Origin of the sequence: Solihabitans fulvus, assembly GCF_008386585.1 — a bacterium.
In the GTDB taxonomy this organism is placed as follows: Bacteria; Actinomycetota; Actinomycetes; order Mycobacteriales; family Pseudonocardiaceae; genus Solihabitans; species Solihabitans fulvus.
Genome location: NZ_VUOB01000029.1, coordinates 56,450 through 114,120, shown reverse-complemented (window position 1 = coordinate 114,120; position 57,671 = coordinate 56,450). Strand labels below are relative to the sequence as shown.

Annotated in this window: 48 protein-coding genes and 2 tRNA genes (2 of these 50 running past the window's edge); 26 read left to right on the top strand and 24 right to left on the bottom strand. The window is 69.1% G+C overall.

All coding sequences use genetic code 11. The annotated features are described in order from the left end of the window. Positions 1-1,350: the 5' portion of a helicase HerA-like domain-containing protein gene (locus F0L68_RS17810; protein ID WP_149850708.1), read on the bottom strand. The gene continues 195 nt to the left of window position 1, outside the view; 1,350 of the gene's 1,545 nt are visible here — the first part of the coding sequence; its start codon is at positions 1,348-1,350; its stop codon lies beyond the left edge, outside the window. A gap of 143 nt (positions 1,351-1,493) precedes the next feature. Here F0L68_RS17810 and orn point away from each other — a divergent pair, with 143 nt between their 5' ends. Further along, positions 1,494-2,105, top strand: a complete 612-nt coding sequence (gene orn / locus F0L68_RS17805; RefSeq protein WP_149850707.1) for an oligoribonuclease — start codon at positions 1,494-1,496, stop codon at positions 2,103-2,105. 71 nt (positions 2,106-2,176) lie between these two features. Beyond that, positions 2,177-2,252: transfer RNA gene (locus F0L68_RS17800), tRNA-His, on the top strand. 79 nt (positions 2,253-2,331) lie between these two features. On the opposite strand, the gene phoU is transcribed toward F0L68_RS17800, so the two are convergent. The 3 genes from phoU to F0L68_RS17785 all read right to left on the bottom strand — a co-directional run bounded on the left by phoU (position 2,332) and on the right by F0L68_RS17785 (position 5,143). Further along, positions 2,332-2,982 (bottom strand): phosphate signaling complex protein PhoU, encoded by a 651-nt coding sequence (gene phoU / locus F0L68_RS17795; RefSeq protein ID WP_149850706.1) that lies wholly within the window; start codon positions 2,980-2,982, stop codon positions 2,332-2,334. 40 nt (positions 2,983-3,022) lie between these two features. Next, positions 3,023-4,273 (bottom strand): cytochrome P450 family protein, encoded by a 1,251-nt coding sequence (locus F0L68_RS17790; protein ID WP_188316642.1) that lies wholly within the window; start codon positions 4,271-4,273, stop codon positions 3,023-3,025. A gap of 84 nt (positions 4,274-4,357) precedes the next feature. Then, the gene (locus F0L68_RS17785; protein ID WP_188316641.1) at positions 4,358-5,143 is read right to left on the bottom strand and encodes an SAM-dependent methyltransferase; all 786 of its coding nucleotides are present in this window, start codon (positions 5,141-5,143) and stop codon (positions 4,358-4,360) included. 308 nt (positions 5,144-5,451) lie between these two features. Here F0L68_RS17785 and F0L68_RS17780 point away from each other — a divergent pair, with 308 nt between their 5' ends. After that, positions 5,452-6,477, top strand: a complete 1,026-nt coding sequence (locus F0L68_RS17780) for an alpha/beta fold hydrolase (protein ID WP_223198884.1) — start codon at positions 5,452-5,454, stop codon at positions 6,475-6,477. 137 nt (positions 6,478-6,614) lie between these two features. Here F0L68_RS17780 and F0L68_RS17775 read toward each other — a convergent pair whose 3' ends face one another. Both F0L68_RS17775 and F0L68_RS17770 read right to left on the bottom strand, forming a co-directional pair. Next, positions 6,615-7,790 carry a low temperature requirement protein A gene (locus F0L68_RS17775; RefSeq protein WP_223198883.1) on the bottom strand — a complete coding sequence of 392 codons (1,176 nt, stop codon included), beginning with the start codon at positions 7,788-7,790 and terminating at the stop codon, positions 6,615-6,617. 116 nt (positions 7,791-7,906) lie between these two features. Continuing rightward, on the bottom strand, positions 7,907-8,860 hold the full coding sequence (locus F0L68_RS17770; RefSeq protein WP_149850760.1) for a helix-turn-helix transcriptional regulator: 954 nt from the start codon (positions 8,858-8,860) through the stop codon (positions 7,907-7,909). A 63-nt stretch (positions 8,861-8,923) separates the two neighbouring features. Between F0L68_RS17770 and F0L68_RS17765 the strand changes: the two genes are divergently transcribed. Next, positions 8,924-10,033, top strand: a complete 1,110-nt coding sequence (locus F0L68_RS17765; protein WP_149850702.1) for a winged helix DNA-binding domain-containing protein — start codon at positions 8,924-8,926, stop codon at positions 10,031-10,033. 5 nt (positions 10,034-10,038) lie between these two features. Here the strand turns inward: F0L68_RS17765 and F0L68_RS17760 are convergent, their stop codons facing one another. After that, complete coding sequence (locus F0L68_RS17760; RefSeq protein ID WP_149850701.1) at positions 10,039-11,109, bottom strand: phospholipase D-like domain-containing protein; 1,071 nt, start codon at positions 11,107-11,109, stop codon at positions 10,039-10,041. 67 nt (positions 11,110-11,176) lie between these two features. Next, complete coding sequence (locus F0L68_RS17755; RefSeq protein ID WP_149850700.1) at positions 11,177-12,376, bottom strand: L,D-transpeptidase; 1,200 nt, start codon at positions 12,374-12,376, stop codon at positions 11,177-11,179. Positions 12,377-12,634: 258 nt separating this feature from the next. On the opposite strand from F0L68_RS17755, the gene F0L68_RS17750 reads away from it, so the two are divergent. Together F0L68_RS17750 and F0L68_RS17745 are read left to right on the top strand one after the other, a co-directional pair. Continuing rightward, positions 12,635-12,707: transfer RNA gene (locus tag F0L68_RS17750), tRNA-Lys, on the top strand. A 411-nt stretch (positions 12,708-13,118) separates the two neighbouring features. Then, entirely contained in the window at positions 13,119-13,661 is a 543-nt protein-coding gene (locus F0L68_RS17745) for a nucleotide exchange factor GrpE (protein WP_188316640.1), read from the top strand. On the opposite strand, the gene F0L68_RS42425 is transcribed toward F0L68_RS17745, so the two are convergent. From F0L68_RS42425 to F0L68_RS17715, 7 genes are all read right to left on the bottom strand, one after another. Further along, entirely contained in the window at positions 13,662-13,802 is a 141-nt protein-coding gene (locus F0L68_RS42425) for a hypothetical protein (RefSeq protein ID WP_188316639.1), read from the bottom strand. Beyond that, positions 13,799-15,472: a TRAFAC clade GTPase domain-containing protein gene (locus F0L68_RS17740; protein ID WP_149850698.1), complete on the bottom strand. Its 1,674-nt coding sequence runs from the start codon at positions 15,470-15,472 to the stop codon at positions 13,799-13,801. The genes F0L68_RS42425 and F0L68_RS17740 overlap by 4 nt, the downstream gene beginning before the upstream one ends. 4 nt (positions 15,473-15,476) lie before the next feature. Then, complete coding sequence (locus F0L68_RS17735) at positions 15,477-17,789, bottom strand: GTPase-associated protein 1-related protein (RefSeq protein WP_149850697.1); 2,313 nt, start codon at positions 17,787-17,789, stop codon at positions 15,477-15,479. Between the two features lie 76 nt (positions 17,790-17,865). Beyond that, a complete protein-coding gene (locus F0L68_RS17730; protein ID WP_149850696.1) occupies positions 17,866-18,987 on the bottom strand; it encodes a TRAFAC clade GTPase domain-containing protein in 1,122 nt (373 codons plus the stop codon). 22 nt (positions 18,988-19,009) lie between these two features. Beyond that, positions 19,010-21,619: a SaeA-related protein gene (locus F0L68_RS17725; protein WP_149850695.1), complete on the bottom strand. Its 2,610-nt coding sequence runs from the start codon at positions 21,617-21,619 to the stop codon at positions 19,010-19,012. A gap of 4 nt (positions 21,620-21,623) precedes the next feature. Continuing rightward, complete coding sequence (locus F0L68_RS17720) at positions 21,624-23,210, bottom strand: Hsp70 family protein (protein WP_188316638.1); 1,587 nt, start codon at positions 23,208-23,210, stop codon at positions 21,624-21,626. Between the two features lie 51 nt (positions 23,211-23,261). After that, positions 23,262-24,353 carry a vWA domain-containing protein gene (locus F0L68_RS17715; RefSeq protein WP_149850693.1) on the bottom strand — a complete coding sequence of 364 codons (1,092 nt, stop codon included), beginning with the start codon at positions 24,351-24,353 and terminating at the stop codon, positions 23,262-23,264. A 378-nt stretch (positions 24,354-24,731) separates the two neighbouring features. Here F0L68_RS17715 and F0L68_RS17710 point away from each other — a divergent pair, with 378 nt between their 5' ends. Further along, entirely contained in the window at positions 24,732-26,072 is a 1,341-nt protein-coding gene (locus tag F0L68_RS17710; protein ID WP_497856799.1) for an NsdA family TPR-like regulatory protein, read from the top strand. Between the two features lie 307 nt (positions 26,073-26,379). Here the strand turns inward: F0L68_RS17710 and F0L68_RS17705 are convergent, their stop codons facing one another. After that, entirely contained in the window at positions 26,380-27,342 is a 963-nt protein-coding gene (locus F0L68_RS17705) for a hypothetical protein (protein WP_149850691.1), read from the bottom strand. A 456-nt stretch (positions 27,343-27,798) separates the two neighbouring features. On the opposite strand from F0L68_RS17705, the gene F0L68_RS17700 reads away from it, so the two are divergent. From F0L68_RS17700 to F0L68_RS17665, 9 genes are all read left to right on the top strand, one after another. Continuing rightward, entirely contained in the window at positions 27,799-28,275 is a 477-nt protein-coding gene (locus F0L68_RS17700; RefSeq protein WP_149850690.1) for a hypothetical protein, read from the top strand. A gap of 101 nt (positions 28,276-28,376) precedes the next feature. Further along, a complete protein-coding gene (locus F0L68_RS17695) occupies positions 28,377-29,591 on the top strand; it encodes a hypothetical protein (RefSeq protein WP_149850689.1) in 1,215 nt (404 codons plus the stop codon). Beyond that, positions 29,588-30,751: an OmpA family protein gene (locus F0L68_RS17690; protein WP_149850688.1), complete on the top strand. Its 1,164-nt coding sequence runs from the start codon at positions 29,588-29,590 to the stop codon at positions 30,749-30,751. Before F0L68_RS17695 ends, F0L68_RS17690 begins: the two co-directional genes overlap by 4 nt. After that, positions 30,751-33,534 carry an ATP-binding cassette domain-containing protein gene (locus F0L68_RS17685; protein ID WP_149850687.1) on the top strand — a complete coding sequence of 928 codons (2,784 nt, stop codon included), beginning with the start codon at positions 30,751-30,753 and terminating at the stop codon, positions 33,532-33,534. The genes F0L68_RS17690 and F0L68_RS17685 overlap by 1 nt, the downstream gene beginning before the upstream one ends. 117 nt (positions 33,535-33,651) lie before the next feature. Further along, positions 33,652-34,242 (top strand): NUDIX domain-containing protein, encoded by a 591-nt coding sequence (locus tag F0L68_RS17680; RefSeq protein WP_149850686.1) that lies wholly within the window; start codon positions 33,652-33,654, stop codon positions 34,240-34,242. A gap of 183 nt (positions 34,243-34,425) precedes the next feature. Continuing rightward, a complete protein-coding gene (locus tag F0L68_RS17675; protein WP_149850685.1) occupies positions 34,426-34,977 on the top strand; it encodes a DUF4230 domain-containing protein in 552 nt (183 codons plus the stop codon). Between the two features lie 3 nt (positions 34,978-34,980). Then, a complete protein-coding gene (locus F0L68_RS17670; RefSeq protein WP_149850684.1) occupies positions 34,981-36,423 on the top strand; it encodes a toll/interleukin-1 receptor domain-containing protein in 1,443 nt (480 codons plus the stop codon). 101 nt (positions 36,424-36,524) lie between these two features. Then, positions 36,525-36,863 carry a PASTA domain-containing protein gene (locus tag F0L68_RS42420; protein ID WP_188316637.1) on the top strand — a complete coding sequence of 113 codons (339 nt, stop codon included), beginning with the start codon at positions 36,525-36,527 and terminating at the stop codon, positions 36,861-36,863. A gap of 310 nt (positions 36,864-37,173) precedes the next feature. Then, positions 37,174-38,688, top strand: a complete 1,515-nt coding sequence (locus tag F0L68_RS17665; RefSeq protein WP_188316636.1) for a TIR domain-containing protein — start codon at positions 37,174-37,176, stop codon at positions 38,686-38,688. Here F0L68_RS17665 and F0L68_RS17660 read toward each other — a convergent pair. Continuing rightward, on the bottom strand, positions 38,600-39,589 hold the full coding sequence (locus F0L68_RS17660; protein ID WP_149850682.1) for a helix-turn-helix domain-containing protein: 990 nt from the start codon (positions 39,587-39,589) through the stop codon (positions 38,600-38,602). The genes F0L68_RS17665 and F0L68_RS17660 overlap by 89 nt on opposite strands. 71 nt (positions 39,590-39,660) lie before the next feature. Here F0L68_RS17660 and F0L68_RS17655 point away from each other — a divergent pair, with 71 nt between their 5' ends. After that, the gene (locus F0L68_RS17655; protein ID WP_149850681.1) at positions 39,661-40,140 is read left to right on the top strand and encodes a rhodanese-like domain-containing protein; all 480 of its coding nucleotides are present in this window, start codon (positions 39,661-39,663) and stop codon (positions 40,138-40,140) included. A 41-nt stretch (positions 40,141-40,181) separates the two neighbouring features. Here the strand turns inward: F0L68_RS17655 and F0L68_RS17650 are convergent, their stop codons facing one another. Beyond that, positions 40,182-41,015 (bottom strand): SAM-dependent methyltransferase, encoded by an 834-nt coding sequence (locus F0L68_RS17650; protein ID WP_149850680.1) that lies wholly within the window; start codon positions 41,013-41,015, stop codon positions 40,182-40,184. A gap of 155 nt (positions 41,016-41,170) precedes the next feature. Between F0L68_RS17650 and F0L68_RS17645 the strand changes: the two genes are divergently transcribed. Together F0L68_RS17645 and F0L68_RS17640 are read left to right on the top strand one after the other, a co-directional pair. Beyond that, positions 41,171-44,146, top strand: coding sequence for a DEAD/DEAH box helicase (locus tag F0L68_RS17645; protein ID WP_149850679.1), 2,976 nt, complete (start codon positions 41,171-41,173; stop codon positions 44,144-44,146). Continuing rightward, positions 44,139-44,969 carry an SWIM zinc finger family protein gene (locus F0L68_RS17640; RefSeq protein ID WP_188316635.1) on the top strand — a complete coding sequence of 277 codons (831 nt, stop codon included), beginning with the start codon at positions 44,139-44,141 and terminating at the stop codon, positions 44,967-44,969. The genes F0L68_RS17645 and F0L68_RS17640 overlap by 8 nt, the downstream gene beginning before the upstream one ends. Here the strand turns inward: F0L68_RS17640 and F0L68_RS17635 are convergent. After that, entirely contained in the window at positions 44,926-45,441 is a 516-nt protein-coding gene (locus tag F0L68_RS17635; RefSeq protein ID WP_223198882.1) for a carboxymuconolactone decarboxylase family protein, read from the bottom strand. The two genes, F0L68_RS17640 and F0L68_RS17635, sit on opposite strands and share 44 nt — an antisense overlap. Then, positions 45,438-46,184 carry a dienelactone hydrolase family protein gene (locus F0L68_RS17630; RefSeq protein ID WP_149850678.1) on the bottom strand — a complete coding sequence of 249 codons (747 nt, stop codon included), beginning with the start codon at positions 46,182-46,184 and terminating at the stop codon, positions 45,438-45,440. Before F0L68_RS17630 ends, F0L68_RS17635 begins: the two co-directional genes overlap by 4 nt. 149 nt (positions 46,185-46,333) lie before the next feature. Between F0L68_RS17630 and F0L68_RS17625 the strand changes: the two genes are divergently transcribed. Genes F0L68_RS17625 through F0L68_RS17615 form a run of 3 tightly spaced genes read left to right on the top strand, consistent with a single transcriptional unit; the run spans position 46,334 to position 49,394 of the window. Beyond that, complete coding sequence (locus tag F0L68_RS17625) at positions 46,334-47,215, top strand: helix-turn-helix transcriptional regulator (RefSeq protein WP_149850677.1); 882 nt, start codon at positions 46,334-46,336, stop codon at positions 47,213-47,215. Between the two features lie 45 nt (positions 47,216-47,260). Then, positions 47,261-48,706: a cytosine permease gene (locus F0L68_RS17620; protein WP_188316634.1), complete on the top strand. Its 1,446-nt coding sequence runs from the start codon at positions 47,261-47,263 to the stop codon at positions 48,704-48,706. A 4-nt stretch (positions 48,707-48,710) separates the two neighbouring features. Continuing rightward, entirely contained in the window at positions 48,711-49,394 is a 684-nt protein-coding gene (locus tag F0L68_RS17615; protein WP_149850675.1) for a thiaminase II/PqqC family protein, read from the top strand. Positions 49,395-49,441: 47 nt separating this feature from the next. Here F0L68_RS17615 and F0L68_RS17610 read toward each other — a convergent pair whose 3' ends face one another. Beyond that, a complete protein-coding gene (locus tag F0L68_RS17610; RefSeq protein ID WP_149850758.1) occupies positions 49,442-51,532 on the bottom strand; it encodes a diguanylate cyclase in 2,091 nt (696 codons plus the stop codon). 299 nt (positions 51,533-51,831) lie between these two features. Here F0L68_RS17610 and F0L68_RS17605 point away from each other — a divergent pair, with 299 nt between their 5' ends. Next, entirely contained in the window at positions 51,832-53,109 is a 1,278-nt protein-coding gene (locus F0L68_RS17605; protein WP_149850757.1) for a sensor histidine kinase, read from the top strand. A gap of 87 nt (positions 53,110-53,196) precedes the next feature. Here F0L68_RS17605 and F0L68_RS17600 read toward each other — a convergent pair whose 3' ends face one another. The 3 genes from F0L68_RS17600 to F0L68_RS44555 all read right to left on the bottom strand — a co-directional run bounded on the left by F0L68_RS17600 (position 53,197) and on the right by F0L68_RS44555 (position 54,824). Next, positions 53,197-53,964 (bottom strand): S1 family peptidase, encoded by a 768-nt coding sequence (locus F0L68_RS17600; protein ID WP_149850674.1) that lies wholly within the window; start codon positions 53,962-53,964, stop codon positions 53,197-53,199. Positions 53,965-54,131: 167 nt separating this feature from the next. Next, positions 54,132-54,335: a cold-shock protein gene (locus F0L68_RS17595; RefSeq protein ID WP_149850673.1), complete on the bottom strand. Its 204-nt coding sequence runs from the start codon at positions 54,333-54,335 to the stop codon at positions 54,132-54,134. Between the two features lie 357 nt (positions 54,336-54,692). Next, positions 54,693-54,824: a hypothetical protein gene (locus F0L68_RS44555; RefSeq protein WP_276313860.1), complete on the bottom strand. Its 132-nt coding sequence runs from the start codon at positions 54,822-54,824 to the stop codon at positions 54,693-54,695. A 279-nt stretch (positions 54,825-55,103) separates the two neighbouring features. Here F0L68_RS44555 and F0L68_RS17590 point away from each other — a divergent pair, with 279 nt between their 5' ends. The 3 genes from F0L68_RS17590 to F0L68_RS17580 form a co-directional block, all read left to right on the top strand. Continuing rightward, complete coding sequence (locus F0L68_RS17590; RefSeq protein WP_149850672.1) at positions 55,104-55,625, top strand: RNA polymerase sigma factor; 522 nt, start codon at positions 55,104-55,106, stop codon at positions 55,623-55,625. A 77-nt stretch (positions 55,626-55,702) separates the two neighbouring features. Then, the gene (locus F0L68_RS17585) at positions 55,703-56,050 is read left to right on the top strand and encodes a hypothetical protein (RefSeq protein ID WP_149850671.1); all 348 of its coding nucleotides are present in this window, start codon (positions 55,703-55,705) and stop codon (positions 56,048-56,050) included. A 562-nt stretch (positions 56,051-56,612) separates the two neighbouring features. Continuing rightward, a protein-coding gene (locus tag F0L68_RS17580; RefSeq protein WP_149850670.1) for a CDP-glycerol glycerophosphotransferase family protein crosses the window boundary here: on the top strand, positions 56,613-57,671 show its 5' portion. Its footprint extends 159 nt past the window's final position; only the first 1,059 of its 1,218 coding nucleotides appear in the window; the start codon lies at positions 56,613-56,615; its stop codon lies off the right edge, out of view.

The window sequence follows — 57,671 nt, the reverse complement described above, 5'->3', positions numbered from 1 at the left end:
GCCGACCTTGTCCATCAGCTTCTCGTAGGCGGACTCCCGGTCGATCGTCTCGGCGTACTTGCCGTGCAGGTCGCAGCCGGCGGCCTCGGCCGCGATGGCGTCCTGGCCAATGGTGTCCATCAGCGAGCGGGGCGCGCGCAGCCGCGTCCACGCCACCGGCGTCGGCGCGCCACGCTCGCTGAGCACCGTCACCACGGCCTCGCCGGTGCCGAGCGAGGTGAGCGCCTTGCCGAGGTCGTAGTGCGGGGTGGTCGGGTAGGTCTTGACGGTCTGCGTCAGCGCCTTCTGGTCGTCCGGCGTGAACGCGCGCAGCGCGTGCTGCACGCGCGCGCCGAGCTGGGACAGCACGGCGTTGGGCACGTCGGTCGGCAGCTGGGTGCAGAAGAACACGCCGACGCCCTTGGAGCGGATCAGCTTCACCGTCTGCACGATCTGTTCCAGGAACGCCTTGGACGCGCCGGTGAACAGCAGGTGCGCCTCGTCGAAGAAGAACACCAGCTTCGGCCGGTCCAGGTCGCCGGCCTCGGGCAGCTCGTGGAACAGCTCGGCGAGCAGCCACATCAGGAAGGTGGAGAACAGCGCGGGCTTGGACTGCGTGTCGGACAGCTCCAGCAGCGAGATCACGCCCCGGCCGCCGTCCTGCCGCATCAGGTCGGCGGGGTCGAGCTCGGGCTCGCCGAAGAACGTGTCGCCGCCCTGCGCCTCCAGGTTGACCAGCGAGCGCAGGATCACCCCTGCCGTCGCGGCGGAGACGCCGCCGATGCCCTTCAGGTCGGCCTTGCCCTCGTCGCCGGTGAGGTGCGCGATGACCGCACGCAGGTCCTTGGTGTCCAGCAGGGGGAGGCCGCGCGAGTCGGCCCAGTGGAAGATCAGCCCGAGCGTCGACTCCTGGGTCTCGTTGAGCCCCAACACCTTCGCGAGCAGGATCGGGCCGAAGCTGGTGATCGTCGCGCGGACCGGGACGCCGACGCCGCCGGTGCCAAGCGACAGGAACCGCACCGGGAACGCGGCGGGCTGCCAGTCGTCGCCGGTCTCCGTGGCCCGCGTGCTCACCCGGTCGCTGGCGGCGCCCTCGCGGGACAGCCCGGACAGGTCGCCCTTGACGTCGGCCATCAACACCGGGACGCCGGCCGAGGACAGCTGCTCCGCCATGAGTTGCAGCGTCTTGGTCTTGCCGGTGCCGGTCGCGCCGGCCACCAGGCCGTGCCGGTTCAGCGTCGCCAGCGGGAGCCGCACCGCGGCCGACGGGTCCACCTGGCCGTCGACCAGGACGGCGCCGAGTTCGATGGCGGCGCCCTCGGAGACGTAGCCTGCCGCGATCTGCCTGGCCGGAGACTGCTCGTCGCTCACCGGGGCTCCCCTCGTTGGATCGCCGTCGGCCCCGGCGCTTGGCCGCCGTTGGGCCGTTTGGCCGAGCCTAATGACCCTCGACCGTCGCGCCACCCGAAGCGGAATCACTCGGTTACCGGGAGTGGCGGGCTAGGCTCACGCGCGTGACGGATCGTTTGGTGTGGATCGACTGCGAGATGACCGGCCTGGACCTGGGCAAGGACGCGTTGATCGAGATCGCCGCCCTGGTGACGGACGCGAACCTCAACGTGCTCGGCGAGGGTGTCGACGTGGTGATCCACGCCGAGGACTCGGTGCTGGACACGATGCCGGACGTGGTGCGCGAGATGCACGCGAAGTCCGGGCTGACCGAGGAGGTGCGGCGGTCCACCGTCACGCTTGCCGACGCCGAGGCCCAGGTGCTGGCGTACATCAGGCAGTGGGCGCCGGAGCCGCGCACCGCGCCGCTCGCGGGCAACTCGATCGCGACCGACCGCGGCTTCATCGCGCGCGACATGCTGGAACTGGACGCGCACCTGCACTACCGGATGGTGGACGTGTCCTCCATCAAGGAGCTGTGCCGGCGCTGGTACCCGCGCATCTACTTCGCCCAGCCGGGCAAGGGTCTGGCCCACCGCGCGCTGGCCGACATCAAGGAGTCCATCCGCGAGCTGGCCTACTACCGGCGCACCGCGTTCGTGCCGCAGCCGGGCCCGTCCACCGAGCAGGCCCAGTCCGTGGCGGCCGAACTGCTGCGCTCGGACGGACTCGGCTAGGCGATTTCAACTCTGGTGCACCCACACGCTATGCTCTTCCCGTCAGCACGACCCCAGGGTCGTCGACCGTGGTGGGTGTAGCTCAGTCGGTAGAGCACTGGGTTGTGATCCCAGGTGTCGCGGGTTCGAATCCCGTCACTCACCCCAGCCAAGAAGTGCCCTTGATCTGCGGAAACGTGGATCAAGGGCATTTTTTGTCGCACCACACCGGCCCCGCTACACAGGATCAGTCCGACTTTCCGAGCCGACCGGTCGCGACGAACGACATCTGCCTGGCCACGCCGACCGCGTGATCGGCGAACCGCTCGTAGAACCGGCCGAGCAGCGCGACGTCCACGGCGGCGACCACGCCGTACGCCCAGCCCGGGGCCATCAGGGTGATGAACAGCTCGCGGTAGAGCTGGTCCACCTCGTCGTCGGACTCCTCAAGCGACCGCACCAGGGTCAGCGACCGGCTGCGGACCGCGAGTTCGGTCGCCCTCGCCAGCTGCGTGCAGATGCGGCCCATCTCCGTGAACGCCGGGCGCACCGGGTCCGGCACCGCGTGCTCGGGATGCCGGCGGCGGGCGGTCCTGGCGATGTGCTTGGCCAGGTCGCCCATCCGCTCAAGGCTCTCCGCGATCCGGACGCCCGCCAGCACCACGCGCAGGTCCGTGGCCACCGGGGCCTGGAGCGCGAGCAGCGCGTACGCGTGTTCCTCGCAGCGGCTTCGCGCACGGTCGATCACCGCGTCACCCTCGACGACTCGTTCGGCCAACGCCAGGTCGGCCGTCAGCAACGCCGTGGTGGCACCGCTGATCGCGGCGCCGGCCTGCTGGGCCATGTCCGCCAGTTGCTCGCCTAGCTCGTCCAAGCGCTCGTGAAAGGACTCCCGCACAAAGGTCACCCTACGGTTCCCGAGTGACTTCGGACACCGGCTATCCGGCGTCCCCGCTCCGGCTCGGTTCGACGGCCTTGCGCGCCACGGACAGCCGCACCGGCAGGTGCACCGGGCCCCTGGTGTTCGCCGGCCGCCACCGCAGCTCGGCCTCCGGCACCGCGAGCCCGATCGCCGCGAAATGCCGCACCAGCGCGCCGATCGCCACCTCGGCCTCCATCCGCGCCAGGCTCGCGCCGACGCAGAAGTGCGTGCCGTGCCCGAACGCGAGATGCGGGTTGTCGCCCCTGGTCACGTCGAGGCGGTGCGGCTCGGCGAACCTCGCCGGGTCGTGATCGGCCGCCCACAGCCCCAGCGCCACGACCTCGCCCGCCGGCACGATCACCTCGCCGAACCGGACGTCCTCGGTGGTGAAGCGCATCGAGCTGAACGCGACCGGGCCGACGTGCCGCAGGAACTCCTCGACCGCGACCGGCACCAGCGCGGGCTGGGCGCGCAGCGCGGCGAACTGGGCCGGGTTGCGGGTCAGCAGCAGCACGCCGTTCGCGATCAGGTTCACGGTCGTCTCGTGGCCGGCGATCAGCAGCAGCGACAGCATCGTCCGCAGCTCCGCCTCGTCGAGCCGGTCGCCGCTGTCGTGCGCCGCGATCAACCCGCTGACCAGATCATCCCCCGGGTCGACCCGCTTGGCCTCGACGAGCCTGCCGAAGTACTCGTCAAGGCTGGCCGCCGCGCGCGTGTAGGCCGCGATCGACGCCTCGTCCCCCTGGTCGAACACGATCGCGTCCGACCACCTGCGGAAGTCCTCGCGGTCCTCAGCCGGCACGCCCATCAACTCGCTGATCACCATGACAGGTAACGGAAACGCGAACGAGTCGACCAGGTCCACGACCTCGCCAGCCTCGGCGGCCCGCGTCATCTCGTCGACCAACCCGGCGCAGATCTCCCGCGCCCTGCCGCGCATGCTCTCGACCCGCCGTGCCGTGAAGGTCTTGCCGACGAGCGCGCGCAGCCGCGTGTGGTCGGGCGGATCCGAGCTGACCAGCGTCTTGGCCTTGCGCTGGAACAGCGTGCCGAACCGCTTCGGCAGCACGCCCCTGCGCACCAGGTCGGCCTCGACGTCCGGTGCGGACATCACCAGGCGCGGATCGGTCAAGGCGGCGATCACCTCGTGGTATCTGGTGACGAGCCACGCCTCGATGCCGCTGACCAGCCTGCCCGGCCTGGCCGGGCCGACGCCGGACGGGTCGTCCGCCGCGAACCTCGGTTCCGGCACGCCGGGTCTGGCCATCAGGGGCGACGGGACACAAGCCGGGTCGCCGGGGAGCGATCGACCATCCATCACGGACTGCCCTCCCATCAAACGCTGACCAGGTCAGGGTTTTCGACCGACCGCGGCGAGCATCGCGTCGTGCCACGGCGTGTCGTCCTGCGCCCTGAGGCTTTCCGGACGCCAGAACGACGTGTACACCAGGCCGGGCTGCACGAGTTCCAACCCGGCCAACAGGCCCGCGATCCACTCGGGTGTTCGCGCGGTGGCCGCGCTGGTGAGCGAGTGGGTCATCTCCAGCACGCGGCTGAGCTTCATGGCATCCCGGCGGTCCTGGCCGAGCGTGGCGTGGGACAGCACCAGGTAGCTGCCGGACGGCACGGCGTCGAGGTAGCGGTCGACGGTCCGCGCGGCGAGTTCGGCGTCCGGGATGTAGTACAGCGAGGCGGTCGCCAGCAGCGCGATCGGCCGGTCGAGGTCGAGCAGCCGCTGGCAGACCGGGTCGCCGAGCACCCGGTCGACGTCGCACATGTCGGCCTCGATGATGTCGGCGCCCTCGATGCCGGCGAGCGTCAGCTCGCTGTGGGCGACGGCCACCCGCTCGTTGTCCACGTAGACCACGCGGCAGTCCCGGTCGACCTGCCAGGCCATCTCGTGCACGCTCAGAATGGTGGGAATTCCGGAACCGAGATCGAGGAACTGCCGCACACCCTCTTCCGCGCACATCCGGACCGCCCGACGCAGAAATGCACGATTCGACCTCGCTGCCGCCCGTATCCACGGCATCCGCTTGATTGCCTGTTCTGCCCATTGTCGATCCACCGCGAAGTTACAGCCGCCGCCGATGAGGTAATCGTAGACCCGGGACGGACTCGCCCGCTCGAGATCCACGTGGGGCGGCACCTCGCTGGCCTGATAACCCTCCACAAGAAACACGACCTAACACTGTCAGCAGGCAGCCCGAGCAAACGTCAACCGTACCCGACGGGCCGGGATCCCACCGCTGGCCAGAGGGCATCTGTACTGGACAAACGATCCTGTTCAACCGAAGCGAGCACGATTGGCCGCCGGCCGTCGCATTTATGTCGGTTGAACGCGACTAAGCCTTCGCCCAATCGTGTCAGTGCTTCGGCCAGTTGTACGGTGCTCGCCTCGCTCACCGCTTCCCTGATCTTGGGAGGGTTCACACAATGAGACCAATGTCAGCACTGGCCGCCGCACTGCTGGCCGGCTGCGCCGCCCTGGTCGGCACATTCACGGCCGCGCCGGCATCGGCAGACGCGGTGTGCTCCACCGCCGATCTGCCCGTGCTCGCCGGCCTGCTGCCGATGACGGTGCACGGCCAGTACTGCGCGCCGGCGGGCACACCGTCGACGACCGTGCAGCTGTTGCTGCACGGCGCCACCTACAACAGCGCCTACTGGGACCTGCCGTACCAGCCCGGCCAGTACTCCTACCAACGCGACATGGCCGCGCACGGCCTGGCCACCTTCGCCGTCGACGAACTCGGCGTCGGCCAGAGTTCGCGGCCGCTGAGCACGCTGATCCTCGGCGTGTTCCAGGCGTCGGCCATGCACCAGGTCGTCGGCGACCTGCGGGCCGGCCTCGTCGGCGGCACACACTTCGACAAGGTGGTGCTGGTCGGGCACTCGGCCGGCTCGGCGATCTCCATCGTGGAGGCCTCGACCTATCACGACGTCGACGGCGTGATCCTCACCGGGATGTCGCATCTGCCCAACGTGCCCGTGGTCGGGGCGGACGTCGCCCTGGGCCTCCAGCCGGTGACGCTGGATCCGCAGCTCTCGCTGCGCGGCGGCGACCCCGGCTACCTGACCACCAGGCCCGGCGCACGCGGCACGATGTACTACTCGCCAGGCGACCTCGATCCAGGCACGGTCGCCGCCGACGAGACGTACGCCAAGGACCAGGTGTCCCTGACCAGCCTCGTCGACATCATCTCGCTCGGCCTGGTGAGTCCCGTGTCGCTGAGCATCACCGCGCCGGTGCTGCTGGTCGACGGCACGAACGACACCGGGTTCTGCGGCCTGCTGCGGGACTGCTCGTCGGCGGACGCGCTGCGGGCCGGTGAGGCGCCGTACTTCGGCCCCGCCGCCGACCTGCACGTCTACGTGCTGCCCGGTTCGGGGCACGCCGTGGCGCTGGCGACGAACGCACCGCTCTACCGCGACGTCTCCCGCGACTGGCTGGCCCAGCACGGCCTGTGAGTCGCCCGGCCCGGCTGGGCGGGATTCCGTCCGGCCGGGCTGTGTCACGTTCGGACCCGGCACACGATCCGACCAGGCCGCACGCACTCACGCGGCCACGCGATCCAGCCCGGCCGGGCCGCGTGACTAGCGCGGGGTCAGGCCGTCGCGCGGCGACCTGCCACCTGGGTGAGCAGCACGAGCCCGGCCATCAGCACCGCGGTCACGTGCACCGGCGCGTGCGTGAACGGCGTGGCCAGCACCAGCACCGCCGTCACCGGGAAGGCCGAGGCCACCATCGGGCCGCGTTCGCTGGCGCAGGCGCGGATGTGCAGCGCCCACACGCTGAGCAGGTACAGCGCGACCGGCACCGTGACGGCCCAACCGGCGGCCAGCGCGGACAGGTGCGTCGCGTTCGTGTCGTAGTCGATCGCCACCTCGAGCCCCGCGCCGACGGCCGCGGCGGACGCGAAGATCACCAGGTGGCCGTAGCCCCACACCAACGACGCCCGCAGCGAGGTGAGCAGGTCGCTCGCGGAGCGGTCGAAGTACAGCCACCACATGGAAAACACGATGACCACGCCCGCGGCGGCGAGGGACAGCAGCGCGGCGCCGCCCTCCCCCGAGTCCAGCGCCGACCGCATGGCGGTGGTGGCCGCGAGGATCGACTCACCGAGCACGATGACCGTGAACAGGCCGTACCGCTCGGCGATGTGGCTGGGATGCCACGGCGTCACCGAGAAGCGCTCCGCGTAGATCGGCACCGCGACGTCCGCCAGCGCCAGCACCACGAAGCCGACGATGCCCCACGCGCCGGGCAGGGCGAGCCTGGCCACCCAGCCGACCTGCACGATCGCGACCCCCGCCGCGTAGCGCAGGGTGGTCGGGCGGTGCTCCGGATCGGCGTGGGCCGCGCGCAGCCACTGCGCCACCATGGCCAGCCGCATGATCACGTACCCCGCGGTGATCACCGAGAAGTCAGTGCGGTCCAGCGCGCGCGGCACGCCGGCCGCCAGCACCAGCGCCCCGACGATCTGCACCATCGTGGTGAGCCGGTACAGCCCGTCGTCGGTGTCGTAGGCGGAGGCGAACCAGGTGAAGTTCATCCAGGCCCACCAGATGGCGAAGAACACCATGACGTAGCCGAGGACGCCGTGCGCCACGTGGTTCTCGGTCAGTGCGTGGTGCAGCCCCGCGCCGGCGAGCGACACGGCGACCACGAAGCATAGGTCGAAGAACAGTTCCAGCGGGGTGGCCGCCCGGTGTTCCTCGTCGGCGTTGCGCGCCCGCATCGGGAGGTACCAGGGACGGCTCTGCACGGGATCCTCCGCCACGGCGGCACCTCACTCGATGTCGGCCTGATCGACTGGCGTGCCATCCTGCCTGCTCCCGCCCCGCGACGCCCGCCGAAACCGCGCCACGGCACGCCTCAAGCCGTGCCGTGGCGCGCCTAGCGCGCGGCGCGGCCGAGCCTGGCGGCCAGGGCTCGCACGTGCTCGACCAACTCCGGCGGTTCGAGCACCTCGAAGTCGACGCCGATCAGCGCGACGTACACGGCCAGCGCCTCCAGCACGTTCCCGCCGGCGTACAGGTGGCAGGAGTTCTCGTCGATGGCCTCGACCATGCCGGAGCTCGGCGTCACCTTCTCGGCCAGCTCGTCGGCGGAGGCGTGCATGACGAACTTGGCCTGGTAGCGCCACTGTGCGCTGGACAGCCGCCGCGAGACGTAGGCCGCGACGTTCCCGTCCGGCGACTCCCTCGGCGTGAAACGGGGCCCTGTCGGGGTTTTCGGCTCGATCCGGTCGACCCGGAAGGTCCGCCAGTCCGCGCGCTCGGTGTCCCAGGCGACGAGGTACCAGCGGCGGCCGGTGTGCACCAGGCGATGCGGCTCGACGACGCGGCGGCCCTGCGTGCCGTCGTGGCTGCGGTAGTCGAACCGCAACACCTCATGGTCCCGGCACGCGCCGCCGATGGCCGTGAGGATCGCCGGATCGACCTGGACACCGCCGCCCGTCAGCGGGACGACCACCGACTGCAACGCGTTCACCCGGTGCCGCAGCCGCGACGGCAGCACCTGTTCCAGCTTGGCCAGCGCGCGCAACGAGGTCTCCTCGATGCCGCTGACCGAGCCGACCGCGGCCGTGCGCAACCCGATCGCGACCGCGACGGCCTCCTCGTCGTCGAGCAGCAGCGGCGGCAGCTCCGCGCCGGCGCCGAGCCGGTAGCCGCCCATCGCGCCGGGCGTCGCGTTGACGGGATAGCCGAGGCTGCGCAGCTTGTCCACGTCGCGGCGGACGGTGCGGACGCCGACGTCCATCCGGGCAGCCAGGTCCGCTCCCGACCAGTCCCGCCGCGTCTGCAACAGCGACAACAGCCGAAGCAACCGAGCCGAGGTCTCCAACATGGTGACCAGTGTTCCAGCCATTGCGGACAGGAGCTGACCTCGTCGGGATCTAGGGTCTGCGTCATGAGTTCTACGGGTGACGTCCTCGACCGGCGCGCGCTCAACCGCGCCCTGCTCGACCGGCAGCTGCTGCTGCGGCGCTGGGAGCTGCCCGCGCTGGCGGCCGTCGAGCGGCTGGCCGGCCTCCAGTCGCAGGCGCCGAACCCTCCGTACTTCGCCCTGTGGAGCCGGTTGGTGGACTTCGACCAGCGGGAGCTGGCCGACCTGCTGCGCAACCGCGAGGTGGTGCGGATCGTGCTGATGCGCGGCACCATCCACCTGGTCAGCGCCGGCGACTGCCGCGCGCTGCGGCCGGTCCTGCAACCCATGCTGGACCGCGGTTTCACCGCCTCCTACGGCCGCCAGACGACCGGGCTCGACCTGGCCGCCGTCGCGGCCGAGGGCCGCACGCTGGTCGAGGAGCAGCCCCGCACCTTCGGCGAGCTCGGCGAGCTGCTCGGGCCGAGGTGGCCGGACCGCGATCCCTCGGCGCTCGCCCAGGCCGTCCGGACCCGCGTGCCGCTCGTGCAGGTGCCGCCGCGCGGCATCTGGGGCGAGGGCGGTCAGGCCACCCACACGTCCGCGGAGTCCTGGCTCGGCCGGCCGCTCGACCAGGAGCCCGGCGTCGAGTCGATGGTGCTGCGCTACCTGGCCGCGTTCGGGCCCGCCACCGTCAGGGACGTGCAGGTCTGGTCCGGCCTGACCCGGCTGCGCGCGGTCGTCGACCGGCTCCGGCCTCAGCTGCGGGTCTTCCGCGACGAGCACGGCGCCGAGCTGTTCGACCTGCCCGACGCCCCGAGGCCCGACCCGGAAACCCCTGCCCCCGTGCGGTTCCTGTCCGAGTTCGACAACATGCTGCTGTCCTACGCCGACCGCACCAGGATCCTGGCCGAGGAGCACCGGCCCAAGCTGTTCACCGTCAACGGCATCATTCGCGCGGCGATCCTCGTCGACGGTTTCGTCCGAGGCAGGTGGAAGATCCTCCGCGAGGGTGCCAGCGCGACCCTGGTCGTCGAGCCATTCGCCGCACTGTCCACAAAGGACAAGTCGGCGCTGACAACGGAGGGCGCACGGCTACTCGCGTTCGCCGCCCCTGAGGCGACGCACGACATCCGCTTCACCGCGCCGTTGTAGGGCCCCTAGGGGCCGTAGGTCTCCACGATCAGACCGATGTAGGCCGCGTAGGCGTCGGCGATCGCGGCCGAGGTGATCCGCAGCTGGTTCTCGGCGTTGCCCGTCGCGTTGGCCGAGAAGTTGAAGCTGCCGGTGGCCACGGTGTTGTCCGACACCAACACCTTGAGGTGCATGAAGTCGTGCGGGCCGGTCGGCGTGTACGGCGTCGACGGCTTGGACACCAGCTGGTCGGAGACGGTCGCCCAGTTGGCCAGCACCGTCGGATCCGTCCACCGGTTCGCGATCGGCCCCATCTGGCCGCCGTCGAAGATCCCCGACACCGCGACGCCCCGGTCGACCGCGTCGGCGAGCGCCGCGAGCACCGAGTGCGAGGTGAGCACCATCGAGCCGATCACCAGCCGCTCGGTCGCGGCGTCGGCGAGCGCGGCCAGGTCGGCATCGATCTGCTTGCCCTCGCCCGGCGAGAAGCTCCACGCGACCGTCGCGTCCCCGACCACCGTGTCGCCGAGGTCACCCCTGCCGGTGCCCGAGGTGCCGCCGGTTTCCCACAGCTCGTCGAAGTCCACGCCGTACGCCTCGCCGAGCGCGGGATCCGCGAGCTGGACGATGTTGTTCTCCTGGCGGCTCCAGGCATCGTCGGTGAAGTTCGTCGACCCGGTCCACACCGCCGTCCGGTCGCGGATGACGTACTTGTCGTGCATGAGCTTGCCGGACGGCGCGACGACGGCCTGGAGCTCGACGCCGGTGTTGCCGAACGCCTGCCACAGCCAGTCGGCGGTGCCCGCGGGGGCCGGGTCGGCGCCGACCTCGGCGAAGGTCGACACGGTGCCGTCGACCGGCTTGCCGGCGTCGTAGGCGACCCGCACCACGAGGCCCCGGTCGGCGGCGGCCGTCAGCGCGGCGACGACCGGACCGGCCAGCGCGGCGGTTAACCGGAAGTCGTAGATGGCCACGTCGACGCTGGTCGTCGCGGCCGTGACGAACGCGGCCAGTGCCGCTGCCACCTGCGCGGGCTGGTCGGGCGCGCCGCCGTGTTGCACGTCCCGCAGAAAGGTCACGCTCACCGGGTCTGTCATGGAGTCATTCGACTCCCCGTGGCGGCGGGTGATAACCCCTTTCGCCTACGGGTCACCCGTGTGGGTGTCAGCGGTTGCCGGCCACCCACTGGTCCCACGGGACCTGCCAGTCGCCGAAGCCGTCCCACGAGTCGAGCTGCGGGCCGCCCGTGTTGGTGCCGATCACGATGTCGCCCTTCTTCGCCAGGTCGAAGTACCACTTGGCGTTCTCCGGCGAGGCGTTGATACAGCCGTGACTGACGTTGCTGTTGCCCTGCTGCCCAACCGACCACGGGGCGGAGTGCACGAAGATGCCGCCGTTGGAGATGCGGGTCGCCCAGTCGACGGGCGTCTTGTAGCCGCCCTGGTCGAGCGCGAGGCCGTAGGTGGTGGAGTCCATGATCATGTGGTCGCGCTTCTCGGTGACCACGTAGATGCCGTCGCTGGACGGGTGCTTCGGCGAGCCCATCGAGATCGGCATGGTGCGCACGACCTGGCCGTTGACCTTGACCGTCATCTGGTGGGTGGCGCCGTCGGCCTCGGAGATCACCGCGTCGCCGATGGTGGCCGAGGAGGTGACGTCCTCCTGGCCGTAGATGCCGTTGCCGAGGTTCTTGCCGTAGATGGCGGCCTTGACGGTGATCTTCGTGCCGGTGGCCCAGAAGTCCTTGGGGCGCCAGTGCACTTCCTTGTCGTTGAACCAGTAGAAGGCGCCGTCGACTTTGGGGGTGGTGGTGACCTGAATGGCCTTCTCGGCGGCGGGCTTGTCCGCGATCTTCTCGTCGAAGTAGAAGGCGAGCGGCTGGCCGACGCCGACGGTCTCGCCGTCGAGGGGGTTCATCGACAGGGCGGTGAGCGTGCGCGGGGTCACGGTGGTGAAGGTCGAGGTCCTGCTGACCGGCTTGCCGTCGGTGCCCTGGCCGGTGACCGTGAGGGTGTAGGCCTTGCCGTAGCCGAGGGGTTCGGTGTTGCCCCAGTGCAGGCCGTCCGGCGTGAGCTGCCCGGCGACCGCCTTCCCGTCCGCGTTCGCGAGCGCGACCTGGGTGATCTTGCCGTCCGCGGCGGCCACGGCGATCGGCTCGCCCGCCGGGACGTCCGTCGCCTTGTCAGCGGGCAGCACCGACAGCGTGACGGGCTTCGGCGGCGGAGTGGTCGTCGTCGGCGTGTTGGCCGAGGTCTGCTGAGCCGAGGGCGAGCCACCCGAACAGGCCGCAGCGAGCGCAGCGGTCATCGCCACCGCGGCGACCAGCAGACCGCGCCGTGTCGTCCTGCCACCCGTGACCACCATGAGCAACCCCCGTCCACCCGTAACGCCTATTGCCAGTGTGCAGCACCTGCCGGACCGCGCAGCCAAGGTTTATCCGGTCGAGGCACCCCGCTACTGACAGGACGCCGCGCGGACCGGCGACGTTGCGTCCCGATGTCGGAGCGTCACCACCGAAGTTCACCCCTTCGGCCCACCACACCCCGCCTGACCAGCCGATTATGAGCCCGCGCGCACCCCGTGCTAATGTTCTCCACGTCGCACGGAGCAAGATCGTGCGGAGCGCCGCTAGCTCAAGTGGTAGAGCAGCTGACTCTTAATCAGCGGGTTCGGGGTTCGAGTCCCTGGCGGCGCACAGAAACCCCAGGTCAATGGCCTGGGGTATTTCTTTTGGAGATCAAGCCCCAGTTTCCCCGCATTTGTTCTGGGCTCGCTGGCAATACCACGTCGAGCGCGTCAGCACCGAACGTCGTCGAGGGTGCGTCAGGCTCGGGCAACCTGCGGCAGCTCGATCCTTTCTGCATCGCTTCACTCAAACGGCCGAAGCAGCTTTCGTGGAGCCCTGCCGTGCGGCCTACTCGAGGGTGAATCCGCAGTACGCGCAAGCAGTTCCGCTGAATCCAGGTCTCAGGTGCCCTAAGCTCGACCACGGTGACACCTCGCGCCGGCAGGAGGAATGGGATCAGTGGAACCAGAACCCGCCAGTTCTCCACAATCCACTTCGGACACTCCGGACACTCCGGAGCCCGACGCCGCCATGGAGGAGGTGAGCGATGACGGGACGCCTCCTATGCCCGACGCCGCCGAGCCGGGACAGACCGGGATCGACATCGGCTCGATTCTTCAGGACATCAACACCGAACTCGTCGGCCTGCACACGCAGAGCCGGTTCCTCAACGAGGTTATCGACAAGCTGCATACCGAGAACGAACGGCTGCGACGAAACGAATCGCAGAAGCTGCTCGAACCGATGATCCGCGACCTCATCAAGCTCGTCGACGACTGGCGTAGCCGCGGTTCCGCCATGCGGGACGTCACGGAGGCCGACTCGGCCGACCTCGTGCGGTTGTGCGGTGAGATAGTCGAGGACGTGACCATGGTCCTCGACCGGCAGGGCGTCGCCGAGTTCGCCCCGCCGCACGGCAATGCGTTCGACCGCCACGTGCATCGCGCCGCCGGGACCCGCCCGACCCAGGACTCCGCGTTGGACGGCGTTGTGTGCGAGGTTCGACGCCCCGGCTACCGGTCGACCGACAAGACGCTCCGCTTCGCCGAGGTGACCGTCCTCAAGTTCACCGGAGAGAGCTGACTACGGGACGATGGGGAGAGTCGCCCACCAGTTGATCAGGAGCAGTATGGCGACGATGGTGATCGTCATGGCGATCGACAACAGGACTATGGCGACCCGACGGCCCGTGATCACCGAGCGGGGCGCTGGTTCTGCGGTCATGTCGCGGCCTTTCCGGTCAGCAGCCACACCAACGGAGCGGCCGGGTCGTCATTGGAGACCTGTCCGAGCGTGCTCGGAGAAGACCGAGCTGACACTGCCTTGGCGTCCTGGTAGCTGACAACGAAGTAGGACACCGAAGCGAAGTGATTGTCCAGTGAGGACACCAGATCGCTTCGGCCGCCGACTTTGCTCAACCAGGTGCGCACCGCGGCGTTCCGTTCGGCTCGCAGCGCTGAGTTTGTGGCGGCAGGCAGTCCAGCGTAGGGGTGGTCGACATCGGATGAGTCCAGCAGTGCGTCAGCCTTGGTCAGCACCACCGCGACCGCGATGTTCAGCCGGGGTGATCGACCGGTGGAGAGGCGTTCCCGCAAGGATTCCACGAACCGCTCCAGCACGGGTTTGGCGTCCGTGTTGGACGCGTTCACCTGCCTGAGCACGGCGCGGTCGATCAGGGAGCGCACAGCCCTGAGCGAGAAGGGGTCGATGACGAACACGATTCCCTTGGTGAACTGCAGGAAGTGCGCCTCGGCCAGCCGGTCCACGCTCTCGGCCGTCTCTCCTGCCGGGTCGTACAGGTAGAGCAGGCGTCGCCCAAGACTGCCCTCCCTGCCCACATAGACGTTGTACGCCCTTGGCCGGGCGGTCGTCGTCTTCGTGATCTTGGTGGGATCGTCACTGACGCCGAGCGTGATGTTGCGGTCGAACGCTGCTTTCGCACGCTCGTCCGCGAACTCGAACCCTTCTCCGTTCTCCGCGCCGCGCACCATGAGGCGAGTGACGGCGGTATGCATGTACACCGACTTCCCCGCTGCTGGGCCCGCGATGACCGGCACGTGGAACGTAGGCGCGGTCAGCCCCTTGATCGGCAGCTGCGTGTGGCACTCCGCGCACTGGGCCGGCAGCTTCGCCTTCCCGAAAGCCAGCAGGGTCGGCAAGATGTTGCGGCAACGGCAGGTGTGCCGCAACACCCCGGCCAGACCCGGCATGAGACGCCGGTGCGTGGCCTGGCACTCGGGACACCGGTAGACGGGCCGCGTCGCACGCACATTGCACTGTGGACACTCGATGGTGATGCCTCGCACGAACAGCACGCACAGTTCCATCGACCAGGCCACCCCCACGGTGGCCAGCGTCGACAGGACCAGGCAGCCAAGCAGCGTCACGAACACCACGGACGTCGCCGCCATCAGGGCGATCGCACCGACCACACCGCCGACCAGACCCGCGACAGCGGCCAGCGCGGGCAGAAAGACCAGCAGCTTCCAGTAGGTGGACCCATACCGGCCAGGCACGCTCCAGGCGCGGCTCACCAAGCTGGGCCGGTCCGTCCCGTAGGCCTTCTCGCCATCACCCACGACCACCGTGGACCACATGCGGCGCACACTCTGGTCGACGGTCCGCCAGTGGTCTAGCAGGACCGGGCCCGCGTAGTAGCTGCGATAGACGGGATCGCGCTCGCCCTCTCCTTCGGTCGGGGGCTCCATACGCAGGTGCGCGATGGGAGCGTCGGCCGCGAACCCGGCGAAGGCCGCGGTGGCGAACTGCACGATCCCGATACCGAGGCCGGCGGCACCGGCGACCACCAGCACCAGGCCGGCCAGGTACAGCGACGCACTCAGCACGAACCATCCAGCGACCAGCGCGGCGACGAGTATGATCAGGTAGCCCATGGCGCTACCTCCTGCCGAGGCCGAGGCGACGCAGCAGGCCCCGCCGCTCGTGCAGATGACGCCAGGCCTGCCACCAGTTGCGCCAGCCACCGGACTGACGTGGCGCGCGCGCGCCGAGGTGTCGGGCGATCGGCTCCAGCCTGTCCCCCATCTTGTTCAGGTCTCGTCGGCGCCGCCCGGACATCGCCTCAGCCAGCGTTTCGTCGATGAGCCGTAGCCGGATCCTGGTGTTGGGCAGCGCAGCCCAGACCACTGCGGCGGTTGCCACCGCTTCTGGTGCGGCGCGGGCGAGTTCGGCACGGGCGACCTCGCAGTACACGCTGAGGAATCGCCTCGGTTCCGTATCGAGGGCGACATCGAGCAGCGTGCTGTGGATCAGTGGATCGCGGACCCGGAGCAGGAAGAGGGCGATGGCGACCAGAATCCGGTCGGACAGTTCGATGCCGGCCTGGCTTGCGACACCGAGCGCCTCGCGCACGTCCCGCTCGGAGATGCCGGGCGGCGCCGCCCGCCGAAAGCGCGTCGCCCAGTGCACGGCCTGCAGCGAGGCCCTGCCGCCGGCGGGAATCCAGTCGACACACGCCGACCCGAGCAGTTCCTTCGCCAGCAGGATGCCGTCCTCCGACATCTCGCCGTCGTCGGCGTCCTGAAGGATTCGCTCGACGGACCGCTCGAGCACACCGGCCGCGGCGAGCACCTCGGGAGGCAGGTGACGCAGCGCGCGGCGAGCGTCAGCTGTCGACAGCAGGCCCGGCCACAACGCCCTGCCGAGGCTCTGCCACTCGGTGTGGCCACGCACAGCACCGTTGTGGGCGACACTCGCCAAGAACGCCACGGGATCAGTGAGGCCGTGCCTGGCAAAGACGATGTCGGTGACCATGGCCACTCGCGGGGCCGTCCGGTCGTGCGTCAGGAGGATCCGAGCGACCTCCGGTCGCATCCGCTCGACCAGTCGGTACGACTCGGTCGCGTCGGCCGCCAGCCTCCGATCGAGCGCCCGAACCAACGCCCGGACCAGGTCGTGCTGCTCGGCGAGTCGGTCGACCGGCGTCGGCGCGTCCCCGTTGACGATCAGGGGAAGGAGGACGCGATGCGCCACGTCCGCGAGTGCGGTCTCGTCGAGCTTGGGCAGCCACGTCGGGACCTCCGAGGCAGTCATGGCCGCCACGAAGTACGCGACGAGTAGGGATGTGGGCACCAGCTCCGCGCGGTTCACGGCCGATCGCAGCACGGCGCACCACCGCATCAGGTCGTGTGGCCCTCCTAGCGGCGTGAGCATGTCCACGACCCGCTGCCACATCCCCGACCGAAGTGATCCGGGCAGCCGATCCTGCGCAAAAGCCAAGCCCGCCAACAGTTCCTGCTCGTCCAGCGTCGACGTCCCGGCAAGATCCATGGTCAGCGTCAGTGCCGTGGCGAACAGGTCCAGCTCTCCGGCGGCGAGCGCGGGCCGCACCAGCGTCGCCTGTCGAATGACCTCGTCGACCGCGCCGGCCTCCCACACCTTCGCGACCGCGGCCGCATACCTGGTCGATCGGCCGCCATCGCCAGGCCCGACAACCCCCGGCCCTGGCGCGCACAGGTCGAGCACTCCGTAGTCCCCGTAGGCCGGCAGGAACACGTCCGGTGTGGTGCAGCTGACCAGCAGCTCCTGTTCGTGGGGCCGAGAAGTGTAGGTCACGAACGAGACCGAAAGGGCGAGGTGCCGGGGCAGCGATCGGGTGAGCGCGGCCAACCACAACGCACCGTGCTGGTCGTCCGGCACGACAAGGGCGAGCCGTCCTCGACCTGTGGCCAGCAGTGGTTGAACCGTGCTGACGAGCCGGATCAGGCCCGCGCGTTGTTCGGACGTGCCGAGGAACCGCCGCGTCGCCGACGGGTCGGCCGCCGTGCCGGGCGGCAGCGTGTCCAGCTCTGGCAGCACGGTCTCGCCACCTCGCGCGATGCCCGACCAGACCTGGCTGCGCCACAGGTCGATGGGCAGCGCCGCACCAAGCTCGCGGTCGACATCGTCGACCACGAGGGCATGCGCGAAATAGTTGCCCAGTCTGCCGGTGAAGTCGGGCCCGACGTAACGACTCTGGAACAACAGGGCCGCCCGCTCCGCCGGCGTGTAGCCGAACGCGATCGGAAAGGTGCTCAGGTCATCGTCTGCCAAGCGCTCGACCAGTCCGGGCCCCGCCTCGTAGGCGCTTGACCGAACCGCGAGGTCAACGAAGAACTTCGACAGGCCGGGAGTCGTGGCACTGACCTGAAAGCCCTGGATGCCCTCCAGCCCGTCCTCGCAGGACGTGTAGTGGAGTTGACGCACGCTCATCGGCGGCCTCCCTTCTGTCCGGGCGCCGACGAGACACCAGGCGCACCGTGTCGACTGCCCCGCTCGCTTCGTCCGCTCATCGCTTTCCCCTCACCGTGCGGATGGCGCCGAATCTGGCCAACAGCCACAACATCGGGTCTTCAACGCGGTAGGGGTGCACGCCCGAAGGGGACAGCCGGTTACCGTCAACGGGCGGGGCTCCGAGCGCGGACAGGCCGAAATAACGGTGCACGGCAAAGGTATTGGCGACGCTGCGGTCGAATGCCGGCTCGTACCACTGGTTCAACCAGCCTCGAACGTCCTCATGCACATCGAGCCCGTCGTCCTCGTCGTAGTAGCCGAGATGGTGGGAGGGCCGTCGCAGCGGCGACTCCGGCGCGAACGTCTCCCGCAACAGATCAAGTTTGGTGAGCGCGATGGCCAGCGGGATGGTCAGCGGCTTGTTCACCGGGCTCTTGCTTCGCTCACGAAGCAGCTCGCCGAGCCGGGTGAGCACGAACAGCTGTTCGGTGAACGCCGTTCGCGCACCGGATATCCGATCCGCTCCGATCATCTCGCGCACCCTCGGCATCTGCACGGGGTCAAGCAGCAGGACGATCCCCTCGGCCGCACTCAGGTAGCTGACCAGCTGGTCCATCACGCTCGCCCTGGCGACATCCTCACCAGCCGTGTCGTAGAAGACCGTGACCACCGGCACGACCCGTTCGGGGCGCAGCCACCGCGCCCTGCCGGGAAATCTCAGGCTGAACATCAGCGGCTCCGGGGCGATGACCCTGGCGGAGGCCGTCTGCCGCAACGTGCGGCTGTCGCGGAACAGCGGCGTGTCGAAGTCCCGCTCGTATCGGATCCTGGATGCCTCGCCGAGCAGGTCCAACGACATACCCTGGAAGCGCTCGGCGACCTGGCCGTGCAGGAACTGGTGCACCAACACACCGACCCAGGTGCTCTTGCCCGAGTCCGCCGAGCCGATCACCGCGATGTTGCGGCCACCGCTGTCGATGTACTCCCTGAGCAGGTCCCGGCCGCACTGCGGGCAGACCCGACGGGCTTGGGGCAACTGCCCATGTGGACACTTGCCGTCGCTGAGCTCCTTGTCAGGGAACACCGCGCCCTTGTCTCCGCAGCGGTCGCCGCAGCGACGACTCAGGTCGCCGGGCCGTTGCCGGCTCCAGCAGTACGGGCAGGTGACTGTCGGCAACGCTCTGCTCCTCGCTACGCTGTCAGGGCACGACCAGCTGATCAAGATGTGTGGGCACCAGAACCACCGCTGCGTCAAGGGAGAAGGCCCGCAGGTGCACCGGACGCCGCAGGTCTGCCGGCAGCACGAACTGGCCCTTGACCGGCGCAGGCCCTGAGGACAGTCGGAGCAGCACCACGCCGTCGTCCTGGTTCATTGGCCGGGTGCCGGTCTTGCCTACCAGCACCATGTCCGGCAACACGTCGGCGCCGTCGACGGTGAGCACGCGTTTGCCCCTGGAGAGCAGCGACGCTCGTCGAACCTCGTACCGCGCCTCGCCCGTCATCGACTCCCGTACCGAGGTGAGCGGCCCATACTGCTTCCCGTCACCGCCGGGAAACGCTGTGCAGACACCGAACCAGTAGTCGCCGCCGCCAGCGACCGAGAGGTGGACTCCGGCACTGTCGTACGAAACTCTCGTCACCTCTGTTCGGGACGCGGCCGGGTCACCGGGTCCCTGTGGCGGACCCGATGCCCGCCACACCACGAGGACTTCCGCGACACCTGCGGGCCACTCCCACGTCAACCGAACAGTCGCGCCGAGCCTGTCGAGCTGGAGCCCGCGCACCGAGGTCTGACGCGCGTCGACCTCGCACGGGACGCCAATGGCGGCGAGGTCGCCGAGAACCGTGATCGGCAGAAGCACGAACTGTGAGCTGGACGTGCTCGGCCTTCCCCGCAACTGGCCACTGTTGCGAACTCCGGTCGACCGCAGCACCGACCCGTACCGGCCCGCCGTCGAGACCGGGACCACAGCGCGATCCGGAGTCGGTTCCGCGCGCCGCAGTTCACGGATCTCCACCTCGCCTCTGGCCGGAGGTGTCCACGTGGCCAGCAGGTCGCCCTCGTCGAACTCAACTCGCAGGTCCGTGATCGCGACCGGAGTCTCCTGGCAGGTCGCCGAGGCCAGCACGGGGTCGGCCCAAGCCACCGGCCCGCCGGCCGGTCGGTACTCCGCCCGCACCCTGTAGTCGTAGGTCACCCCGGGTCGCACCTGGTGATCGACGAATCCGCCCCGATGTGTCTTCGACACGATCACCTCCCCAGCCGACGTGCCGGCCGTGGTCCGCGACACCGTGACACCGGCTGCGCCGGAGGGCAGGCGCCACCGCCCGAGAATCGCGTCGGGTCGCCCCTCCAGCTCCAGCTGGTCGACCCCGGGCAGTGCGGTCACCGAAGCGGACGTTGTCGCGTCGGCGGACGGATTTCCGTCGCGCAGGCTGAAGACCGCATAGGTCAGCGGCACCCCGCCCGGCGGATCAGGATCGGTGACCATGCAGATGGCGACCTCGTCCGCGAGGACACTCGTCGCCTCATCGAGCGCGTCAGGACCGTGGCGCACCACCCGATAGCTGATTCGACCTGCCGATGACGAGGTCGGCGCCCACGTCACGACGATCTGACTCCTTGTTGCCCTCGCGTCCACCCGACTCACCGGCGCCGGGCGACACCGTTCCACTGCGATGTCGACTGCTGGGTCGGTCAGCTCGGCGCGAACCTTGTGATATGCCGCCACCGCGCCTTCGACGTCGGTGCGTTCCAGGGACTTGGCCCGCGCCAACTCGTCGTCGAGGACCGCGAGCCTGGCTCCCAGTTCGTCGCGCTGCCGTTGCCATTCGGCGGGGAGTTCCGGCTGCCCTCGCAGTACTTCGAGGGCCGCGCGCAGCTGTCTGTCCAGCAGCGCGGACTGGTATGCCTCGGCCCAGTTCGCCATCCGGTCAGCAGGACGGTGCCAACGGGTGCACCAGACGGCATAGGCGACCGCCCTCGGATCCTGCGGGAGTCGCAGTGCCGCTAGGCGGTCGGTGGCATTGGACGTGGCGCGCTCGACCTCGGGATAGCCGAATCCTGCCTCGCGTCCCAGCGCGCCAATGAGTTCGTGCCGCAGGACGGTGATCAGGCCGTCCTCCGGCAACCACAGCTCGACCAGTTTGAGGACAGTTATCTCGGCGACACTGTCTTCGTTACGAGCCGCACGAAGCTTGCCTCGTCGGGTGGCGATCTGTGCGCCCGTTGTCGCCGGACCGCCTAGTTCCTTGGTGTCAGCCAGATAGTCCCACAACGACGAGAACCGAAGCCGCGTCAGGTTGTTGCGCAGCTGAGGCCACCGGCTCGGTGCGGACGCGGGCGGCAGTTCGATGGGATCGAGTTCCCGAGCGCCCGACGCGGCCAGCGACGCGCGGACCGCAGACCGCGTGAGCGCGCCGTCCGAGGCTTTCACCAACGCGTTCACCTCGGACGAAGGTAGTCCTGGTGCGCCGTTGAGCCGGTGACGCAGGCTGGAGGTCAGCCTGCCAGCCTCCGCAGCCACCTCGGCGCGGTGCGCGTTGCGTCGTCTCGAATCCGTGAGCAGCTCGCTCGCGGCCGGGTGCTGGGTGCGCAGGCGGTCACATGCCTGGCGGAACGCCCGGAAATGCTGGCGGCCCAGTTGGCGCTGCACCTCGGCGAGCGCCGTGCGCACGATTCCGGAATCGTTGATGTCCATGGGCAGCAGGTAGACCCGGAACAGATCGTGCTCGGGCGGCCAGCCCTCATGCACAGGCTTGAGCACTTCCTCGACGAATCGCGGCTCGTCGAACGCCCATCCTGTCACGCCGTCACCGCTGGAGGGCAGGCAGCGGGGCGCGCTTCACCTCGTCGGGCACGAGGCCGCTGATCCTCGCCTCCAAGGTCAGCTCTCGACCGTTCTCCGCAAGCGCGGTGATGCGCAGGATCGCATCGGCGCCGAGCGCAAAGGACACCACGATCGGTCGGCCGGCCGATTGCCTGCTCGGCAGCCCGACCAGCCGGCCTTCGACGAGCTTCACGTGGTCGGTCACGTTCTCAGTGAGCACGTCGGTGGTGGACTCGTACACGACGATCTCCACCGTTTCCTGGTTGTCCGACACAGTTCTGAAGGTGTCCCGAACGGTGGCGGGCACCTCGTCGTTCGGCCGGATCAACCACGCCAGATGGGTCCCCGCTTTGGGGCGACCGGACTCGCGCACCACCTCGATGCCGTAGCCCTTGGACGTGACGTCGATGATTGCCGGCAGGGGAACCGCTCCTGGCAGCCGCCGTCCGACGGGCGCATCGGAGGAGGCATCCGTCTCGGCGACGCTGCTGGCGGCGAAGAGCGCGGCACCCTTGGCAACGATCTGGTCCGGGTCGGTCAGTTTCGCGTCCGGCAGTTCGGGGAACTCCGTCGCGAGTCGCTGACTCACCGCGGGCGTTCTCGACATTCCACCGACGAGGAGCAGTTCGTCGATCTTCTGCACGCCCTTGTCCTGAGCCTGCCGCAGAACATCACGGGTGAAGTCGAGCGTTCTGCCCACCAGGTCGCTGGTGCACTCCTCCAGTTCCTTGCGACTGATCTCGATCTTGGCACGGAGGCTGCCCGCAGTCACGCTGTCGACATAGCTGTCGCGACGGCTCAACGCCTTCTTGGCCTCTTCAGCGAACAGTTCGATGGAGCCCGCGGCGTCCAGGTCCAGCCTGGGGTCGTCGGCATCCGGGTGCTGCTCCTGGAATTTCGTCGCGATCATCTCGACCACCCGCTCGTCCCAGTCCGCCCCGCCGAGGCGGTGGTCCCCGCCGGTCGCGACAACCCGGATCTCGCTCGGCGACACACGAATGATCGTGACGTCGAAGGTGCCGCCACCGAGGTCGTAGACGAGCACCGTGCGGTCGCTACCCGCCGAGGCGAGGCCGTACGCGATCGCCGCGGCGGTCGGCTCGTTGATGATGTTCACGACGTTCAGGCCGGCCATCTCGCCCGCATCTCTGGTGGCCTGGCGCTCCGCGGCGCCGAAATAGGCTGGCACGGTGATGACGGCGTCCGCGAGCTGCCCGCTCGCCGGCACCTCCAAGCCGAGATCGCTCAGCGCATCCTCGACCACCTGGCGCAGAATGATCGCCGAGATCTGTTGGGGGTACATAGCCTTGCCGTCGATCTCGACGGTGTATCCGTCCTCTCCCATGTGGCGCTTGATGAGCGCGACGACCCGATCCTGTTCCCGCTTGAGCTCGTTCTTGGCGAACTTCCCGACCGTGACACTGCCGGTCTGCTCGAAGAACACAACAGAGGGCGTGGTCAGCTCACCCTCCTGGTTGGGCAGCACCGAAACCCGTTGGTTTTCGTCGAGCGACGCCACGCAGGAGTAGGTCGTTCCCAGATCGATGCCGAGAACGGGACGTTCAGTCATCATTATCCTTCGATATTGGTTGTCCTGCCGGGATTGCGGGGACGGGAGTGGTCACCGACCACCCTTCTCCTCTGACCCACCGCGGTCTTCTCGTAGGAAGTCGAGTGACATCGAGCGGCGTGCCGGCTGCGATGTTTCCGGTTTCTCCGCATCGGGGGTGGTCCGGTCGTCAACGACAGCGTTCTCAGCTGCCTGCGTCGATTCGGTCGGCTTGACGCCGGAGTCGCCGATCCCGAGTCGCTTCAGCACATCGTCATGGCTGATCGTGGGATCGACGACCCGAATCGGCGTCGGTCCCGACGTCTTCGGGACCGCAACCCGACGTCGACGATGCAGGAGGAACCCGACCAACGCGGCGAGGCACAGGACGGCAAGTGCGCCAAGGACTGTCCTCGCCAACGGAAACGAGGGCGGTTCCGGGGCGGGCAGCGTCGACACGGGAACCCCGCATGCGCTGGCGATGACCGCGTACAGCTGATGAAGCAGATTGGTGAGATCGCTGGGGTAGTAGTCCTGTCCCTGCACGGGGCCGGTGATCTTCGCGAGGTTGTCCGCCGCGCCGGCGTCGAGCTCGATGCCCACTGCGACCAACCGGGTTCCGCTCGCCTTCAACTGGTCTGCGGCGACAACTGCCGCAGCGAGCGGCATCTCGGCTTCCCCACCGACACCCGGCACCCGAGTGTCGTACTCGGTCGGCTCGCCATCCGTCAGCAGCACCGCCACGTTGACGCTCATCTTGCGGACTGTCGTCAAGGCGGCTTCCCAGTTGGTTCCACCGTCCCAACCGGACAACGGACCAAGGTCGTCGACGCTGTTCTTCAGCCGGTCGCGAGCACTCGTGTCCGCTACGTCCACCAACGGGGTGACCACGGTCGCGCCGCTCCCGAAGCCGATCAGCGTGACTTCGGAGTGCTTGTCGCGCAGGGCATCCACCACGTTCCTGGCCGCATCCCGCACCGCGTCGAAGCGCGGTGTCATGGATGTCGACTGATCCACCATGAGCGCCAGCTTCAATGGGCACTGCGATGGCCAGGCCGGGTTGGCGACCTGAGCCACTGCGACTGTGGATCGGGAAACGCACAGCCCCGTCGACAGCAACAATGCAAAGATCGCGAATACAACGCGTGCGAAACTCCGCTTCACTCCCCGACCTCAACGACGGTTCTCTCCCGGACGGACCATGCGGCGTCTACCATCGACGAGAAGCGTCTCGCGGGTCAGGCAGCGCTTACCTCTCAACAGCCAATCGTGAGCCGATTATCGATCACCACATGGCTGAGCAGTCAAGACAACGTGGCGAAAGCATGACCATCACGCCAGGCTCGGGCAATACGGCAAATGGGTGATACCCGTCACCACTCGTTCAAAATATTGCAATGTTGCAATAGAGGTACAGCAACGACGTCCCGCGCCTGCTGATACCACTGACCATCCGGCGCGCCACCCGGAATCAGCCGGTCGGACCTACTGCTGGCAACAGGAAACGGCTTCCGACCCGGCCATTATTCCGAACCACACCGCGTGCGTGGTAACGTCCGAACCGCTTGCGTCGCTGCTGGTCGCCGTTGTCGCGCACGTCGACGAGAACCGGGATGTGCCATGGGGAGACAACACGTGTTCGGTGTCGAACTGCGCAGACTCCGGGTTGATTCCGGCATCTCGTTGGGAACGTTGGCCAAGCAACTCCATTACAGCAAGGGATACCTGAGCAAGATCGAAACAGGCGCCCGCCGGCCGACCATGAAACTCGCCAGACAGGCCGACGCGTCACTCGGCGCCAACGGCACCCTGGCCGCACTCGTCTCGCCGATCGACCAACCAACCGGACGACCCGGTTCGACGATCGAGGAAGCCGCACCGACGGCCACGAACCTATTTCACGAGACGGACGTGCTGGCCCTTGGCGATGCCATGTCCCTCCCGCTCGGCCTGCCGGCGGCAGAAGCCGAAGCCGCGGCAGAGGATCCCGGCACGGAACAGCACTTCAGGGAGCAGTTCGAACGATGTCGCGATCGGGGGCAACGCCATGCGCCCGGGTTCGTGCTGCGTGAGCTCGTCATGGAACTAGCCACGCTCCTCGAGCTGATCAAGGCGGCCAGGCAACCCGAGAGCCGCATCCGGTTGTCCCTGCTCGGGGCCCGCTACGCCGAGTACGCCGGCTGGATGGCTCAGGAGGCCGGGCAACACGAATCCGCCCGTACGTGGACCCGGCGGTCCGCGACGATGGCTGCGGGCGCCAGCGACTCGCGCCTCGCCGCGTACGCGCTCGTCCGAGAGGCAGAGCTGGCAATGTACGAGTGCGACGCGGCGCGGACCGTCGCGCTCGCGGACAAGGCGGCTCGGCACCCCGGAGCGGACTCGCGGATCCGCGGCCTGGCCTCGCACCGCAGGGCACAGGGGTACGCGCTGCTCGGCGACCACGATCGCTGCTACGCCGCCCTGGACCACGCGGGGGTCCTGCTGTCCGAGCGGACCCCCAGCGGCCCCGGCGGGCCGGTGCTCGGCTCGTCCGCCGTGACCGAGCTCAACCTGGCTGTCTCCGGCTGGTGCCTCTACGACCTCGGTCAGCCGAAACGGGCAGCGGAGTCGCTCGAGTACGTCCTGTCCAGGACGCCTGCGGCGAGACTGCGGGTCCGTGCTCTCTACGGCGCGCGTCTCGCGCTGGCGTACGAGGCCGCCGGGGAGCTGGGCCAGATGTGCCGAATCGGGTTCGACGTGCTCACGAACGCCAGGCCCATCGGGTCCGCCATCGTGCGCGCCGAGCTTCGCGACCTCGCCCGCATCCTGGTCCGCCATCACGGCTACGGACCCGTGCGCGAGCTGCACGCAGAGATCAACGCGGCGCTGCACCGGAGTCGTTGACCTGCGCCGTCACCTCGAATTCCCCTGCCTCACGGGTTTCCTGTCTCCCGTATCCCCTGACACCGGGAAACGTCTTCCGTGCCGTATCGACGTGACCCATCCTTAGGTCACCACCAGGTGGACAAGAAGAGAGAAGCCCTTCCGGAAGGGCCTCCTGGAACGACAGAACACCCAAGGGGAGAATCACATGGAACCACACCTGTCTGTCTACCTGCTCATTCGCCTGATCACCTGGCTGTTCCTCTGAGTTCTGGCGAGAACACCGAAAGGAGGTGGCACGTCCACGAACATGGGCGTGCCACCTTTTTCACTCGTCACTCCACTGTATTCCGTATCCGTGGTTCGGCTTGAGGTCGCGAAATTGGGCACTTACCTCGGCGGCGCGATCCGGCACCAACAGGTCGCTGGTGGGAATTCGCTCGTCGATCGTCCGATACGGAACTCCGTCGAGCTTCCACACCCGAGCGGGAACTCGTTCGGAATGAAACCGCACGAGGAGCGTGAAATGACGGCACGCCCGATCCGGCACGCACACGTAGTGCGGGGCCATCGGCTGGCCCTCCGGTATCCGGGAAATCAGGCAGTAGGTGTGCCTGCTGTCCTTGCCCAGTGTCCTGGGCAGCGTGATCGCCGTGCGGAAGTGGGTCGGCGACGACTGCGCGGAATCCTCCAGCAGACCACCGAACATGAGTTCCCGGCTCAGGCCACGATTCGTGCCGCGGTCCTCGGGGTGCCGCGGCACGTCGGTGGAGGTGACGATGCGATCGAGGTTCCTGGCCGTGACCACGATAGTGCTCCGCTCGATGGCTTCCGGCGCCGGCTGGTCCAGCCGCAGCACGGCATCGAAGACGTCGACGTACCACCCCTGGTCGCGAGCGCCCAGCGCGACGATCATCCCGTGATCTCGCACGGCGTTGTGCGCCATGAGGTCGAACGCCTCGTCGATCCTCCTGACGATGGTGCGGGTGTCACAGCAGAACTGCTCGGCCAGATGTTCCTTGCGCTGCTCCAACTTGCGCTGCCGGTCCACCACCGGCGGCAGGTTGAGCGCCACCCTGACGACCGTCGTCAGCTGCTCGGGCAACGGAAGTACGAGATCCTCCAAGTAGGCGACGAGCCTGGCGCGCAGCTCGTCACCGCTGTCGGCGGTCGCGGAGAACAGCTGCCGAAAGTCCTGGGTGATCCGGCCGTCCAGATCGACGGAGAGCACGCCGTGCCCCTTGCGGAGGCGCTTCAGGTTCTCCACGATCGCCAGTTCAACGTCACTCATGTGGTGCGCTCCATCCACTTCAGCCTCGTTCCTGGCCCTCAAAAGGTGACAGCGGCCGGCGTGGAACTGACAGGGATGTTTCCTGGATTGCCGACGCTCCTCAGGTGACGATTCCGTTGAGCCATACCGTCCCGGCCAACCTTCGCCATGCCAGACGAACAGGCTCGTCCACTGCGCTGCCAGGACCCGAGGACCACGTTGTTCATCACGCTCCGCTCGCTGCTGCGACGAGTCGTCGACCGTAACAGCAGATCGCCGTCGACCGGTTCGGGGAAGTACTACGCCTGGACGAAACCACCCGCAGACCCGATTCGCTACTCCGTCCGCGACCGGCGAGCCGATCGCCGAGCGGGCCGCAGGGACGGTCGTCTCGGTATCCCAGCGGTCTCCGAGGAACCAGGCTCTGCATGCGACACACCGGCGCTCCGTTCCCTGCGAAGTCTCGCAGTGGAACGCATGCGCACCGAACTTCTGGCACACCAACAGGAGTATGCCGGACTGCACGAGCTCCGCGCGACCGCGTCGGCACCGGTCGACGCGCTGGCCGACGGCCTGCACCGGGCCGATTCGGAGCTCGCCGAGGCGGACAAGGAGCCCGACCAGGACCTACGACGTCTCGCCGACCGACGCCACCCGGACCACTTCGCGCGGGCCCGACGTTCGGCCGAGGGCACCAGCCGGCGTCGTGACGCGGCTGGCGCGCAGTTCGAGGCCCAGCGGAGGCTCGGCGAGGCGGTCCAGGTCGTCGCCGCGCTCGACCAGGCGATGACTGCCTCGCGTCAGGTGGCCCGCGCGCGGGTCGAGCGCGTGCACGCCTACATGTGCCGGCGTATCTGGAACTACTGGCAGCACCTTGTCGCCGCGCACAAGGACGGCGCCATGGTCAACGAGCGGCTCGCTCCGCTCGAACCGCCCCTGCCCGACCTGCCGTGACACGCCGACGAGTGAGAACAGGAGAGCCGACGGTGTGGTGGACCCGCCAGACAACAGAAATTCCAGTCGAGCCCGACTCGGTCGAGTTCACTGCGTCCACAGTGGACGAAGCCAGCGCTCGTGCGGAAGTCGAGCGACTCGCGAACGGCCTCGCAGGCGCGACCGACGAAGGCACCGGTCACTCGCTCGACAACCTCATCAACGGCTGGACCGACAAGTGGATCGCCGAGGCTGAGGCCGAACATGCCGCCTACCTCGTCCGCGCCGAGTACCGGCTGGCATTGGCGACCGCCAAGCTCGCCGGGCTCGACGTGCACCACGAGCGCGATCATCGCGCGCTGTCCGAGGCGAAGGTCGCACGGTCGGCGGCCGAGGCGTGGCTGAGGGGCCCGGAGCGGCCGGCCGCGACATCCGACCGAGGGACGCCCGACCAAGAGAAGCCCGACAACGAGAAGCCCAGCCATCGGCGGACGGCCAAGCCCACGAAGTCGCAACAGAGCAGCCCGTTCGGCAGCGAGGGCTTCGACGACCCCTCCCTCCTTGCTGGTCGGCCGCGCTCGACCTACCTGCACCTGCTCGTGCTCGCGTGCGCCGCCACCGCCGACGCGACCGCGTTCATCCAGGTCGTCAAGCTGATCATCGCCCAGGAGAGCGGTCTGGTCTCGACGCTGCTGGTGATCGGGTTGACCGCGATCGTGCTGTACCTGGCGCACAGCGCGGGGACGGTGTTGCGCGACCTCAAGGCGGGCGTGCAGTCCACGCACTGGCTCTGGGCGGTGCTGTGCCTGGTCATGTGGCTGGCGATCGGCTTGCTCGTCACCTGGGTCCGAATCTCGGTCCCACTGACGACAAACGGCCCGGCGACGCCCCTGTCGTTCGAGCAGCCGCCGGCAACCTCGGACTCGAAGCCCACCGTCATCGTCGCAGCGGTCTTCTTCTCGCTGTACCTGGGCAGCGGTCTCGCCGCCTGCATCGGCGCCTACTTCTCGCACAACCAGTCGCGCCGAGGATTCGGCGTGGCGGTGCGCGCACACCGCACGGCGGCCCGACGCGCGGCGGCCATCGCGCGCGAGCACGGCGTGGCCACGGCCGCGTGGCTGGCACAGGTGAAGGCGCGGGATGTGTCCGCGCAGATCCTCGCCGAGGCCAGGCAACGACGCTACGCGTTGGCCGAGGAACTCAAGCAGTACGCGCGCGTGCTGATCGCGACGCGGTCGCGGGATCCGTCGTTGACCGACGCGATCCTCTCCCCCGACTTCCGACCCTACATCCACGAAGCCCAGGCAAGAACCCGCGCCAACGGAAGGACACCATGATCCGCCTCCCGGTCGTCATCGTCGGCCTGACCCTCGTACTGACCACCGCGTGCGGCGGCGACCCGCAGCCGAACAACCCGCCGCCGCTGTCCTGTCCGACCACCAGGACGGCCCCGCTCGCCCTCGCCATCGGGGCGCGGGCGAACGTGCCCAAGGCGAACATTCCCACTGTCGTGCAGTCGCTGATGACCGATGTCGCCAGGGCGCACCAACCGGTGCGGCTGATCAGGTTGGACGGCGCCCCCGAGGCCGTCTTCAACGTGGATGCCCCACCGTTCGCCGGCAATGACGCCGCTGACCGCAAGGTCACCGACGAGTACCTGAGCAAGATCGGCAAGGCGTTCGCCGACCAGATTCGCGCAAAGGCTCCGCAGGCCGACGTTCTCGGCGCGCTGACCCTCGCCGGCCGAGCGGCGGGTTCCGGCGGCACCGTCGTGCTCGTCGACTCCGGACTTCAGACGACGGCACCACTGCGCTTCGGCGAAGACGGCCTGCTCACCGCCGAGCCCTCGGACGTCGTGAAGTATCTGAAGGAACAGAAACTGATACCGGACCTGGCGCGCGAGACCGTGGTGCTGATCGGATTCGGTGACACGGCGCCCCCGCAGCCCGCGTTGAACACCAGACTGCACAACAACGTCGTCGCGATCTGGCGCGCCATCGCCGAAGCGGGCGGTGCGTGCGTCGCGGAGATCCCGTCGGTGCCGGCGACACAGGCCGTCGTGCAGTCCCCGGAGGTCGCGGTGGTGACGACGCCGACGGTCGCCCCGCCGCACGCGTGTGGATCGGTCGACCTCGGCGAGGCGAACAGTGTCTCCTTCAACCCAGACACCGCCGAATTCCGCGACCGTGAGGCGGCGAAGCAGTCCCTGACGGCGCTCGCCGGAGAGCTCAATGACCCACACAAGCGCGTCGAACTTGTTGGCAGCACGGCGAGTGACGGTCCGATCGACGGCCGCACGTCGAAGTCCCTCGAACGAGCGGAGGCGGTCAAGTCGGTCCTGATCGATCTCGGGGTGCCGGCCGACCGCGTCACCACCAGGGGCGTTGGCAGCGCGGGCGCCGACCACATCCCGGACCTCGACGCGAACAACGTGCTGTTGCCCGGCCCTGCGGCACGCAACCGCAAAGTCACGGCCAACGTGACGTGCCAGAACTAATGGACGCCGTCTGGTACGGCCCGTTCGCGCGGCTAGCCGACTGGTTCCAGGGCCTTCGGGACGGCCGCCAGGGCATACCGCTCGTCGTCGAGCCGGCCGCGACACCCAGTCGAGGGGGCGAGGTGACCATCAGCGGACTAGTCTCCACACCCCATCGAGAAGTGCTGATCCGGCGCGCCCACGAGGCGTTCGGCCTCGAGCACCTCCGGCACGAGGCCGCCTGGGCCGACGACGTGACGCGCCTTGCCCGGCAGATGGCGCAACGCGAGCAGGCCGCACTCGTGCTGACCACCGCGAATCACCGGTTGGCCGAGGCGTCGACTGCCCTGTCGGAGTCGGAGTTGGTCGCGCGTCGCCCCGGAGAAGACAGCCGGGGCGAACCATTGATCGTGCTGCGGAGGAGCCGCGAGCATGCGCGGCGGCGGCTGGCCGCCGAACGCACCGTCGAGTCCGCGCAGACCGCCGTCGACCGCCTCGACGTCGAGATCATCGCCGGGCGCGAGTCGATCGACCGCCGGCTCACGGTACTGGAGACCCGACTCCGCAGAATCCACGAACACAGCCATCGGCGGCTGGCCGCGTACCGACGTCGGCTGGTGCGCAGCCACCGTCACGGCCCGTTGGTGAGCAGGGCGATGGACGTGTTGAACCCGCTCATGCCCGGGACCGTGCGGCCGTTCGGCCAGCGTGTGCCAGATGTTCCCACGCCGCCACCGACGCCGACCCCGGTTCCGTCGACGCCCGTGCTGCCGGACGGCGAGGTCTTCGAACTGCGGGACTCACTCCTGATCGGTTCGTCGCCGGACGCCGACATCTTCATCAAGGGTTATCGGGTGGCTGAGCGGCATGCGGTCGTGGAGCGTCGAGGCGGCCACGTCACGCTCAAGGATCTCGGGCACGGCGACGGGACCTATCAGAGCGGTCGCCCGGTGTTGCGCACTCAGTTGGAACCGGAGTCCTCCTTCGACATCGCCGACTACCGGTTCGTGCTCAGCAAGGACAGCCGCACGATCAGCTGCACCTCGCTCGGCGCCTGCGACCTCGTGGTGCATCTGCTCTCGGCGGAGAGCAGAGCGGGGAAGAAGATCGAACCGCGGCTCACGCGCATGTCCTTCGTCCAACGGGAACAGAAGGTGCTCGCAATCCTCGGTCCATCGGGCGCCGGCAAGAGCTCTCTGTTCGCCGCGGTGCTCGGCGAGCTCGAAACCTCCAGCGGTGACCTCTACTTCCGGGGCCTGGACGTGCGAACGCACCTTGACCAGCTCCGACCGAGCCTCGGTGTGGTGCCGCAGGAGGACAGCCTGCATCGAGCGTTGACCGTTCGGCAGCTGCTCGGTTTCGCGGACCGACTGCGGCGCCCCTCGGACCGGGCGCCGTCCCGGGCCGACCCGATCGCTGGGGTCTGCGAGGACCTCGACATCACGAGATGCCTGGACAAACCGGTCGAGAAGCTGTCCGGTGGCCAACGCAAGCGGGTCTCCATCGCGTTGGAGCTGCTGGCGAAACCGACTCTGCTGATGCTGGACGAGCCGACCTCGGGGCTCGACCCTGGCATGGACCGCGATGTGATGATGGTGCTGCGAGCCGTCGCCCAGCGCGACTGCACCGTGATCGTGGTGACGCACGCGACCGAGCACCTGCACCTCGCGGACCAGGTGCTCGTTGTTGCTCCAGGGGGCTGCCCGGTCTACTGCGGTCCGCAGCCCGACCTGCTGCCGACGCTGGGATTCGAAACGTACGCGGACCTGATGAAGTCTCTGCAGAAACCCGACGAAACTGCCGAAAAGAAGTCCGACCCTCGTGTCGAGGAGTACGCGAACGGCGAGGCCGCGCGAACCGCGGGGCAACTGGCGGAGCGGATCGCGAACACCTCGGTGTCACAGGACATCCCAGAGCGCAGCCGGAGTGCGCGGACAGCGTTTCTGCACCAGTTGCCTATCCTGGTGGCCAGGCAGGTCACGTTGGTGTTGCCCGTGCTGTCGGCCCGTCACGTCAAGGACGACGGGCACGTCCGCAAGGCCGCGCTCTCCAGCGCGATGCCGTTCGTCATCGCCTGCATGTCCGCGATCCTGGCCGCAGCCGTGACCGGTGAGGCCGGGCTGGGTGGGGGAACGGTCTCCACAGCGGGTCCGACCGCACTCAGCATCCTGATCACCCTGAGCGTGCTGACCGGACAGGCGCTGACCTACAGCAACCTGGTCGAGGAGAGACCCGTGCTGGTCCGCGAACACCGCACGGGAATGCTGACCACCTCGGTAGTCCTGGCCAAGTGGTTGGTGTTCACCGTGGTGGTTCTCGTGCAGACGGCGCTGGCGACCTTGACATTCGTGCTGATCCGGCCGGGCCCGGTGTACGCGGTGACCGGCCTCGCGCCTGATGTCGAACTGTTCGTCGACCTGTCGTGCACGAGTGTCGCAGCGATGTCCATGGGGCTGTTGATCTCGGCGGCCTGCCGTCAACTGAAAGAGGCGGTGACGGTGACGTCCCTCATGGTCATCGCTCAGGTGGCGCTCAATGGCGTCACGACCAGCCTGTCGTCCGGGAGCTGGATCGTCGGTGCCCTGGCCGGACTCCTGCCGGCCAGGTGGGGGCTCGCCGCGGCAGCGTCCACAGTGGATATCGGAGTCATCGCACCCCGGTCCCCGACAACGCACCCCGACGACCTGTGGTGGCACACCACAAGGCACTGGCTGCTCGACGTCGGTGTGGTCGGCCTGCTGAGCGTGGCCTTCGTGGGCTTGGCGATCGTCGTGCTGAACCGTCGCCTGCACGCCACGCGGTGAGACCTCAGTGCCCGATGAGGCACTTCCACAGTCGACGCACGAGGTCGAGGCGCCTGCCGCGCCGACAGTTGAGAATATCCCGCCCATATCGCCCCTGACGCGTGTTTGTATGGATGGATGGAAGCCGACTGCCTCAGCTCATGGCGCCTGCTGGACAGCAGGAAAGTGCATGTCACCCCATGGTTCGACGTCAGCGAGGACACAGTGATCCGGCCGGACGGAGTCGAGGACGTCTATCACCACGTCGTCACCCCAGGGTCGGTGACGGTCGTGGCGTTGGACGCCGACGAACGGGTGATGGTGACCAGACAGTGGATCTACACGCACAACGGCGCGCAGTGGCGGCTTCCTTCGGGTGGGGTGGACCAAGGCGACGCGGACCCGCGTGCCGCCGCGATCCGCGAACTCGCCGAGGAGACAGGACTGCACGCGGCTCGCTGGGAGGAAATCGGCGTCGTGCATGAGGCCGACAGCCTGACCAACCATGTCGACCACATCTTCCTGGCCACCGAGCTGACCATGGGCACGCCTCGACCGGGAGTCGGCGAGAGCGACCTCGATCTGCACTGGCTGCCCTTCCAGGAAGCGCTCGCGCTGGTGACGACCCGCAAGATACGGCACGCGGGCAGCGCCTACGGCCTGCTCTCGGTGGGCGTCACACGGCGCCAACACACCAACAGCACAGACGGCGCATGCAGTCCTTCATGACAAATTTCCCGTTGTTCTGACAGGATTCTGTCAGAACAACGGGATATTTCTGCCCTGGTGTGCCGATCCCGGCTCGGTCAGAATCTGAACGTGGCCCGATCGGCTCTTCGGCGTAACCGTCCATGGCGACTGGCACCGTACGGACTCGTCGTCATCTGTGTACTCGTCACTGGACTGGCGGTCATGCAGTTCATCGGAGCGCTGCCGAGTCCCTTCGGCGCGGAGACGATCGACCGCAGCCAGCCCGCCCTGCTGCAGTCGGTCAGGGATCTGAGCCAGTACCACCCGGCGGCCGGCAACTACCAGGTCGTCATCGACATCGAACAGGACATCAAGAACGTCCCGGCAGTCCTTGCGGGAGAACGGACCCTGTTCGTCGCGGCCGGCTCCGTGGACGCCTACATCGATCTCGGCGGGCTCGCTGACGACGGCCTGACCGTGTCCACCGACCGGCGTGGCGTCGAGGTGCGATTGCCGGCTCCGCTGCTGGACAAGCCTAATCTCGACCAGGAGCACAGCTACGTGTTCAGCCAGCGCCGCGGTCTGCTCGACCGGCTCGGATCCATGGTCAGCACACCGAACCAACAGCCGTACTATCTGGCCGCCGAGAAGCGGATCTCGAGCGCGGCCGCGGAGTCCGGACTCGTCGATCGCGCGCGCGAGAACACGAAGGCGATGTTGTCCGGCCTGTTCGGAGTTCTTGGCTTCCGAGTCACGTTCGTGGACGGTGGCTGAGGAATGCCAGGGGTCTTCATCAACTACCGCCAGAACCATCTTCCGGATCCGAAGGGCCCGTCGGTGCTGCGTGGCCACGCCCAGCTGGTCGAGGCGATCGCCGAGCGGCTGTCGCACCATTTCGGCGAGGATCTGGTGTTCCTCGACACCACGCTCCGCATCGCCTCGCGCTACCCTGACGAGCTGCGGAAACGGTTGAACGACAGCGACGTCGTCCTCGTGGTGATCCATCGCGAGTGGCTCGACGACCTGAGCGAACGCAGGAAGCGCGCGGTCAACGGCGTCAAAGACTGGGTGCACTTCGAGATCGAGACGGCGTTGGCCGAGGGCAAGCCGGTGGTCCCATTGCTGCTGCACAACGCGGGACTGCCGACCGAGCACCAGCTAACCACCGACATCGCCGAGTTGTCCAAGGCCCAGGCGCACACGCTCCAGTTCGGCAGAATGCCCGAGGACATCAACAAGTTGATTCGCGCGATCGAACTGTTCATCTCACCGACCCAGGTCGTGCCGCAGGTGCCCGCCAAGCCCGCGCCGAAACCGCGCGACCGGCACTGGCGCGGCCTACTCTGCGTCGGACTCGCCGGCTTCCTCGCGCCGGCTCTGATGTGGGTGCCACCGAGTCCGCCGAGAGACCGCCTGATCTGGATGGTCGCTCTGTCCGCCGTCATGCTGATCATCCTGGTGGTTCCGCTCGGCCTGGTCGCTACGTTTTACCTGTTTCGCAAGCCGATTGACTCGACCGACCGCACGGCGGCCGAGATACCCTCAAGTCAACGGACCAACATGATCATCGGGCTGACCATCGCAGGGCTCGCCGCGATCATGATGATCACCGGCGACATGCTCGACAGGATCCAACGCGTGCTGCTGCTGTTCGGCATCGTCCTTATGTTTGCTTTCAAGGGCAACAGCTGGATGCATCTCAGGGAGCTCGCCGCTCGATGGCCGCAGCCCGCGCTGAGCAGCGACCCTTCGGAGATCAGGTATGCGGTCACGCGGCTGCGGACCAGGCTGGACGAGTGGCGGGCACCGCTGTCACGGCTCCAGCACGACCAGGCGAGATTCGCACTCGACCAGCTCCTGACGGCCACCACGGCACTTCGCGACGAAGACCTGGATCGCCGGACCTGGTTGTGCCGGGCGTCCCGGTGGCTGACCTTCCCTCATGCCGCGCTGCTCACTGCCACCATCGGCATGGCATCCAACGGCCTGACACTGTGGCTACTGGCGGGCGGCGGCCTGTGGCCCTCGGTCGCGTTGCTGGCCGGATGCGGCGTCGCCGCGTGCGCGACCCACTTCGGCGCGGTCGAGTTGTGCTTCCGGCTGCAACGCTGGCGCAAGCAGGTAGTCCTCGACGCCGTGCCGGCGCAGTTGGGTCTGCTCGGCACGCGCCTGCGGGCGATGAGCATTCCTCCCTCCACGCTGGAAGGCCAACCGCAATGATCGTCAGGTCGTCCTGTCTCCTCGCCATCGCCGTCGGACTGCTTCTTACCGGCTGCGCCGGAAACGGCGTGCCAACGGCACCTGTGCGAGCGAGCACGCCGATGACCACGAAGACCGCAGCTGTCTGGCCATCCGAGAAGTCGGCGCAGCCGAGTCCGGTCAGTGCGGCCGCGACATCACCACCGTCCACTCCAGACACGGTGCTCAACGTCGTGTGCCAGGACCTCAAGAACGCCGAGGAAGTCCTCCGTGCGGCGGGCATCCGAACCGTGCGTTCCGACGATGCCTCTGGTCGGGGCCGGCGACAGATCATCGACAGCAACTGGATCGTCGTGCGCCAGTCCCCCACCGCTGGAAGCTCCATCAGCCAAGCGACCGTCGTCGTGTTGGGCACCGTCAAGTTCGGCGAGCCGACGGGCGACTCCGGATGCCGGAGTTAGCTCCCCAAGGGGGATGACTGGCTGGTGCAGAGCGAGACTCCGACGAGCGCGGACCTGTCCGCCGCGCCGGGTGTCAACTGGCAACCGACCACGACGCCGCCGACAAACGCCGCGGCGACCAACCAGAGTCCGATCCGCACTGCTGCCGAGAACCGCAGGGTTAACCTCATGTCAGCTCTCCAATCCACTCGCTCATCGGGTGAGAGCGATCTTCGCTATCACGATGGTGTTCCACGCACGCCTGACAGAACAGCGGTTTCCCACACCCAGCAAGCCTGGAAACAGGAGACAACGAACTGGAGGCTCGACAGTGAGCGGAGTCTTCGTCAACTACCGCCAGGGGCGGCACTCGGCAGCGGTGTCTGCGCTCGCGCTCCTGTTGGCCCGGCATTTCGGCAGTGAACTGGTGTTCTGCGACACCAACCTGCCGCCCGGTGGCCGCTATCCCGACCAGTTGCGGGCGAAGCTCAGGACGTGCGATGTGCTGATCGCCGTACTGCACGCGGAGTGGTTGCAGGACCTTCACGCCCGTGCCGAGCGCGATGACGTCGACTGGGTGCACTACGAGATCAAGACCGCACTGGAGGAAAAGAAGGTCGTGCTGCCCGTACTGCTCGACGACGCTGGCCTACCGGCACGGGACGCGCTGCCGAACGACATCACCGAACTGGTCATGCGCCAGCGCATGATCTTGCGAGCGACCCATTTCACCAATGACCTCGGCGACCTTGTCCTAGAACTGGAAAACCACGTCCCCAGAACGTGGCGGCCGACAACTCCGAGGGAGGACAAGAGGGCCTCTCGCGCCCGCTTCCCACTCACGGTGATCGGGTGGTTCGCCGCGACACTTCTGCTGCCCCTTCCCTTCTGCTTGCCGATGAAAATGCCGTTGTGGGCCGGGCTGACGGTGAGCGCCGTGGTGTCAGCCCTGGTCCTGGCCGCGATCACCCTGTTGATCGCGATGCTGCAGCCGGTGAACTGGGCGTGCTACCGGCTCGAACGGCGCATGGCCGTGCTGTCCTTTCGGAGCTATCTGAGCAGGTCATGGGTGGTCATGGTGCCCGCGACGCTGATGATCGTCATGGGATGGCTTGACCTGGTGGCGCCCATTCCCGGTAGGTGGCACGTCTACGCGGTGGTGGCGGGGCTCATCGCTCTCGGCTCCTGGCTCCAGCGTGTCCTGCTCCGCCAGGACACGCTGGACCGGGAATGGCCACCGAGAGTGACACTTGAACCACGGGGATTTCGCCGAGCGGCCGTCCGGCTGCACACGCGGCTGACCACGGAGCCCCAGTGGGGGCGTCAACGACCGCGAGATAGTCAGGAACAGGCGGCCGCCATCTACCGGGACCTGACCGCGGCCAGGCTCACGCTGCTGACGAAGGCCGACCGCACCCGCCGAGGATGGCTGGCTCACAGCCAGCCCGACAGCGGTCGGCCACCGTGTTTTCTCGGCTGGGCGGCGAGCATCACGATCCTGCAGTCGGCCGCCCTGATGGTGGCACTCGATCACGACGCCGCCTCCGCCAGGATGTTCCTAATCACCGTGGGCGTAGTCCTGGTCACCATCGGGCTCACGGTGCTTGCACTCTGCCTCGACTTCAGCTTCCACCGAAGCCGCTACCGTTGGCAGGCACAGGAAATCGCCGAATGGCAGGCGGTGCTGGAGCCCCTCGTGTTCACGACCGAGGCCGATGTGCCGATCTCGGGTGGCCAGTGTGACGCAGTTGGGGCTCCTACCCGCTCGCCGCGTTCGCCCGGAACGCGCGTCGGTAGGCAGACGGGGACGTCCGCATCGCTCGGCCGAAATGGTGTCGGTAGGTGACGGCCGTGTCGAAGCCGACCCGGGTGGCAATCTCCTCGATGGGCGCGTCGGTCTCCTCGAGCAGGGGCAGGCTCGCCTGCACGCGCTGGGTGATCAGCCAGCGAATCGGGCTGACGCCGCAGGCCCGGCTGAAGTGCCGGAGGTAGGTGCGCGGGGACATGTGGGCGTTGGCGGCCAAGGTGTCCACGGAGATCGGCTCGGTCAGGTGGCGCAGCGCCCACGCCATGCTCGCGGTGACCCGGTCGTCGTCGGGCGACGCGGTCACGGGCGCCTCGATGAACTGGGCCTGCCCGCCGTCGCGGTGCGGCTGGATCACCAGCCTGCGGGCCACGGAGTTGGCGATCGCCGAGCCGAAGTCCCTTCGCACGATGTGCACGCACAGGTCGAGGCCCGCCGCGCTGCCGGCGCTGGTGAGCACGTCGCGGTCGTCGATGTAGAGCACGTCCGGGTCGACCAGCACCTCGGGATGCCTGCGGCGCAACAGGTCCGCGTACCGCCAGTGCGTTGTGGCGCGCCTGCCGTCCAGCAGGCCGGCGGCGGCCAGCGCGAACGCCCCCGAGCAGATGGACACCACCCGCGCCCCGCGCCGGTGCGCCAGCCGCAGCGCGGCGACGATCTCCGCGTCGACCTCGCCGGCCACGTTGGACACTCCCGCCACGATCACGGTGTCCGCCGAGGCGAAGTCGTCAAGGCCGTGCGGGGTGTCCAGGGTGGCCCCGCCGATCATCCTGAGCCCGCCCGGCCGGGGAGCGCAGATCGTCAGCCGGTACCAGGGCACGTCGAACTCGGGGCGGGGCAGGCCGAACACCTCGGTGACGATGCCGGTCTCGAACGCCGACATCCCCTCGTAGGCCAGCACCGCCACGCTGGGGCCGGGCTTCTCGATCCGAACCGACGTCATGGCGGGATCTTAGCGACAGTCGTCGTTCACGCCACTCGTCCGATGGTCGTCACCGCCGCAGGATTACCGGCATGACCACAGTGCTTCCCGCCTCCGCCGTCCTGTCCGTCGCCCCGGCCGCCCAGCCGCAGGCCATCGCCCACTTCGCCGCTCGGCTGTCCTTCGAGGCCGACGTCAGCGACGTGCACGCCGACCTTGACGCAGGCGCGCCCGGCGTGGTAATGGTCGACTCGCGGAGCGTCGAGTCATGGGCGCAGGGCCACATTCCCGGCGCCGTGCACCTGCCGACCGGCGAGATCGCCGCGCGCGCCGGCGCCGAGATCTCGCGCGACGCGGTCGTGGTCACCTACTGCTGGGGCCCCGGCTGCAACGGCGCCACCAGGGCCGCGCTGGAGTTCGCGAAGCTCGGCTACCGGGTCAAGGAGATGATCGGCGGCTACGAGTACTGGGTGCGCGAGGGGTTCGCCACCGAGACGGGCGCCGGCCTCGTCGCCAGCCGGCCGATCGACGACCTCACCGCGCCCGCCTCCGGCATCTCCTGCGCGTGCTGACCGCTCCCCCACACGGTCGACGGCCGCGCCGCGGCCAGCGGTCAGCCGCTGGTCAGCAGGCCCAGGCCGGCCACGGCGCGGCTGCTGATCGCCTCCTGCTGGGTGACCGCGCGGTCCGGCCGCCAGGCCGCGGTGAACACGACGCCGGGCTCGACCAGGTCGTAGCCGTCGAACAGGACGGCCACCTGTTCCGGCGTGCGCAGGCAGAGCGGGTGCGTGCTGGTGGTGTACAGCTCGATGGCCTCGCTGACCGCGCCCGGCCAGTACTCGGGCGTCAGGCTGTGCGCGAGCGCGAGATAGCTGCCCGGCGCGCACGCCTCGCGGTAGGCGGCGACGATGCTCGGCGGGTCGTCGGAGTCCGGGACGAACGGCAGCACCTGCAACATCAGCACCGCGATCGGGCTGCCGAAGTCGAGCAGCCGGGTGGCGTCCTGGTGCGCCAGCACGGACTGCGGCTGCCGGATGTCGGCGTGGATGACCGCGCAGTTCTCGTTGTCAGCTAACAACCTTCGCGACTGGGCGACGGCGACGGGCTCGTGGTCGACGTAGACGATCCGGCAGTCCGGGTTCATCGCCTGCGCGACCTCGTGCACGTTGCCGACGGTCGGGATGCCCGAGCCGAGGTCGAGAAACTGCGTGATGCCGACCTCGCCGACCAGGAAGCGGACGACCCGTTGCAGGAACGCCCGGTTCTGCGCCGCGAACGTCCTGGTCTCGGGCAGGATCGCGAGGACCTTCTCCGCCGCCTCGCGGTCGACCGCGAAGTTGTGCGCGCCACCCAGGTAGTAGTCGTACATCCGCGCGGGATTAGCCCGGCTGATATCCACCTGATCGTGCTCGCCGAGTGAACGAGGGTGCCCGTCTTCGTTGCTCATCAGCCGCCGTCTCCCTAACGCCTGGTGCAAGGTCGCCCCGAAACGTACCGCCCGCGCCTCGGCGAGGATCGGGCCCGCGCCACGGTGCGGGGCCGACCGCCCCCTGAGCTAGCGTTGAGGGTCGCTGAGCTGGTCGGAAGAGGTGAGGACGAGTCGTGTTGGTGCTGCATGCGTTGGCCACCGCAGATGGACGGCTGGCGCTGTGGGCCGAGGATGCCGGGTTGCCGCAGCGGGCGGGGGCCGGGGTTGGGGCGCATCCGTTCGCGGTGGCCGGGGAGCGGCTGCCGGAGGTCGGGAAGGTCGACGTCGTCTCGGTGTTGTTGCCGTCCTACGCCTCGGGGCCCGCCGCGTCTCCCGAGCTGGTGCGGGATCCGCTGGCGGCCGGGCCCGCGCCTCGGGGACGGTTGCGGTTGCGGGCCTGGCAGGTGCCCGTGGTGATGGTGGAGTCCGCGTTCAGCGTCGCGGAGGTGCCCGGGTTTCGGGCGGGCGCCTCGCTGCGGTTCCTCGGTGACGTCGGCGCGCTCGCGGAGGACCTGGTGGCCAGGGGACGGGTGCTGCCCTCGGTCGCGTTCGGGCCGAGCGCGCAGTGGCAGGCCGCGCTGTCCGGCACGGATCTGGCGCGGTTCACCGCACTGCTCAACGGCATGCCCGCCGCGTTCCGGGCCGAGCAGGTTGAGCCGGAGCTTCGGCCGGCTCCCGTGCTGCACGCCACGGTGAACGCTCTGGTCGACGCCGAGGTGCGGGCGCGGCTCGGCGAGCGGGGCGTTCGGCTCGCGCCACGGCGACCCGGGCGACCGACCCTGGCGGAGTCCTGGCTCACCGCCCTGGTCGAGGAACCTCGTTTCGACGCCGAACCTCGGCAGCTCGGGCAGTTCGTCGACCGGCTGGAAGCCTGGCACACCAGCGGTTTGCACGACGTCCCGGTGCGCGTCTGCTTCCGGCTGCGCGCCCCAGACCACACCGACGACACCGAGGACTGGCTGCTGGAGTTCCTGCTCCAGGCCGTCGCGGATCCCAGCGTGCTGGTGCCGGCCGCCGAGGTGTGGCGCGGCGACGACGGCGTGCTGCACCGGTGGATCAGCGAACCCCAGGAACTACTGCTCGCCCACCTCGGGCGCGCCAGCCGGCTGTTTCCCGCCTTGGACACCGCACTGGCGCAGAGCAGGCCGACGCACCTCGTGCTCGATGCCGGCGGCGCCTACGAGTTCCTCACCCACGCCGGCCTGCTCGACCAGGAGGGTTTCGGCGTGTTGCTGCCGGCCTGGTGGCAGCGGCCCGCGGAACTCGGCCTCGCACTCACCGCGAGCAGCCCAGGCACGGTCGGCGCGGTCGCCAAGGAAAGCAGCCTCGGGCTGAAGAACCTGGTGAAGTACCGCTGGGAGCTGGCTCTCGGCGAGGAGAAGCTGACCGAACACGAGCTCGCGCAGCTGGCCAAAGCCAAGGTGCCGCTGGTGTCCATGCGCGGCCGGTGGGTGCACGTCGACCAGAAGCGGCTGGCCGCCGGCATGGCCTTCCTCGCCCGCGCCGGCACCGGGCAGGCGACGGCAGGCGAGGTGCTGCTGCACGCCGGGCTCGGCCACGAGGAGGCCGGCCTGCCCATGCCGGTCACCTCCGTCGGCGGGGACGGTTGGCTCGGCGACCTGATGTCCGGGCGGGTCGACCAGCTGCTGGAACCGGTGGAACCGCCCGAGGGCTTCACCGCGACGCTCCGCCCGTACCAGCGGCGCGGCCTCGCCTGGCTCGCCCTGCTCGACCGGCTCGGGCTCGGCGCGTGCCTCGCCGACGACATGGGGCTGGGCAAGACCGTGCAGCTGCTCGCCCTGGAAGCCTTGGCACGTGCGGAAACCCGACGCCAACCGACCCTGCTGGTGTGCCCGATGTCGGTGGTCGGCAACTGGCAGCGCGAGGCGGCGCGGTTCGCCCCGACGCTGTCGGTGTACGTGCACCACGGCGGCGACCGGCTTACCGGCGCGGATCTGGTCCACACGCTCGGCGAGCACGACTTCGTCATCACGACCTATGCCCTTGCGGCAAGGGATGTCGAAGTTCTGTCCGAAGTGGACTGGGATCGCGTGGTGCTCGACGAGGCGCAGAACATCAAGAACAGCGCGACGCGCCAGGCCAAGGCGGTGCGGCAGCTTCCTGCGCGGCACCGCGTCGCGTTGACCGGCACGCCGGTGGAGAACCGGCTCGCCGAGCTCTGGTCCGTGATGGACTTCGTCAACCCCGGCGTGCTCGGCTCGGTCAACACCTTCCGCGCCCGCTTCGCCGTCCCGGTCGAGCGGCACGGCGACGAGGAGGCCGCGGCCCGGCTGCGCAGGACCACCGGGCCGTTCGTGTTGCGCCGCCTCAAAACCGATCCGACGATCATCGACGACCTGCCGGACAAGCTCGAGATGAAGCAGCTGTGCACGCTGACCGCCGAGCAGGCCTCGCTGTACCAGGCCGTCGTGGACGACATGCTCGCCAAGGTCGGCGAGAGCAGGGGCATCGAGCGCAAGGGGCTCGTGCTGGCGACGATGTCCAAGCTCAAACAGGTCTGCAACCACCCGGCCCAGTTCCTCGGCGACGGATCGCGCATCGCCGCCCGGTCCGGCAAGGTGGCGCGGCTGGAGGAGATCCTGGACGAGGTGCTCGCCGAGGGCGACCGGGCGCTGTGCTTCACGCAGTTCACCGAGTTCGGCGGGATGCTGGTGCCGCACCTGGCCGAACGGTTCGACCGGGAGGTGCTGTTCCTGCACGGCGGCACCAGCAAGACGGCCCGCGACACCATGGTGCGGCGGTTCCAGTCCGAGCGGGGGCCGGCGATCTTCCTGCTGTCGTTGAAGGCCGGCGGCACCGGCCTGAACCTGACCGCGGCCAACCACGTCATCCACGTGGACCGGTGGTGGAACCCGGCCGTCGAGGACCAGGCGACCGACCGGGCCTTCCGGATCGGCCAACGGCGCAACGTGCAGGTGCGCAAGTTCGTCTGCATCGGCACGCTCGAGGAGCGAATCGACCAGATGATCGAGGAGAAGAAGACGTTGGCGCAGTTGGCGGTCGGGGCCGGCGAGAGCTGGCTGACCGAGCTGTCCACGACCCAGCTGCGCGAGCTGGTCACGCTGTCCCCGGAGGCCGTCGGTGAGTAACTGGTGGGAGGACACGGCCACGCCGCGCTCGGCGCCGCCGCGAAAGGCGGACGGCATCAAGGCCCGCAGCAAGCGCGGCGAGATCGCGCAGACCTGGTGGTCGCGGCGGTTCATCGAGGTGTTGGAACTGCTGGGGATGGGCGGGCGGCTGGAGCGCGGGCGCCGGTACGCCCGCGCGGGCCAGGTGCTGAGCCTGTCGCTGGCGACCAGCGTCGTGGTCGCCCAGGTGCAGGGATCGCGGGAGAGCCCGTACCGGGCCCGCATCGGCATCAGGGCGTTCACCCCGGCCGAGTGGAAGCGGATCGAGGAAGCCCTTGCCGGGCAGGCGTTGTACGCGGCGAAGCTGCTCGCCGGCGAGATGCCGACCGATGTCGAGGCCGTGCTCGGCGAACTCGGCCTTCGGCTGTTCCCCGACACGATGCGCGAGCTGTCGATGGACTGCACGTGCCCCGACTGGGAAGTGCCCTGCAAGCACCTGGCCGCCGCGTGCTACCTGCTCGCCGAGTCGTTCGACGAGGACCCGTTCAAGATCTTCGCGTGGCGCGGCAGGAGCCGGGACGAACTGCTCGACCGATTGCGCGCGCTGCGCGGCTCGGCCGCACCGGTCCACAGGCGCGAGGACGACGTCCCGGCGCTCGCCGACTGCCTCGACTCGTTCTGGGTCGGCGAACCCGTTGCCCCGGCGCCGATCCAGGACGGCGCTGGCCCGGCTGACGCGGTGCTCGACCAGCTCGACCCGCTGCCGATCACGGTCGGCGACCGGCCACTCGTCGACCTGCTCAGGCCCGCGTATCGGGCGATGACCGCCGAGGAGGCTCCGTAGCGGCCGGCGACGGGTCGGTGGCCGGAGATAGGTCGGTGGCCGGAGGCGGGTCGGCGGGCGGAGGTGGGTCAGCGGCGAGAGACGGGTCTGCGGCCGGTCGGTCGGCGAGGACCTTTCTGACCACCGCCATCGCGTTGAACACGCGGGGAAATCCCGCGTAGGGCAACGCCTGCATCACCGCCTCGACGATCTCCTCCTGCGACAGCCCCGCGGTCAGGCCGTTGTCGAGGTGCGCCTCGAGCTGCGGCCGGCAGTCGCCGAGCGCGACCAGCGCGCCGAGGATGACCAGCTCGCGCCGGGCGGCATCGAGGCCGGGCCTCGAGTGGATGTCGCCGTAGGCGAACTCGACCGCGTAGCGGGCCAGGTCAGGAGCGAGGTCGGCGAGCGCGTCGTAGGCCTCCCGCCGCGGGCCGTCCGGCCGGCCGGTCAGCTCGGCGATCCTGGCCGCCCCGCGCTCGTACCGATCGGTCATGCCGACACCGCGACGGCGTTGCGGGCGGTGAACTCCCTGACGCGCAGCCACGCGTCGTCGCAGGCGTCCGCCCATTCGCCGAAGGAGCGGTCGAAGAACGAGTGCGGGGCGCCTTCGTACAGGTGCAGCTCGTGCTCCTTGCCGGCCTCGTCGAGCCGCTCGGCGAAGGCCAGGAACTCCTCCCTCGGCGTGGCGACGTCCGCCCCGCCGAGCAACAGCAGCAGCGGCGCGGACAGCTCGTCCACGACGTCGGTGACGAGCTTGGGCTGGCCATAGAAGCCGACGGAGCCCGCGAGCCCGAGATCGCTCGCGGCCAGCCGCCAGGACTGGCTGCCGCCGAAGCAGAACCCGACGCTGAACACCGGTCCCGCGTTGCGCTCGCGCAGGTCGGCCGCCGCTGCCGCCGCGTCGAGGCGCACCTGTTCCGGGGTGACCTCGGCGAAGTGCCCCGCCCAGTCGAACGAGTCGTCCCGGTCGTTCGTGTCGTCGGTTCGCCCGTAGTAGTCGAGGGCGACGGTGTGGAAGCCGGCCTCGGCGAACCGCTGCGCGAGCTCGCGGTAGAAGGGGTGCACGCCTCGGACATCGGGCAGCAGCACGACGTTGCTGCCGTTGGGGGCGGCCGGGGTCGCCCGGTAGGCGAGGAAGGTGTTGCCGTCCAACGCGGTCAGCTCGGCGAGGCCGTGCTCGGCCACCTCGCCGGCGCCGGGGGCGGTCGGTGGCCTGCTGTCGGTGCTGTGGCACATGGTGACGCCTTTCGGTCGGTCGTGTTCCGTCCCGACCGACACTGCCCGGCCCGCGACCGGTTACCCAGCCCCGGTCGATCCCCCGACCTGCGGTTACTGGTACTGGCAGGGCCACCCTCGCGGCGCGCGCGCAGGGCACACTTGTCCGCATGGACGATCGTCGCGAGCTCGGCAGATTTCTCCAGTCCAGGCGCGCGGGTGCCGACCCTGCACTTGCCGGGATCCACGCCGGCGCGCGGCGGCGCGTGCGGGGGCTGCGGCGCGAGGAGGTCGCGCAGCTGGCCGGCATCAGCGTGGAGTACTACGTCCGGCTGGAGCAGGGCCGCGCGGTCCGGCCGTCGGACGAGGTGCTCGACGCGATCGTCAGGGCGTTGCGACTCAACGACGACGAGCGCGCGCACCTCCAGGACCTGGCCCGCCCGCGCCGCGCCGCCGGCCGGCGCGCCGTCCGCGACCAGGTGCGCCCCGAACTGGCCCAGCTGCTCGCCGCGATGGACCGGGTGCCGGCGATGGTGCTGAACTTCCGCACCGACGTGTTGGCCTGGAACCCGTTGGCGGCGCGGGTGTTTCTCGACTTCGACGCGGCCACCCAGCGGGAGCGCAACCTGGCTCGCTTCGTGTTCCTCGAACCGGCCAGCCGCGATGTGTACCTCGACTGGGACGAGGTCGCCTCGGCCACGGTCGGCGGCCTGCGGCTGGCCGCAGGGCGGCATCCCGGCGACGATGCACTGGTCTCGCTGCTCGGCGAGCTGTCGATGACCAGCGACGAGTTCCGCACCAGGTGGGCAGGGCGGGACGTGCAGGTGCGCACCAACGGCGCCAAGCGACTGCGGCACCCGCTCGTCGGCGAACTGGCGCTGCGCTACGAGAACTTCGATCTGCCGGACGGTTCCGGGCAGCGCCTGATCACCCTGTCCGCCGAGCCGGCCAGCCCAACCGAGACCGCGCTGCAACTGCTGTCGATGTGGACCTCGCGGGACGGGACCGACCTTGCGCGACCGGATCAGCGGTCGTCCTGGTCAGGAAGTTGATCATCGGCTACCGTGCCTTCGCGATGTCGGCGAAGGATGGCGGAGATGCCCGTGACCTCCAGCGGTGGCGAACTCGGCAAGGGACTGTTGCACGACTACTCCACGAGCCGGGCCGGCATCGTCCCGCTGGGCGAGAGACGGTCGCGGTATCACTTCGTCGCGCTGTGGATCACCCTGGCGGCCGGCTTCACCTACCTGTTTCTCGGTTTCCAGTACCACGACGCGGGTTTCTCGCTCGGTAGGTCGGTGGCCGCCGGCGGGCTCGGCGCGCTGTGCTACCTGGTGTACGCGCTGCCGGCCGCCTACCTCGGGTCGCGGACCGGGCAGACGCACGCGCTGCTGACCAGGTCGATCTTCGGCCGGATCGGGTCGGCGCTGGTGTCGCTGCTGCTGGTCTGCGTCGCGGCCGGCTGGACGGCGTTCGCGTTCAACCTGTTGGCCACGCTGTACGACGGGCTGTTCGGGTGGGGCTCCATCGTGCTGATCAGCGTGGTCCTCGCGGTGCTCGGCATCGCCAACAACCTGTTCGGCTTCACCGGAATCACCGCGTTCGCCCGCTACCTGGTCGCCCCGCTGATCATCGTCTGGATGCTGTACCTGGTGATCAAGGGCTTGGTCGACATCCCGGCCGACGTGCTGCGCGCCAGCCCGCACGGCTCGACCACGCTGCCGTTCCTGACCGGCGTCGGACTCGCCATCGGCTCGGTCATGTGGGGCAATGAACCGGACACCTGGCGGTACGGCCAGCCGCGTTTCCTGTGGCCGCTGCTGCCGTTCGTGATCGCGTTCGCGGTCGGGCTGGTGCTGTTCGTGGCTGGCGGCTGGATGATGGCCGAGCTGTCCACCGCCGGCCCGTTCGACTTCGGCCCCGCCTTCCACTACACGGTGGAGTACTCGCTGTTCGGCGCGCTGTGGCTGGGCGCGGTGGTCGCCACGGTCCTCCAGGTCGCCATCAACGACGGCAACTACTACGAGATGATCAACGGCGGCCAGAACGTGCTCGGCCAGCTGCGGGGCTGGCGGCGCTGGCACACCTGCCTGGTGACCGCCGCCATCGCGGCCGTGTTCACCTGGTGGTTCCCGCACCTGGAAAACGGCTTCTTCACGGTGGCCGGCTGGTCGTCGATCGCGTTGCCGAGCACGACCGTGGTGATGTGCGTCGACCAGTTCCTGTTGCCGCGCCTGACCCGCGTGCGCCGCCCGGTCGACCCGATCCCGTCTTGGCGCGGCGCCGGGATCGCCAACTGGCCGGGCATCGTCGCGGTGCTCGGCGCGGTCGCCTTCGGCGGCTGGGGCCTCGGTCTGCTGCCGGGACAGGTTTCCGCGCCCGCACTGGGGATCGTGCCGCTGGAGGCGTGGCTGATCGCCGGTGTGCTCTACGCTGGCCTCGCCGCGATCACGGCCGGCGGTTCGCGCGCCGCAGGCCTGCTTGGCTTCGCGCGGCACCTGCGCGAGGAGCAGAACCCCGTAGCCGAGCCAAAGGGAGCATGAAGCGATGAGCCGTACGGCCCGCGACCTGCTGGACACGACCCGCCGCGAGCTCGCGCCCGGCGAGCACGAGAACCGGCTCGTTCCCCTTGTGGCGCAGGGAAAGGCGCCGGTCGCGGTGCTCGGCGCGCTGGCCGCTGAGCAGCACCACGTCATCACCAGCGACTGGCGCAGCTTCCTCACGCTGGCCGCGCGGGCCGACCAGCAGGACGCGCGCGAGTTCTTCAGCGGGCTCGGCCAGGGCGAGGGTCTCGCACTCGGCAAGCTCGCCGCGTTCGCGTCGGCCTGCGGCCTCGACGCCGACGCCGTCCGCGCCTACGAGCCGATGGCCGGGTGTCAGGCCTATCCGGCCTACCAGGCGTGGCTCGCGCTGAACGGCGACCCGGTCGACGTGGTGCTGGCGCTGGTGGCGAACTTCTCGGCGTGGGGCAACTACTGCGCGACGATCACGCGGGCGCTGCGCGAGCACTACGGGTTCGACGACGAGGCGTGCGGGTTCTTCGACTTCTTCGCCACCCCGTCCCCCGAGATGGAGGAGCAGGCACTCGCCGTCGCCCAGAACGGCATCGACGCCGGCCGACCGGCGGACCGGGCCCGCAGGTACGGGCGGCTGCTCCAGAGCTACGAGCTGATGTTCTGGAACACGCTGGCGGACCGGGCCGAGGTGTTCCTCGGCCAATCCCCTCGGTAGGGGTTCCTCGGCGCNNACCGCGGTTCCCGCCGCGCGCCAAGGAGCCCTCAGGGTTCGAGCACCACGGGTCGGATGAGGCGCAGCTGGCCGACCAGCCCGCGCTCGTGCAGGTCGAGGAACAGGTCGACGGCGTCCGGGTCGAACTGGCTGCCCCGCCCCTTGCGCAGCTCGTCGCGGGCCTGCTCGTCGGTCATGGACGGCTGGTAGGGCCGGTCGGACAGCATCGCCGCCCACGCGTCGCACACGGCCAGGATGCGCGCCTCGACGCGGATTCCCTTGCCCACCAGGCGATCCGGGTAGCCGGTGCCGTCGAAGCGTTCGTGGTGCTGCCGGATGACCTGTGCGACGCCGCCGAATCCCGGCACGAGCCTGGCCAGCCGGTAGCCGTGATCGGGGTGCTGACGGACCAGCCGCCACTCCTCCTCGGACAGCGCGGCCGGTTTCGTCAACACCTCCTCCGGCAGCACGATCTTGCCGATGTCGTGCAACCGGCCGGACCACTCCGCGCACCGGACGACACCGTCGTCGTGGCCGAGTTCCCTGGCCAGCCGCATGGTCCAGCGCCCGATGGCCCTGCTGTGATCGTAGCTGGACAGCCGGCCGTCCACCTCGTCGGCCACCCCGCACAGGTAGTCGACCAGCGGCGAGTGCCCGTCGGCCGCCGCGTCCCCGGTCGGGCCGTCGCCGACGACAATGCGGTCCCGGCCGGCCGCCTTGGCCGCGTAGAGCGCGCGGTCCGCCGTGGCCACCAGCTCGCTCGGGCTCACGCCGTGCTCCGGAAAGCTCGCGGTGCCAACGGACACGGTGACCGCGACCCAGTAGTCCTGCGCCACGGCGATAGGACCGCGCGCGACCCGGTGCCGCAGCCGCTCGGCGATGCCGGGCAGCTCGTCCTGGCTGGTGTCGGGCACCAGCAACGCGAACTCCTCGCCGCCGTACCTGGCCAGCACGTCCTCGGCCCGCGCAGCGCCGCGCAGCCGGGCGGCGATCTCGACCAGCACCTGGTCGCCGGCCGGATGCCCGTAGCGGTCGTTGATAGACTTGAACCTGTCGACGTCGACGATGAACAGCGCGAGCGACCCGTTCGTTCGGCGCGCCCTCGCGAGCTCGACGGGCAGCCGCGCCTCGAAGAACCTCCTGGTGCGCAGGCCGGTCAGGCTGTCGGTGATGGCCAGCCTGCGCTGGTCGGCGACCAGGCCGGCGAGCCGCGCGATGGCCAGCACGAACAGCACGGCGCACGCGCCCGCGATGACCGGGATCTCCCGCACGGCCCCGCAGGCGTCCTGGATGAGCAGCGTCGCCGGCGCGATCAGGACGGCGGCCGACAGCGCGGTGAGGCGCACCGGGCCGAGGCTCGCGTCGCGCACCGGCGAGCGGTCGCCGAGCCTGCTCATGGTGGGGTGCAGCGCGGCGGCGCCGAGCGCGAGATTGCCGGAAAGCCAGATGGCGTCGAGGAAGTTGCCCGCGTGGTACGTGCCGGCCAGCTGCTGCAACACATAGAGCGTGTCGACGACGAGGAACGCCGCGAGGTTGGCCGACAGCAGCACGAACGACACCGGCCTGCGCCCGCCGCCGAGGATCAGCCGCAGGGCGACGGTGAGCATCGCGAGGTCCATCATCGGGTAGCCGGCGGAGGCGACCTTGGCCAGGAACGGCGCGTCCGAGCGCGCCTGCGGACCGATCAGGAAGAGCCAGGACAGCATGCCGGCGACCACGGTGAGCACGGCCGCGTCGAGGATGCCCGGCAGGTCGCGGCCCGGCGTGCGGCGGCGGATCAACAGGGTCAGCGCGGCGACCACGAGCGGATAGTGCGCGAGGTACAGGGCGTCGGCGATCGACGGGAACGTGGTCGCCCCGAACACGTAGTGCGAGACGTAGAAGCTCGTGTCGCCCGCCGCGTACACGAGCTGGCTCACGCCGAGCAGCAGCCAGGGCAGCCGGGGGCGCGGCCTGTTCCGCCGCACGCCGTAGAGGATGGCGGCGGCCCCGGACGCGCTCGTCGCGCAGTACAGGACGACCCGCAGCACGAGCCCGGCGTCGTGCGCCGGCACGAGGTAGTAGCAGCCGACGAGGAACAGCCCGCAGAGCAGATAGACCAACCACACCCGGTCGCTGGTGCGGGCGCGGGGACCACCCATGCTCACGCGGACCTCTTCACGGAGTAGCCGAAGTAGCCGTGGACGCAGATGACGCATCATGCCGCACCCCGTCGGCGGGCGAAACCGGGGGACGAACGCCCTGACCGGCAAGGGAACTGGGAACCGCCATCCGAGTGATTCCCCGTTCCGAGCCGTCCGGCGGCCACGCGTGTCCGATCGGGATTCGAGAGCGCTTGGTAGGGACAGCCCTACCGTGGTTGCGCTGGTGTTCCGGATGGTTCGGACAGCCGGCGCGGCGCAGGCTTGTGGCAAGCCGACACAAGGGGACTCCACCGATGATGACCGAACTCGCGAGACCGGACCGAAGGCCAGGCGTGTCCACCGCCGTCGGCTACTTTCTGCTCAACTTCCCGTTGGCGCTGACGGCCTTCTGCGCGCTGGTTCCGCTGACCGCCGTCGGGTTCGGCACGGTCGTCGTCTGGGTCGGCATCCCGATCCTGATGCTGGCGACGCTGTTGTGGCGCGCCGCGGCGATATCGCAGCGTGCGCTGGTCAGGGCGTCGTTCGGGGTGGACATCGAGTCGCCGTACCGATCCCTGCCGGCCGGCTCGATCCTCCGCAAGTGGCGCGCCCAGCTCGGCGACCCGGCGACCTGGCGCGACCTGGCCTACGGCCTGGTGAACCTGCCGCTGAGCGTGCTGGAGTTCAGCGCGACGATCGCCCTGTGGGCCGGCAGCATCGGCTTCGTCGTCGAGCCGATCATCGGTCCGCTGCTGCCGAGGAACACCATCCAGCTGCCGACCCTCGGCTTCAACAGCGACACGGTGACGGTGCCACTGAACAACTTCAGCGACGGCGTGCCCTACCTCGTGCTCGGCATCGTCGGGATCTTCCTCGCCGTGACCGTGACGGCGATGCTGCGGCGGCTGCGGGTCGCGCTCGCCACCTCGCTGCTCGGCCCGACGAACTCCACGCTGCTTGGCCGCAAGGCGGACCACCTCCAGGCCAGCAGGGCGCGGGGCGTCGACTCGGCCGAGGCCGAGCGGCGGCGGATCGAGCGCGACCTGCACGACGGAGCCCAGCAGCGGCTCGTGTCGGTGGCGATGGAACTGGGGCGCGCCAAGGCGAAGTTCGACACCGACCCCGACGGCACGAAGACGATCATCGACGAGGCGCACGCCGACGCCAAGCTGGCCATCGCCGAACTTCGGGACCTGGCAAGGGGAATCTATCCCGCGGTGCTCGGTGACCGGGGCCTCGACGCGGCCCTGTCCGCACTCGCCGCGAAGGCCTCGGTGCCGGTGACGGTGCTGGTCAACGTCGAGCCGAGGCCGCCGGCCGCGGTGGAGAGCACCGCCTACTTCGTGGTGGCCGAGTCGCTGACCAACATCGCCAAGCACGCCGAGGCGACGCAGGCCGAGGTGCTGGTCTGCCGGATGGGCGACAGTGTGCTGGTCGAGATCACCGACAACGGCCGGGGCGGGGCGGACACGACCGCAGGCTCGGGGCTGACCGGCCTCGCCGACCGGGCCGCCGCCATCGACGGCGTGCTGTCGGTGCACAGCCCGGCCGGCGGGCCAACGACGGTCCGCGCGCTGCTGCCGTGTGAGTGGTGAGCGCGGGAAGTGTGTGGCAGACCAGGATGACCGAGACCCGCCGCCCGGCACATCGGGCGGCGGGTCTCGCCGTTCACTCGGGTGCGGTCAGTGACCGATCTGCTGGCAGATCCAGTCGGTGAGGAGGTCGACCCGCGAGGTGGTCTCCGCGTTGGGGTGCGGGCAGTCCGGGCCGTCGCTCTCCACGGCGACCAGGGTCGGCACGCCGTACTCGTAGCTGAAGTAGGGCGCGCCCGAGTCGTAGGTGCAGGCGCTGGTGTCGTCCTTCGGCCACACGCCGTGCACGGCCGCGGTGGTCGCGGTCAGCGCGCCAACGGCGACCACGCCGTAACGCAGGTGCGTGCCGGGAGTCGGGTTCACGGAGTCCGTCGCGCCCCACCCCGCGAGCACCAGCTCCTCGCCGACGGCAGGCGTGTGCCTGCCGACGCGCAGCGTGCCGATGCCGTACACCGGGCGGGAAAGCTTGGCCAGCGCCACGTCGTTCACGCCGGCCTGGCGGACCTCGACGACGTCGACCACGACGCCGCCCTGGTCGGCGAGGTCAACCTTGCCGAGCGTCGCGGTGGTCTTGTACGGCGTCGGGCCGCTGACCGGGTTGCGGTTGACGTCGTGGAAGCAGTGACCCGCGGTCACGATCCACTGCGGGGCAACGAGTCCCGCGGAGCACGCGCTGTTGTACTTGCTGCCGTCCGGCCGGGGGATGTCCGTCATCGTCAGCTTCACCGCGTAGGGGAACTGATCGGGGAGGGCGTCCACACCGTTTGCCACGGCGTTGGCCGGCGCCGACACGCCCACCGCCAACGCGACGACGAACCCGGCGATGCCGATCACGCGGGCTAGCGACCTTCGAAGCATGTGCTTGGAGTCCTTTCCACCGCGCTCCTGATGAGCGTCATGATCAGGAACGGTGCCGGACCCCTGTTTCGTTGCTCCATGCGGGGAAACTCGTGCACAAAGTCGAGCCGCCACCCTCGCGGAGGGTGACGGCTCGACTGTCAGCGACTCAGCTCAGAAGGCTGAGCTCAGATGGCGCGAACGCCCTGGGCCTGCGGGCCCTTCTGGCCCTGGCCGATCTCGAACTCGACGCGCTGGTTCTCCTCGAGAGTCCGGAAGCCGTTGCTCTGGATCTCGGAGTAGTGCACGAACACGTCGGCGCTGTTGTCGTCGGGGGAGATGAAGCCGAAGCCCTTCTCCGAGTTGAACCACTTCACGGTGCCCTGCGTCATATTTGTCTCCTTCAACAGGTGCCGGGTACGGGGAGTCACCTTGTGTGACCACCCGGGCCGGTTTCGAGACGGCGACTTCTCCCGACTGAACCTGGAGGAAAGCAGCGCGCCCGCAACATCGTTCCGCGAGCGTGGAAACACGAACACAGATACTACGACCGTCCACAGTCAACCACGAACCACCGCCGGAAGTCCAAACTTCGGCCGAGTGAGTTACGCCGTAGTGAGAACGGTCACTCGGGCCGAGAGTCCGGCTGTGTATGGAAAGTGGACTGGCGCGGCCCCTGCAACCGCGCCAGCCCACTGGTCGGCGAGGTATGCGGGTTCGGGGCCCGCACACCTACCGAAGTCTTGGGGCTACAGCTCGAACACCGAAGGCTCGAACACCGGAAGCTCGAACGCCGAACCGGTGCGGGCACGCGGCCCGGTCGCCGCGAGGCCGAGCGCAACCGCGAGACCGAGCGCGGCGGAGAGCCGAAGCCTGCCCATCGGAGGTCCTCCTGCTGGGATCGAATGCGGTCACGCGGATCTCGCGTTCCCTCAGCACTACGGCCGACTCCCCCGCGCCATCACGCGCATTCACACGTTCGGACCAAAACGGGTCCATGGGATTGCCGTTACGTGAGACGCCTAACCGACCAGCGCTGGTGACAAAACTCACCGCTACCGCTACACATAAGAGATGCGATCAGTTGCGGGACCGGTTGGCGAATTTCCGGGCCCTGTATATGAAACGACAACTTTCTTTCAGGCAGCCGCGAGAGGGCCATGATGTACGTACACCGAACAGACCGGGACGAGCCCAAGAGCTCGGAGGTTCTCGGCCGTTTCTGGAACGAGTGCGCGACCCTGCGCCCCCACCTGGTCGGCTTCGCCAAGCGGCACGTGGCCACACCGTGCCAGGCCGAGGACATCGTGCACGACGCGTTGCTGCGGGCAGCCGAGTTCGATCGGCTCGACCTCGATCGGTTGCACCCCTTCCTGGTGTCGGTCGTCAAGCGCCTGTGCGTGGACGACGCACGTCGGAGGTCTGTGGTGCTGCGGGCCGCCAACCACCCGATGCTGCACCCGCCGGCCGGTGTCGACCCCGCCGAGCGCGCGTGCGACCGCGACGAGGCGCAGCGGGTCGCCGCGCGGCTGCACTCGCTGTCGGACTACGAGCGGTCGCTGGTCTCCCTGGCGGCCAACGGGTTCTCCTACGCCGAGATCGCGAACCGGTTGGGCACCACCAGCGGCGCGACCCAGTCGGCGATGCACCGAATCCGGCACAAGGTGCGTTCGTGGCGGTGAGGCACGCCACCCATCGGCTGCTACCGTTGGCACATCCGCGTTCACCAGCGGTGATGTAGTGAGCCTAGGGGGCTGCCGTGTCTGATCCCATCTTCGTGTCGATCGCCGCCACGCTGGCCAGCAGGGCCGCGATCGGCCTGTACAACCTGGTCAAGGCGAAGTTCGCGGACGACCCCGACGCCACCGCCGTGCTTGAGGCCGCCGAGAACGCGAAGCCGGACTCGCCCGAGGTCAAGGAGCTCGGCAGCACGCTGGAGCGCAAGGAGCGGGCGGACGCGGAGTTCGGCGAGCGGCTGCGCACGGAGTGGGAGAAGACGACCGTCACCCAGCACGCGGAGTCCGGCGGCGTGGTCAACCAGATCACCGGCAACGTGAGCGGCAAGGTCCTCCAGGCGCGCGACATCCAGGGCGGCGTCAGCTTCTAGACACTTCGGGTTTCCGGCGACTCCGGGCTTTCCGGATGCCGGACTTGCGCGCGTCCTCGCGCGGGACGGCCCGTCGGTAGGATCATCCGTCGTGCCAGCAGAGCGGTGGGTGCGAGTCCCGATCGGGCCACACGCCCCGCAGTGGTCGACCGTGCGGCCGGACCGCACGGTTCTCGCGGTGGTGCACAACGTCACCGCCGCGACTCGACTCCTCGATGTGCTGCCACTCGTCGCGCCGGACCCACGAATTCAGGTTGTGTTCACGCGAACCGGCTCGTCCGCGCTTGACTCGGGCACCGATGAATTCCTGGCCGAGCGCGGCGCGGTGGTTGTACCGTGGGAACAAGCGGTGCAGACCAATTTCGATCTGGCGATATCGGCCAGTTTCGGCGGGGATCTGACGCACCTGCGGGCGCCGCTCATGGTGCTGCCACACGGAATGGGCTACAATAAATTCTTACCTTCAAAAGTCAAAAGTCAAAAGTCAAAAGTCAAAAGTTCGGTCTTCGGTCTTTCGGCCCCCTCCCTGTTCGCGGACGGTGAGCTGATCGCCTCGACGCTGGTGCTGTCCCACGTCGAACAGCTGGACCGGCTGCGCGAGGCCTGCCCGGAGGCCGTACCCACTGCGGTGGTGGCCGGCGATCCGTGCTTCGACCGGATGCTCGCGAGCGTCCCGCTGCGGGAGACCTACCGCGACGCGCTCGGCGTGACACCGGGTCAGCGCCTGGTCGTCGTCTCGTCCACCTGGGGTGATCGGTCGCTGTACGGCCGGCATCCCGCGCTCCCCCACCGGCTCGCCGAGCAACTGCCGCTGGACGACTACCGCGTCGCGGTCGCGCTGCACCCCAACATCTGGCACGCGCACTCGCGGTGGCAGGTCGAGGGTTGGCTGGCCCACTGCGCCAGGGCAGGCGTGCTGGTGCTGCCGCCGGAGGAGGGGTGGCGGGCCGCGCTGGTCGCCGCCGACCTCGTGCTCGGCGACCACGGCTCGGTCACCTTCTACGGCGCCGCGCTCGGCGCTCCGGTGTTGTTGGCCGCGTTTCCCGACGACGCGGTCGATCCCGCGTCCCCGGTCGGCCAACTCGTCGCCGCCGCACCGCGCCTTGACCCCCGAGGGGACCTGGCCGAGCAGGTCGCGCTGGCGATCGACGGGCACGACCCCGGGCTGTACAAGGAGATCACCGAGCTGACCACCTCGGTGCCCGGCGATTCGGCCGCCCTGCTGCGGACCGCGATCTACGCCGCAGTGTCGCTCACCGAACCGGCCTGGCCGGTCGAGTCGGCCGCGGTGCCCGTTCCCTCGGTGCCGACGGAGACCGTTGGCGCGCAACTGGTCCAGGTGTGGCTGACGGACGAGGCGCCCGGCGTGCTCACCGCGACGGCGGTCCGGCTGCCCGCGCCGCTGCCCAACGCGGCCACCCGCGTTCCGCCCGACGCGCACCTGGTGGCCGACACCGTCGAGCCGTACCGGAGCTGGCTGGAGCTGGCAGAGATCCTGGTGCACGACAAGCCGGGCGCGGCGCGGCACTGGGTGGCGCGGACCCTCGCGGCGCTGCCGGGCTGCGCGCTGGCCGCGCGGGCAGAGGAGGGCGGCGACTGGCTGGTCGGCGCACGAAACGGT

Coding starts and splice junctions, on each gene's coding strand:
- F0L68_RS17705 (WP_149850691.1), bottom strand. CDS start 27,342: ATGAGTGACGTTGAACTGGCGATCGTGGAGAACCTGAAGCGCCTCCGC.
- F0L68_RS17770 (WP_149850760.1), bottom strand. CDS start 8,860: ATGTTGGAGACCTCGGCTCGGTTGCTTCGGCTGTTGTCGCTGTTGCAG.
- F0L68_RS17630 (WP_149850678.1), bottom strand. CDS start 46,184: ATGTGCCACAGCACCGACAGCAGGCCACCGACCGCCCCCGGCGCCGGC.
- F0L68_RS42420 (WP_188316637.1), top strand. CDS start 36,525: ATGACCACGAAGACCGCAGCTGTCTGGCCATCCGAGAAGTCGGCGCAG.
- F0L68_RS17735 (WP_149850697.1), bottom strand. CDS start 17,789: ATGAGCGTGCGTCAACTCCACTACACGTCCTGCGAGGACGGGCTGGAG.
- F0L68_RS42425 (WP_188316639.1), bottom strand. CDS start 13,802: ATGACCGCAGAACCAGCGCCCCGCTCGGTGATCACGGGCCGTCGGGTC.
- F0L68_RS17655 (WP_149850681.1), top strand. CDS start 39,661: ATGACCACAGTGCTTCCCGCCTCCGCCGTCCTGTCCGTCGCCCCGGCC.
- F0L68_RS17700 (WP_149850690.1), top strand. CDS start 27,799: ATGCGCACCGAACTTCTGGCACACCAACAGGAGTATGCCGGACTGCAC.
- F0L68_RS17595 (WP_149850673.1), bottom strand. CDS start 54,335: ATGACGCAGGGCACCGTGAAGTGGTTCAACTCGGAGAAGGGCTTCGGC.
- F0L68_RS17600 (WP_149850674.1), bottom strand. CDS start 53,964: ATGCTTCGAAGGTCGCTAGCCCGCGTGATCGGCATCGCCGGGTTCGTC.
- F0L68_RS17625 (WP_149850677.1), top strand. CDS start 46,334: ATGGACGATCGTCGCGAGCTCGGCAGATTTCTCCAGTCCAGGCGCGCG.
- F0L68_RS17760 (WP_149850701.1), bottom strand. CDS start 11,109: ATGACAGACCCGGTGAGCGTGACCTTTCTGCGGGACGTGCAACACGGC.
- F0L68_RS17790 (WP_188316642.1), bottom strand. CDS start 4,273: ATGGCCAGACCCGGCGTGCCGGAACCGAGGTTCGCGGCGGACGACCCG.
- F0L68_RS17675 (WP_149850685.1), top strand. CDS start 34,426: ATGCAGTTCATCGGAGCGCTGCCGAGTCCCTTCGGCGCGGAGACGATC.
- F0L68_RS17765 (WP_149850702.1), top strand. CDS start 8,924: ATGAGTTCTACGGGTGACGTCCTCGACCGGCGCGCGCTCAACCGCGCC.
- F0L68_RS17740 (WP_149850698.1), bottom strand. CDS start 15,472: ATGGGCTACCTGATCATACTCGTCGCCGCGCTGGTCGCTGGATGGTTC.
- F0L68_RS17720 (WP_188316638.1), bottom strand. CDS start 23,210: ATGACTGAACGTCCCGTTCTCGGCATCGATCTGGGAACGACCTACTCC.
- F0L68_RS17650 (WP_149850680.1), bottom strand. CDS start 41,015: ATGAGCAACGAAGACGGGCACCCTCGTTCACTCGGCGAGCACGATCAG.
- F0L68_RS17635 (WP_223198882.1), bottom strand. CDS start 45,441: ATGACCGATCGGTACGAGCGCGGGGCGGCCAGGATCGCCGAGCTGACC.
- F0L68_RS17680 (WP_149850686.1), top strand. CDS start 33,652: ATGGAAGCCGACTGCCTCAGCTCATGGCGCCTGCTGGACAGCAGGAAA.
- F0L68_RS17690 (WP_149850688.1), top strand. CDS start 29,588: ATGATCCGCCTCCCGGTCGTCATCGTCGGCCTGACCCTCGTACTGACC.
- F0L68_RS17685 (WP_149850687.1), top strand. CDS start 30,751: ATGGACGCCGTCTGGTACGGCCCGTTCGCGCGGCTAGCCGACTGGTTC.
- F0L68_RS17615 (WP_149850675.1), top strand. CDS start 48,711: ATGAGCCGTACGGCCCGCGACCTGCTGGACACGACCCGCCGCGAGCTC.
- F0L68_RS17660 (WP_149850682.1), bottom strand. CDS start 39,589: ATGACGTCGGTTCGGATCGAGAAGCCCGGCCCCAGCGTGGCGGTGCTG.
- F0L68_RS17610 (WP_149850758.1), bottom strand. CDS start 51,532: ATGGGTGGTCCCCGCGCCCGCACCAGCGACCGGGTGTGGTTGGTCTAT.
- F0L68_RS17670 (WP_149850684.1), top strand. CDS start 34,981: ATGCCAGGGGTCTTCATCAACTACCGCCAGAACCATCTTCCGGATCCG.
- F0L68_RS44555 (WP_276313860.1), bottom strand. CDS start 54,824: ATGGGCAGGCTTCGGCTCTCCGCCGCGCTCGGTCTCGCGGTTGCGCTC.
- F0L68_RS17780 (WP_223198884.1), top strand. CDS start 5,452: ATGTCAGCACTGGCCGCCGCACTGCTGGCCGGCTGCGCCGCCCTGGTC.
- F0L68_RS17755 (WP_149850700.1), bottom strand. CDS start 12,376: ATGGTGGTCACGGGTGGCAGGACGACACGGCGCGGTCTGCTGGTCGCC.
- F0L68_RS17620 (WP_188316634.1), top strand. CDS start 47,261: ATGCCCGTGACCTCCAGCGGTGGCGAACTCGGCAAGGGACTGTTGCAC.
- F0L68_RS17590 (WP_149850672.1), top strand. CDS start 55,104: ATGATGTACGTACACCGAACAGACCGGGACGAGCCCAAGAGCTCGGAG.
- F0L68_RS17605 (WP_149850757.1), top strand. CDS start 51,832: ATGACCGAACTCGCGAGACCGGACCGAAGGCCAGGCGTGTCCACCGCC.